The sequence below is a fragment of the Nocardiopsis sp. NPDC055551 genome (assembly GCF_053619415.1).
The window spans coordinates 1-57671 of the sequence record NZ_JBSHJJ010000018.1 but is presented as its reverse complement, the minus strand read 5'-3'; the positions used below and the strand labels follow the sequence as shown (position 1 = coordinate 57671).

The window sequence follows — 57671 nt, the reverse complement described above, 5'->3', positions numbered from 1 at the left end:
CGATCGTCCGACCAATCGATGCTGCGCCGGGTCCAGGCCGAGTCCGGGCTCCTGGCCGGGGCCGGCTACGCGATCCTGCTCCAGATCGCCCACCCGTCCGTCGCCCAGGGCGTGTCCGACCACAGCGACTTCACGTCCCGTCCACTCGACCGTCTGCGCGGCACCCTGTTCTACCTGTACGGAACGGCGCTCGGGACGGACGAGGAGCGCGCACGGGTCCAGGCGATCGTGCGGGCCATGCACCGCAAGGTGCGCGGCCCCGGCTACGACGCGCTCGATCCCGACCTGCTGTTGTGGGTCGGCGCGACCCTCTACCGATCGGGGGAACGGCTGCACGAGCTCGTCATCGGCGAGTTCGCGCCGGGCGAGCGGGAGGCGTTCCTACGGGAGGCCGCGGTGTACGCCACCGCGCTGGGCCTGCCGGAGGAGACGTGGCCCTCGACCCCGGAGGAGTTCGAAGCGTACTGGGAGCGGAGCCTCGCGGACCTCGACGTAGGCCCGGTCGCCCGCGAGTTGGCCAACGGGGTCTTCCGGCCACGAAACCGGTTGCTGTGGCCGCTCACCTCCGCCCAACGGTTCCTCACCGGTGGGCTGCTGCCGGAGGGGCTACGTCGGGACTTCGGTATTCCGTGGTCGGCCGCGAGGCAGCGCCGGTACGACCGGTTGATCCGGGTGACCAGGACGGTGTACCCGAGGATCCCGCGCCCGGTGCGGACCCTGCCATCGAAGCTGTACCTGCGGTCGATGCGCCGTCATGGGGGTTGGAAGGCCCCGGGGACAAAAGGGGTCAAGGGAACGAAGCGGAGGCGGAACGGCCGCCGACTCGTCTAACCGCCCAGTTCTCGGAGCGCTTCGCGCGCCTGCGCCGCCTCGGGCAGGTCGAGTTCCTCGAAGGTCCCCAGGGCGTCGGTGAGCAGTTCCCTGGCCCGGTCCGGAGACACCAGTGGTTCGGGGATCCGGCCCAGAGCGAGCGAGGCCCGAGCGGCGATGTAGCGCTCGTCCCGCTCGACGGCGGTGGCGAGGGCCTTCTCCAAGACCTCCGCGGCCTCGTCGAAACGGCCGGTCACGCTGAGGGTCGTCCCGTAATCGGTGAGGATCTCCGCGTCGCCACTACGGTCGCCGCTTTCCTCCGCCAGTTCGAGTGCCTTCACATGGGCGGCGACGGCCGATTCGAATTTTCCCACGGCACGGTGCGCGACTCCGAACGAGTTGTGCACGAAGATCAGGTTCCCGACCAGCTGAAGCCGTGTGGACAGCTCCAGCGCCTCCTCCAGGTCCGCGAACGCGCGGTCGTACTGTTCGAGTCCCACACACGCCTCGCCCATGACCCGCTTCACGTAGGCCCGGCCCTCCTCGTCGGAGTCACCCATGGGGGTCTTGAGCGCCCGTTCGGCACAACGCAACGCCTCCTCGTACTCGCCCAGGGTTTGGCGCAGGACCGCGAGGTTCCCCCGCTGCAGGGATTCGACCCTTGGATCCTCGGTGGCCGTCGCGTGAGCCAACACCCCCTGGATCGCCTCGGCCGAGTCCCGGAACCTTCCCACTCGTTCGTAGACCATGGCGAGGTTGGAGAGCGCCCGGACCATGCCCCACTCGTCCTGGACCACTTCCAGGATGTCCTTGGCCTCGGTCAACATCTCCAGGGAGCGATCGAAGGAACCCGCGATGTAGTAGGCGATGCCCATCCCGATCAGGGTGACCGCGCGTCCACGTTCGTGTCCGCTTCCGTAGTTGGCGGCGAGGACCCGTTCGTGGAGGGACAGGATCATCCCGGACCTGCCACGGATCGTGTAGAACTTCCAGGTCGAATCGGCGAGTCGCCAAGCGTCCTCCGCGCGTTCCTGCGCGGCGAAGTACTCGACGACCTCCGCGATGTGGTCCTGGTGGAGTTCGAACCATTCCTCGGCCTCGGCCCGGTCGTTCAGTTCCGGGCTGTACCGAGACGGCTTGACGGGGTTCTCACCGCTGTGGCGTGGCCCGCCGAGAAGTTCCGCCGCCCGGTCGGTGGTCGCGGTGAAGTAGTCGGCGTGGGCCTGTCGGGCGCGTTCGAACTCCATGACCCCGAGATCCGTCCTCCCTCTCTGCGAGGCGAAGACGTGGATCAGGTCGTGGAACCGATAGACGTCGGCGTGAGGTTCGTCCAGCAGGCAGACACTCACCAGGTCCTGAAGCACCTCGTCGGTCTCCACCGGTGAGAGGGCGAGGATGGTGGCGGCCCCGTGAAGGTCGATGTTGCGGCCGAAGGCGGCGCTGAGCAGGAGGAAGGCCCGGTGCAGTTCCGGGTTGAGACTGCGGTAGGAGAGGTCGATGGCCGACTCGACGCTCTGCCCGTCCACCTGGAGTTCCCGGAACTGGCGGTTCTGCTCGCTCAGGCGCCGCACCACGTGCGCGAAGGTCCACCGGGGCCGGCTCATCATCCGTCCGGCCACCACCCTCAGGGCCAGCGGTAGACCTCCGCACAGCCGGGCGACCTCTTGGGCCTGTTCGGGTTCCTGGGCGACCTTGTCCTCGCCCAGCACACGGGCGAAGAGCTCCAGGGAGGACTTCTTCTCCAGGACGTTCAGGGAGATGTAGCGGGCTCCGCTGAGACCCGACAGGTCGTTGCGCGAGGTGACCAGGGTCAGTGATCCGGGGGACGCGGCCAGGAGTGGGGCGACCTGGGAGTAGGTGACGGCGTTGTCGAGAACCGTCAGGACCCGGCGCCCCATGAGGGTGGCCCGCCACAGCGCGGAACGCTCGTCCAGGGACTCGGGTACCTCGTCCGGGTCCACCCCCACCGCGCGCAGCAAGGCTCCCAGGGCGGTGTGGGAGTCCAGGGGCTCCTTGTCCAGGGTGTAGCCGTAGAGGTCGATGAACAGCTGACCGTCCGTGTACTCCTCGGCCAGTTCATGGCCCGCCCGAACCGCCACGGTGGTCTTGCCGACACCACCGGTCCCGGTGATGACACAGATCTTGGCCCGCTTCTCGTCGTGAGCTGCCAGGTCCAGGATCTGGGTGAGGGAGCTCTCCCGACCGGCGAAGTCGGGGATGTCCCGCGGCAGGTCGTTACGGACGACGAAGCCGTCCTCCCTGCTCAGCACCAGCGAACCGGACCCCTTCGCCGGTGTCTTCTCAACGCTGTCCGCACGCAGGATCTGCGTGTGCAGGGCCATCAGTTCGGGGTCCGGATCGACCCCCAGCTCCTCCGCGAGCCGGGAACGGATCGCCTCGTATGCGGACAACGCGGCGGCCCGTTCACCACTCCGCCAAAGGGCGGTGATGAGGAGGTGGTGGATCCGTTCCCGCAGTTCCTCCTGCCGGGCGATGGGGGTCAGGTAGGCGACCACCTCCTTCGCCCGACCCAGTTCAAGCGCGCAGTCGGCCCACTCGGCCACGGCCGCCCAGCGCTCTTCGAGCATCGGGGACACGACCGAGTAGAGGAGGTGTTCCGACCCGACCCCCGAGAAGGGGACCCCACGCCAGGATTCGAGGGCCTTGGACAGCCGCGTCATGGTCTCCGGGGAGGCGACGCCCTCCGCCGACTCCCGAAGCCGCCGGAACCTGTGCAGGTCGACACGGTCCGGGTCGATGTCGGCCAGGTAGCCGCCGGAGGTGGTTTTGATCAGCCCGGGAAAGGAACGGCGCAGGTGAGAGACCTGTACCTGGATCACCGAACGCGCGGTGCGAGGTGGGTCGTCGTTCCACAGAAAGCTGATCAATTGGTCGAAAGTGACCTCTCGACCGGCGTATACCAGGAGTACGCCCAGGACACAACGTTGCCGTGGTCCACCTACCGGAAGGGATCTTCCGTCCGACCACGCGGCAATGGGGCCAAGCACGCCGAAATCCACAAGCAGCAACCCTAGCAAGCCGCCACTCGTGGAATAGGAATTCGGGGAGCCCGTTCGCTCCGAGTACCCCCCTCCAGTCGGTACTCGGAACGGACGGCCCCCGGAGGGAAGGACTACTTGTCCTCCTTCTCCTCCTTCTCCTCTTCTGCTTCCTTGGGAGCCGCCTCCTTCGGGGTGGGCTCCTCCATGGGACGCATCTTGGCCTCGGGGGTCGCACCCGCCACGATCGCCTCGAACTGCTCGTCCACCGTCAGCATCTTCGGCACTCGAACTCCTCTTCTCACCGCACTCGTGTAGAGCCGCAATGTGGCCCTACGCCGTCTTCGAAGCATCATGGGACTCACCGCCCTCCGGCGGAAACGCCATCCGTGGCGCCCTCCGCCTGGGGGCTCACCACGGATGGCTCGTGTCCGATTCGTCGCCGGGCCGGCGTGTCTCCCACGAGCCGTCCTCTCGCGGGCGCCGGTCTCGCCGATCGAGCTTCACACTAGGGAGATCCTCTTCCGAGACGCTTACAAACCGCTTTCAGCTCGGAAAGAAAAACCCAAGGTCGTTCCGCGGACACCCATTGTTGACATCTGGCATTAACGGGTTCAACCCCCAACCCGAATCCGCACCATGCGTAGTTATTTATTCACTCCCGGTAATTATAGGTTCGCCCTCAATAACCGGTCCCGTTTCTCGGCCCACGCGATCCCCGAACCGCACGACCGGACCCGCACCCTCGAACGACACCGAAAACCGCCAGGACCTGCGAGAATTCGCGACCTTGTTCGACCGGTTCCGGACGTTTTGAGGTGCCCACGACCCATTACCTCTAGACTTGCGCCTCGTGGTGCACCATCTCGGCGCCGCGGAGGAACCGCGGCGCTCTCCCCTACCCGCGAACCCCTTCGCGAAGTTCGCCCTGTTCTCCCTGGCCGGCGCGGCCTGCGCGGTCGGTCTCCTCGGTGTGGCCGCGTTCGGTGGGCTCGACACCCACGACCCGCTGGCCGACCCGGCCGAGCCGGGCACCGAGTTGAAGAACGACCTCATCGTCGTGACCCCACACGAGGCGCGGATCCACTCCGACGACCTCGGTACCTACCTTCAGGTCAGGGCCGACATCGAGCTGCGCGGCTCCGAGCGCCCCGTCCCGATGGGCAACGTCGGCGGCAGCCTGGTGGTGCACGCCGAACCCGGCGGGCAGACCGTGAAGGGGCCGGAGATCAACTACGAGCGTCAGCCGACGGGTTACGTGTCTCACCTGCAACCGCACTCGGTGGAAGAGTCGGCCATTCTGTCCTGGGAGGTCCCCCGGAACTTCGACGTCGACGACGTGGAGAGCCTGGGTTTGGCGCTGCACGAGATCGAGGAGCTCCAGACCACCGGTGGCACGGGGACCCTGTGGGTCGGAACCAAAGACGTGGTGGGCGCGGTCTCGCTCCCCCTGGACGGGGGCTGAACGAACATGAACCGACCCCTCACCGTCGTCGTCTGCGTGCTCTTGGCCGCCGGAATCACCCTCTGCCAGCACTTCGTGGTGGCCAAGGACAAGATGGTCGAACCCATCGGTACGTCCGGGTCCGCCCGGGAGCCCGTCGTCACCGACGACTTCACCCTGGAGATCGACCGGGTCGACCTGAGCACGTCCCTGAGCGCCACCGACGCCTTCGGCGAGAGCACGGAGCCGGTCGAGGCCAACGGCGTCTGGGTGCTGGTCTGGGCCCGCATGACCGCCGAGCACACCACGATGGTCGGTTTCCCCGCCGAGCTGCGGATGAAGGACGGCACCACCTATTTCGAACCGAGCTGGTTCCCCGACGCGATGGACCGCGCCACCCTGTCGCCCGGTCTGCCCCTGTACGGCGCGTTCGTGTTCGAGGTGCCCGAGAAGGAGATCGACGAGCCCTCCCTGGTCGTCACGAACGCCCCCGGGTTCGAAGGTCGCCTCGGCGCCCAGGCCGCGGTGGACCTGGAGCTGACGGACACATCGCCCTCCGACGAACCCGCGGAACTGCTTCCGCCTCAGATCCAGGCCGGGGAGGACATCGATGCACCCGAATGATCCCCACGGGCAAGGTCCTCTGCCGGGCTCTCAGCCCCCGTATGGGCGCCCGAACCCCTCGTACGGCCCGGGTGGACCCGGGGGGCGCCCATGGCCACCCCAGGGGCCGCCTCAGGGCCCGCCTCCGCCGGGGGGACGGCCGTCCGGATGGCCGCCCATGGGTCCTCCCCCACCGATGCCTCCAGGCCTTGGCGGGCACCCCGGGCAGGGTGGGCCGGCCACCGGCGCCCAGGTCCCTCCCGCACGTCCCGGACCGTACTGGGGACAGCCTCCCCAGAACCACCCGTGGAACCCGGAGGCGCGGGACCCGCGTTCACCCCGACCCGCCTCGGGCCCTCGCTCGGCACGCCACGCCCGTCCCTCACCCGACTCCGGTCGGCCACGCCGCGCCCTCCCCCTGTGGAAGCGCCTGCACCTGCCCTACGTGGCCGCCTTGGTCGTACTGTTCCCGATCATGGTCGGGTGGCCGTATCTGACGGAGGCCAGGGAGGTGAGCGAGAGCGGTCTCGTCCGCCCCGAACCGCGGGTCGTCGAGGATTCGACCGCCACCATGGCCGGCAGCGAGTGGGAGGTCCTCGGTTACCTCGTCGGTTACGTGGAGGGGCAGACCCCACCTCCGGAAGGCGTGGAACTGGTCGACGTCGGCTTCAAGGTCACCCCCGAGGACGATGACGCGGGCGAGCTGCTGAACGCCTACTGCCGCTTCCGTGCCATGGACGAGGACGGACGTACCTGGGAACCCACCACGGAGTACGGCATGCGCGACCTCTCCGAGGACCAGGGCGTGACCATGGGCGGCTGCTCCGACGCCGACGCGGCTCCGATCCCGGCGGGCAAGGAGCAGACGTTGGTGCTGTCCTTCCTGGTGCCCGAGGACGTGGCCGAGGAACTCAGGTACGAGGTCACCGTGACGACCACGGGCGACCTCGACCGTTCCAAGCCCGAGGCCCTGCTCTTCGAGGCCGACCCCTTGGAGTGACCCCGACCTGCGAGGGGGCTTCCTAGGACGCGTGTCGGGCCGTGTGCCACAGGTGCCGGCCCACACTGTTCTCCTCCGCCTTGCGCAACGCGATCTCGAAGGCGGCGGCCAGCAGGCACAGACGGAACAGCATGTGCAGGGCGTCCACGGTGAAGTCGATGGGCCGCAACCATGGCCAGAGCTCACCCTGGAACTCACCCGGGCCGAGCAGGACGAAGAGTCCCCGGTTCAGTTGGCTGAACACCATGTCCAGGAAGACGAAGTACAGGCAGAAGGTCAGGTAGAACACCGGACCCGCGCCGAGCACGAATCGCCCGGCGTTGAGCAAGGGCGTGAACTTGTCCCGGAAGTCCGAGTCCGCCTGCCGTCCGAACACCTTGCCCAGCCTCGCGGCGAGGTTGACGGCCGCTCCGACCCGGCCACCGCCGCGACGCTCCTCGAAGAGGGAGTCGTGGTCGCCGATCTGGGCCCGGTAGACCACCGCGGTGATGGTCAGCCACAGTATGGGGCCGAGGAAGCCCTCCTTGACCGAGGTCCACACGGCGGTGATCGCCGCGACGATCCCGGCGGAGAGTTCGGGCACGTTCAGCTTGATCCCGAAACCGTCGATGGCGCCCTTCAGCGTGGTCTCCACCCCGACCCAGGCGGCACGGTTACCGACCCACTCATGGGAGAAGCCGATGAAGACCCCGACGGAGAACAGGGCCAGGAACATCCAAACGCCCTCGAACAGCGCCGTGAGGACGCCCAGGACCGGGTTGCGCCCCGACTCGTAGAAGTGTCCGCACACGCGCCGCAGCAGCCAGGCCACGACCGCCACCGCCAAGGGCAGGCCGAACCAGCTGAGTTCGGTCGGGGTCGCGAAGGCCTCGATGCCGCCGGTGTTGAGCAGGCCGATGCTGTAGGTGTCGTACTCCTCCTTGATCAACCCCCAGGCCCCGTAGAAGACCAGGAACGGCATGATCGCGAGGGCGACCCCGTCCACGACCCGACGTTCTCGTTCGGCGAAACCGGTGCGTTTCCCCCGCCGGACGACCTCGGAGTGGAGTTCCCGGTCCACCAGGGGGAGCCCCGGGCGTAGGAGCTGGAACATCACCACGAAGGTCACCAGGGTGACCAGCAGGGTGAGCCCGAGGCCGGCGAGGGAGAGGGTGGGGTTCACGTCGGTGAGACCCACCAATCCGCGCATGAGCAGGGTGTGCAGCAGCATCCCGCCGGTGTAGACGCACAACAGGGGAGCCCAGTGGCGGCGCACCAGGTCAAGAGCGTAAACCGGCAGGAGGGCTGCGGAAGACGTCGAGAGGGCCATAGGTTCAAGAGGTTAGCGGGATTCGCCGACGCGGACTCCCGTTGTCCACAGGGTGCGATGGGTCATCCACGCATCGGAGGAGACCGGGCTGATCGGAGGGCCTGATGCAGGAGGGCGACGGAAACGGCTGGGTGGAATTGCCCGACGGCTCCCGAAGGTGGGGGCTGTACGGCGCCGCCGGGTTGTTGTTGTACGCCACCGACGCGGCCGGTTCCGGCCACGTGCTGCTCCAGCACCGTGCGGGGTGGACCCACATGGGGGGAACCTGGGGCATCCCGGGAGGGGCGCGCAATCGGGACGAGACACCGCTGGAGGCGGCCGTACGCGAGTTCCGTGAGGAGGTCGCGGGTGATCTCGCCGACTACACGGTGTTGGGCCGGCACGAACACGATCTGTCGGTGTGGCGCTACGACACCTTCCTGCTGCGGATTCCCGCCCTGGCCCCGTTCCGACCCGGTAATTCGGAGAGCGAGGAGATCCGGTGGGTTCCGGTGACCTCCACGGAGTCGCTCCCCCTGCTTCCGGCGTTCCGCACGGCCTGGCCGCGTCTGCGGGCCGGTATGGAGGGCACCTACGACGGTCATCCGCGAAACCCGGGCGCTTCGGGCACTTCCGTGGACGTTTGATCGTTTCCCGAGGAGAGGCGCCCCGTGCACCGCTTCGGGGGCTTCGAGCCGTCTTTTCCCGGCGCGCCAGGTGCCGGGGCCCCACCTCCGGGGTAAGTCAGGGACGAGCCCTGATGCGTGGGACGCCCCGCCCCACCATCCTGGTAGTGGAGGGTCCCGCGACGCGCGGAGGCCACGCGAACTCGACTGGAGCTGTGAACATGACGCTGGAGCGCGGTAACGCATTCACTCCCGTCGCCTCGGCGACGATGATCTGGCCGTGGGGGGCTTCGGTCGTGGGCGGCTCCGTGGCCGGCGCCCTCTCCTTCCTGATGAACTTCGGCCTGGCCGGGATCCCCGGTGCGGTCACGACCGGCATCTTCTTCTTCGCGCTGATCGGCGGAATCGGCGGTGTGATGAGCAAGAAGAGCGACCGTCGGGGTCGCCGTTGGGCCGCCAACTACCCCTTCCGCTACGCGGCTGCGCCGGCCGTGTTCGCCGGTGGCGCCACCGCCATCATCAGCTACATCGGGTCCGTCATCGGCAGCTTCGCCATCTTCACCGGACTGTTCGGCGGTCTCTTCGCCGGTCTGGGTGTGGGCCTGGTCCTCTGGCTGATCATCGGCGTCGTCGCCGCGGTCGCGGGCAACAAGAACTGAGCGGTCTCCGACGGGTGGTCGATCACCTCGGCCACCCCGCACGGGACGGGCACGATTCGGGCAGGTGTGTGAGCGGTCTTCCAGGCCACCCTGACGGTGGTGGGGAACAAGAGGGCTTAGGCTCGTTGTTTCCGCCCGGGGCGGAACAAGACACTCACCTAGGGGAGACAACCGGCGCCGATGACTGAAGCTGCCCGTCAGAAGATGGTCGAGCGGGTCCGCGGGCTCCTTCGCATGGCGGAGGACCCCGCGGTCACCGATGCCGAGAGCCAGGCGTTCACCGCCAAGGCCGCCGAGCTGATGACCCGCCACGCGATCGCCGAGGCCGAGGCCCGCGTCGAGCGGGGCGAGGAACCGGACGCGATCAGCCGCATGGACTACACCGTTTCCGGAGCGGGTGGTCACGGCAAGTCCCGGGTGCGCGCTCTCGCCGACATCGCCGCCGCCTACGGGTGCCAGTCCGCGGTCCGGGGGAACAACTCGGAGACCACCGAACGCGTCATCATCCTGGTGGGTACGGCCAGCGCGTTGGACGCGCTGCGGATGTTGTTGCCTTCGATCTCCATGCAGATGGAGGCCTCCGCCCGGTTCATGAGTTCGTCGCACATCACCGACATTCGTGAACTGCGCAACTACACACGGTCGGCTTTGGAGACGGAGCGTAAGCGCTACTACCGTTCCTTCGTCCGTGCTTACGGGCAGGCGGTGGCCGAACGCATTCGGGAGTTCCGCGCCCGATTGCAGAGAATGGCCGCGTCCGAAACCGACTCCGACGGCGTTACCGACGGTGACGAAAGCGGTTCCACCCGCGGGGCGGCACTGATCCTACGCGAAGATGTGCATCGGGTGAACGAAGAGTTCCAAAAGCAGTTCCCACAGTTGCGCAAACATCGTCCCGAGCGCACCCACAGCGCCGCCGGATACCGGGCCGGATACCGCCGTGGACGCCAGGCGGAGCTGGGCTTGGACACCCCGGTGACCAGTGGCGGAACGTCCACTCTGGCCGAGGGCGAATAGCCACTCACGCGGAGTTGTCCACAGGTTGTGCACAGTTTCCACAGGAACGCTGTTTTCCCTTGTCACAGCGGAGAACAGGCCGTTTCAAAGGGCTCTACGACCCTTCTGCGCGACCGATCACCCCGGGTTATCCACAGGCTGGGGAGACAGCCTGTGGATAACTTGTGGACAGCCCTGTGGACAGTTTCCCCAAGAACAGGGAATCCGCTGGTCAAGTACTACGCAATGGCTGGACCAAGTAGTGGAACGAGGGCTCCTCGCCCTCCTTCGCCGGCACATCGGTGAACACCGCGGGTTTCGTCGGCTCGGTGAAGTTGAGGTAGGCGGTCGTGGTGTCCACCCCGGAGAGTCCGTCGACCAGGTAGTCGGGCTTGAACGCCACCTTCAGGGGATCACCCTCGTACCCCACCTGGATGGCCTCCACCGCTTGGGCGTCCTCACCCGAACCGGCCTCCAGGACGACCTCACCCTCCGTGAATGCCAACCGCAGAGGCGTGTTTCGGTCCGCCACCAAAGCGACCCGCTTGATCGCTTCCAGCAGCGGCGCCACGGCGACCTCGGCCCGCCCGGAGAAGTCGGTGGGGAACCAGGACGCGTACTTGACGAAGTCGCTGTCGATCAGCCGGGTGGTGGTGTGTCGCTCGCCGTTGGCGAAGCCGATCATGCCCTCGCCCGGTGACAGGTTGACGCCCTCCGCCACGGTGGTCGTGGACAGGGCGACGTCCACGTTGGAGTGGCCGATCAGACCGCGCACGGTGTTGGCGAGGGTGCGGGCGGGGACCAGGGCGGACACGTCCACCCCGGGGTCTTCCGGCTGCCACCACAGTTCCCGGACGGCGATCCGGTAGCGGTCGGTGGCCACGATCTTCAGCGAGTCGCCCGCGAAGTCCAGATAGGCACCGGTCAGCATCGGCAGGGTGTCGTCCTTGCTGGCCGCCGGGGTCACCTGACGCACCGCGGCGGTGAAGGCGTCGGCCGGTACCGAGCCGATCTTGCCCGGCATGCCGGGCAGCCCGGGGTAGTCCTCCAGCGGCATGGTGATGAGGGTGAAGCGGGCGGCGCCTCCGCGCACCTCCACCTTCGGGCCGTCGGTGTCGATGTGCACGGAACCGGACGGCAGGTTGTTAACGATCTCCGCCAGCAGGCGTCCCGGCACCAGTACCGCCCCGGGCTCTTCGGACAGGACCTCCACCGAGGCTCGCGTGGAGACCTCGTAGTCGAAGCCGGAGAGATGAAGGGTGGTGCCGTCCTCGGAGACCTCCATGCGCATCCCAGCGAGGACCGGTACCGCCGGCCTGGTGGGCAGCGCCCGCGCGGTCCAGGAGACCGCCTCCGCGAACGCGTCGCGATCCACTCGTAGTCTCACCGCACGGCCTCCTCTTTCAGCCAGGTTCCCTTTCCAGGTCAACGTACCCAGAGGTACCGACAATCGGCAGGCCCCTAGAGGAGGCGAGGAAGGCCCCGGCCGGGCCGGCGGAGGTCAGCCCCTGTTGGGCTTGAGCGTCCAGGTGACGGTCATCCTGCCGGTGACGGTGCCGTCCTCGGTGCGCAACTCCACCTCGATGGGGAACTCGGGGCGCTCGCCGGCGTCCAGTTCGGCCACGACCTGCTCGCGCGGGTGGGTGAGTGTGGCCTCCGCAATGACGTCGCCCAGGGCGATCTGGAGGAAGTCGACCTCGACCCGACTGGGGAAGGGCACCGCGCGGTTCAGTTGGTTCCCGAAGTCACCGATGATGATGGCGCCGGACGCGGACTCGGCCAGGGTGAACATGGCTCCCGTGTGGGGTCCGCCGATGTGGTTGTGGTGGTTCGCGTTCTCGGGCAGGCGCATGACCACGCGGCCGTGCTCCACCTCGACGAAGCCGATCCCGAGGTGCCGCGCGAAGGGCACGGCCGCGAGGAACCCGGACTTCACGAACTCCGCCGTACCGGCGTCCATTTTCTCCATGGCAGGTAGGTTACTCCTCAGTAACCCTGCCCGATACCCCTGCGCCGAAGCTCCCGCTGTGAGCTACCATGTCTGGCGGAGAGAGCCACGGCTCTCGCCTGGAGGGTTCGCATAGCGGCCGAGTGCAGTGCTCTTGAAAAGCACCAAGTCCTTGACGGGGCTTCGTGGGTTCAAATCCCACACCCTCCGCCGAACCTCCAAGGGCAGAGGCCCACTGGGGAAGCAGAGAAGGCCGGTGATCCGAGTCCATCGCACATGGACCGGCTCATCGGCCTTCATCGTTCCCGAGATCGGTTGCCTGCACCTTCCGCCAGACGTCGTCCATCACGCCCACGAGCTCATCCAACCGGCCCGGGAACAGACGATCGGCAGGCCGCTTCGCACAGGTCAGCGCCGCGTTGTGCGGCGGGTGCGGTATCCGGCTCGTTGCTGCCTGCGGACTCGGGGAGAGCTGGCGGCGCGGGCCTGCGGGTGCACCGTTGGGGATCGGCCGCGTGGAAGGCCTCGATGGCCCGTGCTCGTGGACCATCGACTTTCGTCGGTGACAGGCCGTTCCCCGGTGCCCGAGAGCCCTACTATCGCCACCCCCGGTTTCATCAGTCAGGTGGATCCGCCCGCGGTGCTCCCCTCACTAGATTGCCACTCGAACGCCAGCCGATAAGCGCTTCCGGCCGTCGAGTACGAGACCGGTGGCCGAACGATCGAGGAAAGCGCAGTGGGAAGAGCGAACATATTGACGGGAGCGGGAGCCGCCGTGGTCACGACCGGCCTCGCGCTCTCCCTGACCGGAGCGCTACCGTCGGATTCCTTCGCCGACGACCGACAAGAGCCCACCGAGGACCGGGCGTTGGCCGCCTTCCACGACCAGAACGTGGACTGGCAAGAGTGCGAGGACTTCTTCCTCACCGGTCTCGACTGCGCGACGGTGGAGGTGCCACTCGACTACGACGCCCCCGAGGGCGAACGGATCCACGTGGGGTTGAGCCGCCGGTCCGCCCAGGTCGACGAAGGGGAACGACAGGGCGTCCTGTTCACCAACCCGGGCGGACCCGGTGCGACCGGACGTTTGACCGCGGACGAGATCGGCTCCACCCCACTCGGAGAGGTCTACGACGTCATCGGCATGGACCCGCGAGGCCTGGGCGCCTCGACCTGGCTCGACTGTGAGATCGACCCTCCCCTCCTGGACACGCACCCCACCGACGAGGAGCTCGAACAGCACTTCGACGACCAGCGCGAGTACGCCAAGGCGTGCGACGAGGCCGATGGCGACCTGCGACCCCACTTCACCACCGCCAACACCGCCCGCGACATGGACGTCGTCCGCGCGGTGTTGGGGGAGGAACAGATCGACTACCTCGGCGCCTCCTACGGCACCTACCTGGGCGCGGTCTACGGAACCCTCTTCCCCGAGCGACTCGACCGGGCCGTGCTCGACTCGGCCGTCGACCCCGACGGGGTCTGGCGCGAGAACTTCCTGTCCCAGTCCCAGGCCGCGACCGACAACGTCGAGCGCTACACGGACTGGCTGGCCGAGCGTGACGACGAGTTCGGCTTCGGGACCACACGAGAAGAAGTCTCGCGCTCGTTCGAACAGACCTCCGAGCGACTCCGGGAGGAGCCCCGGGAAGCCGAGAGCGGGATGGTCTACGACGAGGACTACTTCCGCAGCCTGGTGAGCATCTCGGCCGACGACCAAGGGGCCTGGGACGAGTCGGCCTTGTTGTTCAAGGCCCTGGTCGAGGAGACCCCCCTTCCGGAGGCTCCCGAGACCCCGGGGGAACCCGACATGCCGATGCCGCCGGAGGACCCGGAGGAGGCCGAGGAACAGCTGGGACGGCTGGAGGGTCCCCCGCACCTGGTCTGGTCGCTCCTCTGCGAGGCCGAATGGCCCACGGATCCCGATCAGTACCGGGCCGACGTACGCGAGCTCCGGGACTCAAACGACTTCGGTCAGGCGGCGTCGCAGGCCGGACCACCGGTGTGCCTGTTCTCCGAGAACCAGCCGACCGAGCCCACCGTCGACCTGACCCGTGAGTGGGAGACCCCGGCGCTCGTCATCGCCGGCGAGTTCGACTCCAGGACCCCGTACCAGGGCGCGGCCAACATGGCCGATCGGCTCGACAGCCCGCTGGTGAGCGTCGTCGACAACGGTGGCCACGTCTACTACGGCTCCTCCCTCACAGACAACGAAGGGGACCAGATGTACCCGTGTGTCGCCGAGGCGGTGGAGGCCTACCTCATCGACGGTCAGGAGCTGCAGGACATCGACTGTCATGACCGTCCCCGACCGGGCGAGGACGCCCCCTAGTCGTTCGGCCAGGCGTTGAGGCAGGCATCGATCCCGGCCTCAGAACGCAAATCGTGAACCTTGGATGTCGATCGGCTGTGCCGGACACCGGGCCCGTCCCTCTTCCAGACGGGGAAGGAAGAGGGACGGGCCCAGCGTGTGTCCCAGTGGAGCCCCGCGCAGAGGGGCGCGGGGTCTCTAACCGCTGCCGGGTTCGGTTAAGCCCCATTCGCGCTTGAACCGCTCGCCTTGTTGTCGCCAGGCCCGTTCCTCTTCGGCGGTGAGGGGTGCGTTCTCGGGGTCGGGGCCGGAGGGAGCACCGTGATGGCGGCGCAGGCTCGCTTCCAGGAGTTCCGGGGTGGGTTCGATCTCGCTGCGCCAGTGGCTGCGGGGGTTGTGATGGGTGGCCATCCAGAACCGGCCCGTCCAAGCGAAGCGGTGGGTGCGCCCCCAGCGTTCGTACAAGCGCGCCAACACGACGGAGGGCGGTTCCCAGGTGTCGCCGCCGGCCTCCATGTGGTCACCCCCGTGGCCGGTGAGCAGGCAGCAGCGGCGGGTGGAACCGCATGCGTTGAGGTGCGTCTCGGTGCACAGCGGGACCGGAGCGTCGGGGAGTTCCTGCCGCGGCCTTGGTGTGGGGCGCGGGTTCGTCAGGTCGCTCATCTAGGCCGCCACCGGGATGCGGTGGAGACCATCGAGGACCCGGAGGAGCAGGGGGAGGTCGTCCATGGGCGGACGGGGCTGCGGAATGTGGGGCGTGCGAGTGGCCGGCCACAAGTGGGCGTAGGCACGCACCCGGGAGGCACGGCGGGGGCGGCGCTGACGGAGCACCTCTTCCGTGCACCGGGGCACGGAAGCCGGTTCGGACGGGTTCAGGTATCGGGGCGCCATGGGCGCACACCTCCTGGTTCAGGTGCCGGCTGGATGGGCCGGCCGCTTCTGGTGAAACACCATGGTCACTCAATGCGACTAGAAACGCAAGATTCGTTTTTAAAAGAAGTCTACGATTTTGAGCGTTGACATCTGACCAGGAAGCATGGTGCGTGGAATGTCTGAAAATTCACTCCGAAGCGTAAGCTCGCCGAGTCAGCATCGAATCAAGGAAGGTGCACAGGTGGCCGCCAGCCCCACACTTCGCCGACGCAGACTGGCCCGCCGGCTCCTCCAACTTCGGGAGGAAGCAGGCCTCACCGCCAAGCAGGCAGCGGCAGAAGCCAAGAAGACGGCACCCGACAAGAGCTGGTTCGAAGCGAAGATCACCCGCATCGAAACCCGAAAGATCCTTCGGGTACGCGACGCCGACCTTCAGGTACTCCTCGACGTGTACGGGGTGACCGACCCGGAGCAGCGGGAGGCCTACCGCAAGCTCGCCCGTGAGGCCGCCACCTCCGGATGGTGGTACGGCTACCGGGACATCCTCGGCACAGGTACCTACATCGACCTGGAGAACGAGGCCAGTCACGTCCGGACCTACCAGGGACAGCACCTGCCCGGCTTGTTGCAGACCGAGGCTTACGCTCGTGCCATGATTCGGGCCGGTGGCGTGACGTCCGAAGAGGAGATCGACCGTCGGGTCGAGGTACGGATGATGCGTCAGCATCTACTGTCCCGGGGCGATGCCCCTCAGCTGTGGGCGATCATCGACGAGACCGCTTTTCGTAAACTGCCCCCAGTTGTGGCAGCCGACCAGATCCGGCATCTCATCGCCGTACAAGGTACGTCCCTGCGGATCCAAGTTCTTCCGGACGCGGCAGGGCCACACGCCGGGATGGACGGCTCCTTCGTCATCCTGGATTTCAAGGCGGATCCTTCGGTGGTCTACGTCGAGCAGGCCGGCGGAGGCGGCCTGCTCATCGAGGAACCAGAACAGATCACGACCTACGAGACCGTCCTCGACCACGTCCAAGCCTCGGCGCTCAGCGTCGAGTCCTCCCGTACGTGGCTGGAGGAGCGGCTTAGTCAGATCGAATAGAGGACGCACCGATGCCCACCAGCGAACCCCACCTGAACTTTCACAAGTCCAGCCACAGCGCGAACGAGTCCGCTTGCGTCGAGGTCTCCGAGGGAGCGCGAACTCGCATTCGGGACACCCAGAACAGGGAATCCGGGTATCTCACCTTTCCCTCAGCGGAGTGGTCGACACTGCTGGAGCTCACCCGGGCCACCTGGAGGAAGTCCTCCTACAGCAGCGCCCGCGGCCAGGACTGCGTTGAGGTCGCCGATGCCCTCGGCGCGTCGGCCGTTCGGGACACGCAGAACCGCGAGGCCGGCCAGTTGGTCTTCCCTTCCAACGAGTGGGCCGCGCTGTTGCGCACAGCATCCCGCCCCTAGCGGAGAACGCAGAAGGCCCCGACCTTGCCGATCGGGGCCTTCGCGATGCTCACCAGAAGCATTATCCGAGAACACTCTATCCCGCTCCAGCGGTGTGGACAGGTGCCCTTGTCGACTAATCGTCTTCGTCGGCGTGCTTGGGCAGGACCACGACCGGGACCTTGGAGCGGTGCAGGATCCCCTGACTGACCGAACCCAACAGCAGGCCTCGGACGCTTCCCCTGCCCCGCGAACCGACGACGATGGCGTCGGCGTTGGTGTCCGCGGAGGCCTCCAGGAGGGCGTTCACCGGGTTGGACTGGGTCCGGACCACGGAGACCTGGATGTCGACGTCCTCACGCTGGTCGTCCATGACGTCGGCCAGTAGCTCGGCGACGAGCGCCTCGGACTGCTTCTCGAAGACGTCGTCCTGGGGCCGGTATCCCGCTGCGGACATGGCGACCGGGTCATACGGGAACGGCACCTCCCAGCTGTTGACGACGACCAGTTCACCCTCGGTCTCGGCGGTGAGTTCCACCGCCAGGCCCAGGGCACGGCGGGCGTTCTTGGAGTCGTCCACACCGACGACGACGCGGTCCAGCTTGGTCTTGGTGGGCTTGCCGTTCTCGGACGGCACCACCACGACGGGGCAGGGCGCCTGTGCGGAGACACGGACGCTGACCGAACCCACGAAGAGGGCTGCCACGGAACCGAGTCCCCTACTGCCCAGAACGATGAGGTCGTGCGGGTGGCTCTGTCGGATCAGCGCCAGCGGAGCCTCCTCCAGCGCGGTGACGGTCTCGACCGTCAGCGAAGGCTGCAGCTCCTCGGCCTTCTCCTTGGCCGCGGTGACGACGGCGTCCGCCTGGCCGGACATCTCGTTGGTCGGCTGGAAACGCTGCGGCCCCCCGTAGGCCGAGACGATCAGCGGCATCCCCAGGGCGTGGACGATGTGAAGTGAGACGCCGCGACGAACGGCTTCGGCCGAGGCCCATTCGAGCGCGGCCTGAGACTGGTGGGAACCGTCGACACCGACGACCACCTTGTTGTCTGCCATGAATCCCCCTTTTGCGCTGCTGCCCATCATCACCGAGTAGAGCAAATTCATGCGTGAACGGCACAGGCTGAAGGTCCCCGAAGTGTAGCCATTAGTCCGTTTCGTCCGAATGTGGTGGCAGGACCGCCACCGGGACCTTCGCGTGGTGCAGGACCCCCTGGCTCGTGGAGCCCATGATGAGCCCCCGCACCCCTCCTCGCCCACGGGACCCCACGACGATGAGGTCGGCGTCCCGCGAAGCACGGGTCAGCGCCTCGACCGGGTCGTCCTGCATCCGAACGGCGGAGATGTCCAGGTCCTCGGTCTGGTCGTCGACGACCTCGGCGAGCACGCCCGCGACGATCTCCTCGGACTGACGGTCGAACACCTCCTCGTGCATCGCCTCGGCGTCCGCCGCCAGGGACTCGGCGTCCTGTGGCAGCGGCACCTCCCAGCTGTTGACCACCTCGACGGAGGAACCCGTGAGCAGCGCGTGCCGCAGGGCGAAGCGCAGGGCCCGACGCGAGGAGTCCGAGCCGTCGACACCGACGACGACCTTGCCGTGATGTCGTTCGTCCCCGGCCTCGGGCACGACGACCACCGGGCAGGGAGCGTGCGAGGCCGTGCGGGAGCTGACGGAACCGAGCATGATGGCCCGGACCGCCCCCAATCCCCGCGAGCCGACGACGATGACGTCACCACGCGCGGCCTCGTTCAACAGGACCGCCGGCGCCTCCTCGGGTGCGAGGACGGTGGCGACGTCCAGGGAGGGACGGGCCCCACGCGCGTACTCCGCGGCGTCGCCCAGCAGTCGGTGCCCGGCCTCCCGCTCCTGTTCACCGGCCTTGTACCTCTCGGACCCGGTGTCGGCGAAGACGCCCATCACCATGGGCATGCCCAGGCCGTGCACGATCCGTAGTTGTTCACCTCGTCTGGCGGCCACCTCCGTGGCCCACACCAGCGCCGCGTGCGCGGCCGGTGAGCCGTCCACCCCCACGATGATCGCCGGTGGGCGCTCCTGAGCGTTCATGTCCACCCCTTCCCCTCCCTTCCATTGTCGTGCCCACCCGCCCGTAAACCAGGGGAGAGGGGCCCGGGCGTCGTGACACCCCCGGGTCAGCGGTGGTAGGCGAAGGCCTCACCGACGTTCGCGGCCAGTTGCAGGTAGGCGTCCTTGGTGGCGGGGGCCAGACGGTCGAGGTCGACCTCCGCGCCCTCCTCCAGGTGACCGTCCCAGGGGACCCGCACGACGGACCGGCATCGTCCGGCGAAGTGGTCCTCCAGACGGTCGAGGTCGACGCTGCTCTTGCTGTTGGAGCGCACCATGGACAGCACCACGACGGCACCGGCCACGAGAGCGCCGTGACCGTGCGCTTCGAGCCAGTCCAGGGTGGCGCTGGCGCTGCGCGCACCATCCACGGAAGCGGAGCTGACCAGCACCACCTGGTCGGCGAGGCCGAGGACACCGCCCATGGCCGAGTGCAGCAGCCCGGTGCCGCAGTCGGTGATGCAGATCGAGTAGAAGTGCTCGACGATGCGGGCGACCTCGCGGTAGTCCTCGTCGCTGAACGCCTCGGAGACAGCGGGGTCACGGTCGGAGGCGAGGATCTCCAACCGGCTGGGCGACTGGGAGGTGAAGCCGCGGATGTCGGCGTACCGCGACACCAGGTGGCGCTCGTTGAGCAGGTCGCGGATGGTGGCGGCGGTCTCCAACCGCACCTTGTCCGAGAGGGTGCCGCGGTCGGGGTTGGCGTCGACGGCCAGGACCCGGTCACCGCGCAGGGAACCGAGGGTCGCGCCGAGGGCGACGGTGGTGGTGGTCTTGCCGACGCCACCCTTGAGACTGAGCACCGCGACCCGGTGATGTCCGGTGGCGACGGGGGTGCTGGCCCGGGCGACGAGTTCGCGTTCGCGCAGGACCTTGGGAGACTCCCCCGGGTTGATCAGGCCGAGGCTGGCCGTGTGCACGGCGCGGCGCCACCCCCCGGTGGGCCCCTGGCGCCGGTTGCGGACCAGGGTGGCGGCGTTGAGCGCGTCGGAGGTCACCCCGGGTTCGTACTCGGATGGTGGAAAGGGCGAGGAAGTGCCCCGGGAGACCAGGCCACCACCGTGTTCCCGCGCCTCGGTGTTCCCCGTCGTCCCGGTGGGCTCGGTCGTCCCGGTGGGCTCGGTGCTCCCCGTGGTTCCGGCCGGACCGATCCGGCCACTCGAAACCTGACCGGAACGATCCCGAAGGGGTTCGGTTCGTTCCACCGGCTCCGGCGAGGCCACGTCCGACCGTTCGGTCCGCTCCGCTTCCAGGGGCGGGAGCTGCTCGGGTTCGGGGACGTCCGAGTCGCCTCGTATCCGGCGGGGGCCGAGCGGGTCCTGGTCCTCGCGGCCGACCCGGCCGGGTCGTGAGGGCCGTGGCGGAATCCGGGGCTCCTCCTCCCGCCACGGGGTGTCCCCCGGCCCGCTCCGGCGAATGCCGGGCATGAGCCGGACCGTGCCGCCACTCGTCTCCTCCGGCTCGTCGCCGGAGTCCTCGTCGTTCCCATCCTCGGCCCCGGCCACCGACTCCGCCTCTGGATCCGGTGCGGCGTAGGCGGTCCCGGGCAACGGCGGTGGGGTGTCCTCGGGCAACCGGGCGTAGGGCGGGGGCGGGGGAACCTCACCCTCGAACCCGCCGAACCACTGCTCGCGGGGGCTGGGGGTGGAGGGGCCCGGGGTGGACTCGGTGGCCGGTTCGTCGAGTTCCTCCGCAGCGCCCAAGGGACGCCGGATCGGCTCGGATCGGTCCGGCGACTCCGACTCCGCGCCTGTCCCGTTGTGTTCGTGCTGTGCCACCGGGGTTTCTCCTGCGTCAAGGGGCTTGCTGTGGAGGTGGGGCCCTCCCGGGGGGGAGATGTCGGGATCGAGCCCTCCAGGGGTCTCATACCCCTGCGAGCCCACCCAAGCATCCTTCCCGGTCACCTGAACAGTCTCCGACCGTTCCGATGTACTCCACGGGTCGGTCATGGATACTGTCGCCCCATGCACGCGATCCGAATCATCGAACCCGGGGGCCCCGAGGTCCTGTCCTGGTCAGAGGTACCAGACCCCGTCCTCAAGGAGGGTGAGGTCCTGGTGGACGTGGCGGCCACGGCGGTCAACCGCGCCGACGTCGCCCAACGCCAAGGCAACTACGCACCCCCGCCCGGAGCCTCCGAGTACCCCGGACTGGAGTGCTCGGGAACCATCGTCGAGGTCGGCCCCGGTGTCGAGGGCAGGTCCGTGGGCGACCGGGTGTGCGCCCTGTTGTCCGGTGGCGGCTACGCGGAACGGGTGGCGGTACCGGCCGGCCAGCTCCTACCGATCCCGCACGGCGTGGACCTGGTGGAGGCGGCGGCGCTGCCCGAGGTGGCCTGCACCGTGTGGTCGAACCTGGTGATGGCGGGCCGGTTGAAGGCCGGCGAGACCGTCCTGGTGCACGGCGGCGGCAGCGGCATCGGCACGTTCGCGATCCAGTTCGCGCGCGCCTTGGGCGCCCGTGTGGCCGTCACCGCGGGCAGCGACGAGAAGCTCGCACGCTGCCGAGAGCTGGGCGCCGAGATCACCATCGACTACGGGACCGAGGACTTCACCGAACGGCTGCGCGCCGAGGGCGGAGCGGACGTCGTCCTCGACATCATGGGCGGGTCGTACCTGGACGCCAACCTGCGTTCGTTGGCCACCAACGGCCGGCTGGTGATCATCGGCCTGATGGGCGGACGCCGTTCGGAGATCGACCTGGGCCGCATGCTGGCCAAACGGCTCTCGGTACAGGCGACCACGCTCCGTTCCCGCCCGGCCGCGGAGAAGGCGGAGATCGTCTCGGGAGTACTGGAGCAGGTTTGGCCGTTGGTAGAAAATGGAACCATCCGCCCCGTCATCGACCGTACGGTGCCCTTGCGGGACGCGGCGGAGGCACATCGTGTCATGGAATCGAGCGCGCACACCGGCAAGATCCTTCTCGCCCGTTGAACGCGTGCCGAACACAGCCGAACTAGGGGATCGATGAGCAACGCAGACGAACAGAAGGAGCCCCGGGTCCTGGTGGTGGGCGCGGACGCCGATCACGAGGACGAGGGGGGCGAGGGCGCGGAGGAGACGCGCTCGCTCGCGGACATGGTGGAGCAGCCCGCCAAGGTCATGCGGATCGGCAGCATGATCCGTCAGCTCTTGGAAGAGGTGAAGGCGGCTCCGTTGGACGAGGCCAGCCGCTCCCGGTTGAAGGAGATCCACACCTCCTCGATCAAGGAGTTGGAGGACGGTCTCGCACCGGAGCTGATCGAGGAGCTCGAACGGCTCACCCTGCCCTTCGCGGACGGAGCCGCGCCCAGCGACGCCGAGCTCCGGATCGCCCAGGCACAGCTGGTGGGTTGGTTGGAGGGCCTGTTCCACGGCATCCAGACCACCCTGGTCGCCCAGCAGATGGCCGCCCGTGCCCAGCTGGAGAACATGCGCAAGGCACTGCCGCCCGGCGTGGTCGGTCTCCAGACGCAGGGCCCCGGTGGCCCGGGTGAGGAGCAGGACCGTCCGAGCATGGGGTCGGGCCCCTACCTGTAGGTGTCGCGCCCCGAGCTCCGCCTGAACGAACGGGAGCCCGGAGGACCTCGGTCGAGGTCTTCCGGGCTCCCGCGTGTTCGTGTGCGAGCGTGGGCGAGCTACCTCTTCTTGCCCTTGGGCGCCTGGATCGGCTCCAGGACGTCCTTGCCCAGGTACGGGCGCAGCGCCTCGGGGACGACCACGGAACCGTCCTCGCGCTGGTGGTTCTCCAGGATGGCGACGATCCACCGGGTGGTGGCCAACGTGCCGTTGAGGGTCGCGGCGAAGCGCGGTTTGCCGTCCTCGTCCCGGTAGCGGACGTTGAGACGTCGAGCCTGGAAGTCGGTGCAGTTCGAGGTGGAGGTCAGCTCACGGTAGGTCTCCTGGGTGGGGACCCACGCCTCGCAGTCGTACTTGCGGGCGGCGCTGGTGCCCAGGTCGCCACCGGCGATGTCCACCACGCGGTAGGGCAGGTCGAGCTTGTCGAGCATCCGTCGCTCCCAGGCCAGGAGCCGCTCGTGCTCCTCGTGGGCCTGGTCCGGGTGGGTGTAGACGAACATCTCCACCTTGTTGAACTGGTGGACGCGGATGATGCCGCGGGTGTCCTTGCCGTAGGAGCCGGCCTCCCGACGGAAGCACGACGACCAACCGATGTACCGGTTGGGCAGGGCGTCCGCCGGCAGGATCTCCCCACCGTGGTACCCGGCCAGGGCCACCTCCGAGGTTCCGACCAGGTACAGGTCGTCCTCGGGCAGGTGGTAGATCTCGTCGGAGTGCTCACCGAGGAACCCGGTGCCCTCCATGGTCTCGGGCTTGACCAGGACCGGGGGGATCATCGGGGTGAAGCCCGCCTCGATGGCCTGGTTCATCGCCATGTTGAGCAGCGCCAGCTCCAGCTGGGCGCCCACGCCGGTGAGGAAGTAGAACCGGGCGCCGGAGACCTTGGCCCCACGCTCCATGTCGATGGCGCCGAGCATCTCGCCCAGTTCCAGGTGGTCGCGCGGGGTGAAGTCGAACTCGCGGGGCTCGCCCGCGGTCTCCAGGACCACGAAGTCGTCGACGCCACCCTCCGGGGCGCCTTCCTCCACGAGGTTGGGCACGCGGGCCAGGACGGTGTCGAGCTCGTCGCCCAGTCGCCCGGCCTCCGCCTCGGCCTCCTTGACCTCGGCGGCCAGGGACTTGGCCTTGGCCAGGAGCTCCTCGCGCTCCTCCGCGGACGCCTTGGAGACGGACTTGCCCACGCTCTTCTGTTCGGCGCGCAGGGTTTCGAACCGGGTCAGCGCGGAACGGCGACTGGCGTCCAGTTCGAGCAGTCGGTCGGCGACGGAGGGGTCCTCCCCGCGGGCCCGCTGCGATGCACGGAGTCGGTCGGGGTCTTCTCGAAGAGCGCGAAGGTCGATCACGCCTTGCAGGTTACCGCCCGCCCAGGTCCGACCCCACATCTTTTCCCCGCGGTCACGTCATGAACGGCCCGTTCCCCCGTCTTCCTCCTAGGAAGGGCCGCCGGGGAGAGACACCGGCGGCGCGTTCGGAGCTTGGGGGACTGTCGTGAAACCGCTGGGTGAGATGACGACCGGGGAACTCACCGAAGCCCTGGAAGCGCTGGACGACGCGGGTTCGCAGGACACCGCGCTGAGGTTGGCGCTGTACCTGGAGCTGCGTCGGGCCGCGACCGAGGAGTGGGTGTTCGACGAGGAGGACCTCTCCGAGACCGGTTGAGCGCACGGTCGGGGCGACCGCCGGTGGGGTGGTCGCCTCAGTCGATCTCGCCGGAGCGGACACGGGCGAGCCAGCGCTCCGCCTCCGCGAAGTCGGCGTCGGTGGCCGCGCGCGGCCGCATCGGCGGGTCGAGTTCGGTGCCCTTGCTGCGGCGCGGATAGCTGCCGAGGAACCGGACGTCACGGCAGACCCGGCGAATGCCCATGAGCGCTTCGCCCACCCGGGCGTCGGCGACGTGTCCTTCGGCGTCGATGCTGAAGCAGTAGCTGCCGAGGCCGTCGCCGGTGGGGCGCGACTCCAGGCGGGTGAGGTTGACGCCGCGGACGGCGAACTGGTTCAGCACCTCGATGAGCGCGCCGGGGTGGTCGTCGGCGATGAAGGCGACCAGGGAGGTCAGGTCCGCCCCGGTGGGTTCGGGCAGGGCCCCGGCCCGCGACAGGTAGATGAACCGGGTGGCGGCGTCGGAGCGGTCGCCGACCCCGGTGGCCAGTGCGTGCAGCCCGTAGCGTTCACCGGCGATGACGGCGCAGATCGCGGCCTCGTAGGGCGACCCGGGTTCGGAGACGGCGCGGGCGGCGGCCGCGGTGGAGGACACGGTGTGGGTGTCGGCGTCCGGGAGGTGCCGGGAGAGCCAGCCGCGGCACTGCGCGAGGGCGTGGGGATGGGTGGCCACCCGCTTGACGTCCTCGATCACGGTTCCGGGTCGGGCGAAGAGCGCGAACTCGACCGGAACCGCGGTCTCACCGGTGATGAGCAGGGGTTCGCCGTTGATGAGTTCGGCGATGGTGGTGGTGACTCCGCCCTCGACCGAGTTCTCCAAGGGCACGACCCCGCCGTCCACCGTGCCGGCGCGGACCGCGTCGAAGACCGCGGCCACTCCATCGCAGGGAACGCGGGCTTCCGCGGGCGCGTCGGGACGCAGCGCGCGTAGGGCGGCCTCGGTGAAGGTGCCCTCGGGGCCGAGGTAGGCGTAACGGTTGGGCATGCTGTTCAGGCTATACGGGACGTGTGGGCCGGGTGGGATCAGTTCCGGAAGTCGGGGGTCACGGGTTCCGCCGTCTCGGAGTCCGGATCCCTGGGTTCCGGGGCGCGCGCCTCGTCGGCGCCGTCGACGCACGACTCGGTCCCCTCCCCCGCCTCGGTCTCCCTCTCGGGTCCGGACACCACGGTGACCAGGTCCTTCTCCGATTCCACGAGTACGGTGTCGTCTTCTGCCCGTGCCGACCCGGGTGATGTCGCGCCGATCCCGTCGCCGAGTCGCGCGGACCGGATCACCTGGCACTCCTCGGGGCTGAGCCGGTCCTCGGACTCGCCTCGGGTGACGACCTTGGCGTAGGTACGGGTCTCGGTACGCCCGTTTATGGAGGTGACCACCACACCGTCGCCGTGGCTGTTGAGCAGGGCCAATGAGAAGGAGCGCGCGCCCGTCATCTCCTCCAGGGCGTCGTAGTGCAGCACCGCGATGTCGCGGATGGTGCACGGGTCCGAATCGGTGGCGTTGACGGCGAGCGCGCGTTTGGCCAGGGTCCGGTACTCGTCTTGGGCCTCGCGGGCCCGAAACAACGCGTAGCCGCCGACGGTGAGGCCGACCAGTCCGATGAGCAGTCCGATGAGAGCCAAGATGGTAGTGAACACAGCGCGAGCGTATCGCCACGCATAGCACCCATGTGGTTACTCTTAGCGTTTTTTGCGAGCAATCTGCCCGATTTTCCGAGGTATTTCCCGACCAGTGGCCTGCACACCATCGACCGTGCGTCCCCACGTCCGGTGCAGGGCCGGACGCAGCTCCCGGGAGGTCAACGCCCTGGCCACGTCCACGAACTGGTGCGCCCGGTGCATCTGGGCCCGCAGGTCCGTGCCGGTCGCCCGGTGCTCCAGGGGCACCTCGACCTCCACCACACGGAAGCCGGCGCGCAGGACGTCGATGCTCAGCCCGGTCTCCACACCGAATCCCTGGGCCAGTGGTCGCGCCGCCTCGAATGCCGAGCGGGTCAAGCAGCGCTGTCCGTTCAACGGCTGCTCCGGTTCCCAACCGGTGGCCTTGTGGACCCCGCCCCGGGCCAGGCTGACCACGAACCCGTGGCCGCCCAGGCGTAGACGAGTGGCGGGGAAGAGGGCGACGGTCATGTCCGCGACGCCCTCCAGCACCGGTGTCACCAACGGGGCGGCGCCCTGGGCGCTGTGGGCGAGGTCCGCGTCGAGGAACAGCAGGTGGCGCGGTGGGTAAGCGGTTCCCGACGCCGCCTCGTGTTCCTCCACCAGGCGGATCCCCTCCGCCCCGGTCTCCATGGCGGCGCCCTTGCCGCGGTTGCGGCCGTGCCGGAACACGCGGGCCCCGGCGTCCAGGGCCAGGGCCACGGTGTCGTCCGTCGACCCGTCGTCGACCACGACGACCAGGTCCACTCCGGGCAGCCCGCGCGCGGCGCCGACGGTCGCTCCGATGCGCTCGGCCTCGTTCTTCGCGGGAATCACCACCGCGACGGACGCACCGGCCGCCTCTCCGGGCCGGTACGGCTCCTGGGGCATGGCCGCTACTGTGCCGTGCCGGTTCCCGCGGCCACCGGCAACACGTCGAGGTCGGAGTGAATGGTGAAGACCTCGTGCAGCCCGGTGACTTCGAGGACCTTCATGACCGCGGGCCGGGGCGCCACGATCTCCAGGTCGCCGCCCTTCTCACGGGCGCGCTTCATCGCCGCGAGCAGGACGCTGATCCCGGTCGAGTCGCAGAACTCCGTCCGTGACATGTCCACGAGCAGCCGTCGTGTCCCTTCATCAAGGGAACCGACGAGCTCGTCGCGCAACTGGGGTGCCGTGTACAGGTCGATCTCACCGCCAACGGTTACCACCACGACGTCATCTTGAGACCGGCTCGATATCTTCAACTCCACAGTCGTGACTGTAGCGCCCATGACAGAGCCGGGCCACCTCGCCGACGGCGTTTCGCGCCATCAGTCAGGTTCATCCGCTCCTGAGGCCGTGACCAGGGACGGAAGCAGGAGTGAAGCCGGTCAGAGCAGGGCCCCCCAAGCCGGTTCGTCATGGTGGCCGTCCAGATCGAGTTCGACGACGCCTCGGTCTTGGTCACGACGTGCCCGCTCCAGGAGGGAGAGGGGTGAATCGGTCACGGCGTCGTCGTCATCGCTCGGCAGGTCGTCGGCGGTGATGTCCAGGACCGCCCAGACCGTGGTCGTGGTCTCGTCCATCTCGGTGCCCCAACGTCCGGCCAGGGTCTGGACGATGCCCAGGCCACGGCCGCCCAACCCGGAGATCGAGGGACGGGACACTCTCGGCATGGTGGTCGACCCCCCGTCGCGGACCGCGATCTCCAGCCGGGCGCCGGAGGCCTCCTTGTCCACCGCCAACCGCCAGGAGACACCGACCGTGTCGTCGGGCAGGGGGCCGGCGTGACGGAGCGCGTTGCTGACCAGCTCGCTGAGGATCAAGGCGGCGTCGTCGACCAGGGAATCGCGGATCCGTAGGGATCGCAGATCCGCGCAAAGGTCGTGTCTGGCGTCGGTGACACTTTCGGGAACGTAGGGAAGAGTGACGCTTCGCTCGACCTTTCGAGGATTCTGGGGGTCCTCGGCGTCGAGTGAGGTGTGGTCTCCTGTCACGGCTTTCGTCCCTGCGCGTTCGTGCTTATCAGCCGGCCCGGAACCCGACCGTTGTATGACGGCGAATTCCACCAGGGGTGGAAATGCCCCGAACACCCGGGGAGGAAACCAACCCCGAGGTGAAACTACGCACACGTGGCCCCTCGACGATGCGTTCGGCCCCCTCATCATCTGAATTCCAGGGTTTCTCGGGTTTCCTGAGACCACTGGGGCCCATGGGTTCTAGGCGCGGGCAGAGGGCACCCCTCCGCCCTCCCCCGTGACATGGGATTCGGACAGGACCACGTCCGGGCCGGGGTCCTCGCCCCTATGCCTGGGCACGGTGATCCGCATCCGGGTGCCCTTGGTCAACCGGTGCGCGGTGACCTCACCACCCTGTTCCCGGACCAGCTGGCGCACGATGTACAGACCGATACCGAGCCCGCCGTAGCCTCGCCGGTCGCCCCGCTCCCCACTCTGGAAGAACCGCTCGAAGATCTGTTCCTCGTCACCGGGGTCGATGCCGATGCCCTCGTCGTCCACGTGGATCGTGAGCGTGTCCTCGTCGACGTCCACGTGGACCCGCACCAGGCCGCCATCGGGCGAGAACTTCAGCGCGTTCTCCAACAGCTGGTCCATGACCATGCCGGTGACCAGGGGATCTCCCACGGTGCACAGCGGGCCCTCCGAGTCCAACACCAGTTCCTGGCTCTCGGCCAACGGGCGGAACGCCGCCACGGACTGGCCGAGCAGTTCCACCAGGTCGAACGGGACCCGGTCCAGGGTCATCTCGCCGCTGGCCACGTCCGAGCCCAGCCGCAGCCGCTCCACCAGCTTGGCCAGGGCACGTGCCCGGTCGAGGATGATCTCGCTGGCCTCCTGGCGCCCGGCCGGTCCCAGCCGTTCGCCCTTGCGGGACAGCATCGCCGCGTACCCCTGGATGACCGTGACCGGGGTCCGCAGTTCGTGCCCGGTGCTGGCCAGGAAGAACTCGCGTTCCTCCTCCAGGGCCTTCTGCGCGGTGATGTCGCGAAAGTCCACCACCCATTCGTCGGTGCTGGGGATCCTCGCCATGAGGATCTCCAGCCAACGCCCGCCCTCGTTCTTGTGCTTGACCGGGTCACCGTGGGCCACCGGGATGGGGAAGGGCGGGTGTTTGCCCTCCATCTCCTCGAAGGTGTAGCCGGTGAGCTCGGTCGCGGAGCGGTTCCACTTACGGACCTTGCCGTTGATGTCCAGCACCGCGATCCCGTCCGCGCTGGAGTCCGCGACCGCCTGTTCCCGCGCCCGCTGCAACTTGAGTTCCTCGTAGGCCATCGCGTTGCCGATCGCCACCCCGGCGTGCGACGCCAGGAGTTCCAACAACTCCAGCTCCACGTGCCCGACCTTGCGCCGGCTGTACAAGGCGTACAGCGCGCCATAGGGCCGCCCCTGGGCGTTGGACACGCACAGGGCGATGGTGTGGAGTCCGGGCAGGTCGGCCCAGATGAGGTCCTCCAGGCTGCGGGTGTCGCTGTTGGCCAACAGCACGGACTTGCCGCTGCGCAACAGTTCACCGAACAGGCTGGTCTCCAGCGAGGCGCTGAATCCGTACAACTCGCCGGACAGGTGGGTGAGGCTGACCAGCCGCACCTTGTCCTCGTCCAACAGCACGAACCCGCCGGCGTCGGCGCCGGTGAGCTCGGTGAGGCTGCTGGTGATCCGGTCCAGGACCGACTTGAGGCTGAGGTCGGCGTTGATGTCGGCGACGACGTCGGTGAGCCGACGGACCAGGCGGGCGCGTTCCATCGCCGAGGTCTGCGCCTGGGACTCCTTCTCCCGGGGGTAGAGGACCAGCACCCACCCGGCGTGCCGACCCTGGTCGTCGTACACGCACCCGGTGCTGACCCGCACGTCCAGGGCGGTCCCGTCCCGGCGCGTCCTGCGGCTGAAGATGGTCAACGGGGTTCCGGCGCGCACCTGTTCGAGCACCGCGCCGTGCTCGGGCCTCAACTCCGGCGGGACGATCGGCAGCTCGCCACCGATCACCTCGCCCGCGGACCAGCCGAGCATCCGTTCGGCCGCCGGATTCCAGAAGGTGACTCGGCGCTCGCCGTCGATACCGATGACCGCGTCCGCCGAAGAGGCGAGCATGGCTTCGGCGCTGAGGGGCGCGCGCTCGGAACTCACGTCGTCATAGTGCCACTCGCGAGCCTCCGAGTGGCAGGCCTTTGCGTAATCCGTCCGGATTCGACGCTCAGATCACACGGGGCTCGCTGTCCGAATCGGTCTCCATGTCCCGTCCGGCCTGCTCCCAGGCCTGCATGCCACCGGCCACGTTCACCGCGTCCCAGCCGGCCTGGTTGAGCGCCATGGTGGCCTGGGCCGAACGCCCGCCCGCGCGGCAGACGACGTAGACCTTCTTGTCCTTGGGCACCTCGGCGACGCGCTCGCCCAGCGCGCCGAGCGGAATGTGCACCGCGTCCGGCGCGTGCCCCGCGTTCCACTCGTCGTCCTCGCGGACGTCGAGGAGGTAGACGCCCTCGGGCACCTCGCCGACCAGCACCTCTGCGACCTGTTGACCGAACATGTGACCCCCTGTGTCAGGTGTGTACAAAGAATGTGAGAACCGGAGGAACCGAGTGATCCGGGTCTCCGTCAAAGCGGTATGCGTATGCACACCTTCGCAACGGCCCTGCCGACCCGCCTCGCCGCTCTCGCAGCCCTTGGCCTGCTTATCACGGCCTGCGGCAACGAGCCCGCCGAGGTGGAAGCACCCGCCCCCGGCGCGGAAGCCCCCGAAGAGACCGAGACCGAGACCGACGAAGACGATGAGGACGCGGAGGACTCCGAGAACTCCGAGGACGCCGAGGATACCGACGGTGGCGATGCCGCCGTGGAGCTCGTGATCGAGACCTCGGTGTCCGGTGAGGACGGCATGCCCGTCCAGGAGGGTTTCGAGGAGGGCACGTGGACACTGACCTGCGCGCCCGTCGGGGGTGACCACCCCGACCCCGAGGCCGCCTGCGCCGCGATCGACGAGATCGGTACCGAACCGTTCACCATGGACACCTCCGACATGGCGTGCACGATGCAGATCGGTGGCCCCGAAGAGGCCCGGGTGACCGGTCACGTCGAGGACACCGAGATCGACACCGAGTTCAACAAGCGCAACGGTTGTGAGATCGAACGCTTCGGCGACGTCGAGGCCGTCATCACTCACTGACCCCCACCGATCCGAGGGCCCCGAGGCCCCGAGGGGCGGACCGACCACCGGTCCGCCCCTTTTCCATGCGTCGTTTCTCCTGGCCGAAAGTTTCGGAAACCCGTCGGGCCCGGCTTTCCCCGGGCCTCGCCTCACCCACCTTCGATGGCGCTTGACGGGTGGGGCCTCTCAGAAAAGGGTGACCCGCACCTCCGAAGGGGGTTGACCCTGCGGGGACGTGAACGTACATTCACCGGCAACAAGTTTCGCGAAAATTTACGAAACTTTCGGAGCATGCCGGCCACCCCGGCGTACCCCGTGTCCCCACCATGGAAAGGCACTCCTTGACCAGGTCATCCGCTCGCCCCACCGACACACCCCCGGTGACGGCCGGCCAGCACTGGCAGGACCCCACCGCGACGACCGACGAGCGCGTGGAGTCGCTCTTGTCCGCGATGACCATCGAGGAGAAGGTCTCCCAGCTGTACGGAGTGTGGGTCCAGGCGAGCTCCGGCGGCGGACCCGTCGCCCCGCACCAACACGACATGTCCCAGGAACCCCCCGCCTGGGACGAGGTCGTCAAGGACGGGCTCGGCCAGCTCACCCGGCCGTTCGGCACCGTCCCGGTCGACCCCACCGAGGGCCGCGCCTCCCTGGCCCGCAGCCAACGCGAGATCATGGCCGCCAACCGCTTCGGCATCCCGGCCGTGGCCCACGAGGAGTGCCTGGCCGGATTCGCCGCCTGGACCGCGACGATCTACCCCGTGCCCCTGGCCTGGGGCGCCTCCTTCGACCCACCGTTGGTCGAACGGATGGCCGCGCAGATCGGCCGGAGCATGCGCGCGGTCGGCGCCCACCAGGGACTGGCCCCCGTGTTGGACGTGGTCCGCGACACCCGTTGGGGCCGTACCGAGGAGACCATCGGCGAGGACCCCCACCTGGTCGGCACGGTCGCCACCGCCTACGTCCGCGGGCTCCAGTCCAGCGGGATCGTGGCCACCCTCAAGCACTTCGCCGGCTACTCGGCGTCCCGTTCGGGCCGCAACCTGGCACCGGTCTCCATCGGCCCCCGCGAGTTCGCCGACGTCATCCTGCCGCCGTTCGAGATGGCGGTCCGCGACGGCGGGGCCCGATCGGTGATGCACGCCTACAACGACAACGACGGGATGCCGGCCGCCGCGGACGAGGGCCTGCTCACCGGGCTCCTTCGGGACACCTGGGGTTTCGAGGGAACCGTGGTCGCCGACTACTTCGGGGTCGACTTCCTGCACAAGCTGCACGGGATCGCCGAGTCCCCGGCGCACGCGGGCGCCTTGGCCCTGTCGGCGGGCGTGGACGTCGAACTGCCCACCGTCCACTGCTACGGGGACCTGTTGGTCGAGGAGGTCCGCGCCGGCCGCGTCCCCGAGGCGACCGTGGACCGGGCCGTCCGAAGGGTCCTGCGCCAAAAGTGCGAGCTGGGCATGCTCGATCCGGGTTGGTCCCCGGAGGGTGACGAGGACGCGGGCATCGATCTGGACCCGACCGAACACCGCGCGCTGGCCCGCCGGCTCGCGGAGCGGTCCGTGGTGCTGCTCGACAACTCCGGCGCCGCCCTGCCGTTGCCGGACGCCGGAGACAACGGCGTCGCGGACGTGGCGCTGATCGGCCCGCTCGCGGACACCGAGGACGCCATGCTGGGCTGCTACTCCTTCCCCGCCCACGTGGGACGCCGCCACCCCGGTACTGAGACCGGGGTCGCCATCCCCACTCTGGTGTCGGCGCTTCGCGACGAGCTGCCCGGGCACCGGATCACCCACGCCGAGGGCTGCTCGGTGGACGGCGACTCGGTGGGCGGGTTCGACGCGGCGACGGAGGCGGCCCGCTCCGCGCGCGTGTGCGTGGTCGCCCTCGGAGACCGCTCCGACCTGTTCGGCCGCGGCACCTCCGGAGAGGGCTGCGACGCCACCGACCTGCGTCTGCCCGGGGTCCAGCAGGATCTCCTGGAAGCACTCGTCGACACCGGAACCCCGGTGGTGGCGGTGGTGTCGAGCGGTCGCCCGTACGTGCTGGGGCCGGTGGCCGACCGTCTGGCCGCCGTCGTCCAGACGTTCCTTCCCGGGGAAGAGGGCGGTCCCGCGCTCGCCGGCGTGCTCTCCGGTCGGGTCGAGCCCGGTGGGCGCCTACCCGTGTCGATCCCCCGGCACCCGGGCGGCCAGCCCGCCACCTACCTGGGGGCACCGCTGGCCGGGAAGAGCCAGGTGAGTTCGGTCGATCCCACCCCGCGCCACCCCTTCGGGCACGGCCTGTCTTACACGGACTTCGAGTGGACCGCCCCCGAGGTCGAGGGCGCTCCGGCCACGGAAACCGCGGTCGAAGTCGCCACCGACGGCGAGGTGACCGTCGGCTGCACCGTCCACAACACCGGTTCCCGAACCGGTTCCGAGGTCGTGCAGCTGTACCTGTCCGACCCGGTCGCCCAGGTGACGCAGCCGGTGCGCCGCCTGATCGGCTACGCCCGAGTCGACCTCGAACCCGGCCAGGGGTCGATGGTGCGCTTCAGCGTCCCCGCCGACCTGGCCGCCTACACCGGTCTTGACCTGCGACGCATCGTCGACCCAGGAGAACTCGTCCTCGATCTGGCCGCCTCCAGCGCCGACGTTCGGCACACCGTACGTGTACGGCTCACCGGCCCCACCCGGGTGGTCGACCACCGGCGTCGACTCGTCTGCGACACCCACGTGGAACCGCTCCTGGGCCGGACGCCACGCACCTGAGGAGGGAACCCCCGTCTCGCGCCTTTAGGCCTACGACCGGTTCGTCGAGGACGGGGGATCCGGGGGTTCCCCCACCGCGCACCGCCTCGTCCGAGGGTCACGTCGTCGGCCACGATCGAGCCGGTCCGCGACAAGGCCGTGGGGGGCATCACCACGTGCGGCGGGCGTCGTTCAACAGACGTCGTTCAACGGGCCGAGGGCGCTCAGAGGCATCCGAACGCACTTTCCCAGAGTGATGGAGGCCACTTATCGGACTCCCCCGCGCTCACCACCACAAAGGGATCCAGAACCGGCATGTGCGATGATCTCCGAACCCGGGACCTCGACGACACCACCTCGGCCCCACCCCGTGACCGGTTCCGGCCCCGGAGGGCGGGTTGCCCCGAACCTAACGATCCAAGATCGTTGATACCGCTTGTCCCCCATTACGGCCCACCCGAAAAGAGCCCCCATGAGCACCATCGACGCCATCAGGTGTCGCGCGACGAGAGGTGCCGGCCAAGGGCCGCGACCGAGCGGCGCACCGGGAGGTTCAGGGGCTCGCACCCCCAGAGGACACAACGAAGCCGACCCCGGAAGCAAGCGCAGCTTACGACCAGGGTCATCTAGAGTCCAGGGTCGTCCCGGGGGTCTGGGGGTCGCCCCCCAGAGGAGACAACGAAAACGACCCTGGGAGCAAGCGCAGCTTACGACCAGGGTCATCTAGAGTCCAGGGCCGTTCCGGGGGTCTGGGGGTCGCCCCCCAGAGGAGACAACGAAAACGACCCTGGGAGCAAGCGCAGCTTACGACCAGGGTCATCTAGAGTTGAGTGGGCGAGGAGGGATTTGAACCCTCACATCCTTTCGGACACACGGACCTGAACCGTGCGCGTCTACCGTTCCGCCACCCGCCCGAGTGACTTATCCAATTATAGTGCCAGGTGATCCGGTGTTCTTCCGGTTCGTCCTGGCGACAAGAAAAAGACTAGCACGGGCTGGAGGCGGCTCGCACATCGTTTGTGGACGGCCCCGATCGTGGCCGTTCGACACCGCTGCCGGGGGTGCACCTGAGACCAGGGGCGCCCCGGCCCGGTTACGATCGTCTACACATACGGAGTGGAGTACAAAGGGAGGTACCTCGTGGGAGTGCTCCAACGCTTCGAGCGCAGGCTTGAGGGCATGATCGAAGGCACCTTCGCGATGGCCTTCAAGTCGGAGCTCCAGCCGGTCGAGGTCGCGAGCGCCGTTCAGCGAGAGATGGACGAACGGGCCGCCATCGTCGCCCAGGGTCGGACACTGGTCCCGAACGACTTCATCGTCGAGTTGTCGGCCAGTGACAAGGAACGCCTGGAGGTGTACGCCGACAGCCTGGGTCAGGAACTGTCGAAGCTGGCCCGTGACTACGCCACCGAACAGGGTTATTCGTTCGTCGGTCCGGTGCGGGTGCAGTTCCGCTCGGACGAGGGCCTGAAGACCGGACGATTCCGGATCCGTTCCGGTGTCGTTCGCGGGAGTCTGGTGGAGGGCGGTGAGCTCCGCCAGCCGGTGGGCGATCCGGCTCCGGGCTCGGCGCAGCCCCAGACGGGTCGTCCTCGCCTGCTGATCTCCCCTGGTGGGGCGACGGCCGAGGGCAACATCGCCAGCCAGGGCATGCAGCAGTCGTTCGAACTGACCACGCCGGTGACCCTGCTGGGTCGCGGTACGGACTGTGACCTGCGCCTGGTGGACAACGGTGTCTCCCGTCACCACGTGGAGATCCGCGTGGACGGTGACGAGGTCATCCTGGAGGACAGGGGTTCCACGAACGGCACCTTCGTCAACGGGCAGCAGGTCAGGCAAGCACGGTTGGTGGACGGTACCCGGATCAGTCTGGGCCGCACCACCATGACCTTCCGCCGCGACTGACCGCTTCCCCGACAGGCCACCGATTCCGACCCCTCCCGGACCGCAACCAACCACCTCGCTTCGGCATCTGAGGGTTCGGGACCGGTGGTGGGCCGACAAGGGACCACTGTCGGAGAATCCGGCCGGGAGGGTAGTCTCCGCGAAGACCTGACCGATCGGGCACAATGGCCGCGGCCGGCTCTGGGTCGCGGACAGCGACCTGGACTCACCGACCCGAAGGTGGGGCAGACACGGTGGCGGCGCCGATGACCGCCACCCCGGCCGAAGCACGACAGGGGCTGAAGAGCAGTTCGATGTCCAACTTGACCCTCATATTGATCAAGATCGCGTATCTCGCGGTGCTTTGGCTGTTCGTCCTCATGGCGGTCGGCGTTATCAGTACGGACCTCTTCGGACAGTCGAAGAGGAAGTCCCGCAAGAAGAAGCCGCGATCGGCTCCGCGTCCCGCGCCGCGTCGTTCCCCTTCCTCCTCTCAGGGACGTTCACGGGCATCGCGTAACGAGCCCACGGTGCTGGCCGTGACCCAGGGCCCGTTGACGGGGACGACGATCAACCTCTCCTCCCAACCCATCCTCATCGGCCGCGCGCCCGATTCGACGTTGGTCATCACCGATGACTACGCGTCGGGGCGGCACGCGCGCGTTTACACCGAAAGCGGCCGCTGGTTCGTCGAGGACCTCAACTCCACCAACGGCACCTACCTCGGCCAGCAGAAGCTGAACCGCCCCCAGCCCATCACGGTGGGTCAGCCCATCCGTATCGGCAAAACCGTCCTGGAACTGCGCAAATGACAATCGCTCTCCGATACGCGGCGTACTCCGACGTAGGATGCCTCCGCGAAGGCAACGAAGACTCCGGTTACGCCGGCCAGCACCTCCTCGCGGTGGCCGACGGCATGGGCGGGTACGCGGGCGGAGAGGTGGCCAGCTCGATCGCGATCTCGTCGATCCGCAGCCTGGACACCTCCGACGATCCACGGGCCGAAGAGATGGCCGAGGTCCTGCAACAGGCCGTCGAGAAGGCCAATGAGTCCCTGGCCCTCCGGATCCGGCAGGAACCCCAGCTCGAGAACATGGGCACCACCCTGACCGCCATGCTGTGGTCGGGTTCACAGGTCGCCCTGATCCACATCGGTGACTCGCGCGCCTACCTCATGCGGGGTTCGCGGTTCGAGCAGATCACCCACGACCACACCTTGGTGCAGACCCTCGTGGACGAGGGCAAGATCACCGAGGAGGAGGTCGCCACCCACCCGCAGCGGTCCCTGATCCTGCGTGCCCTGGACGGCAAGACCCCGGTCGACCCGGACATCTCCATCAGCCGTGCCAAGCCCGGTGACCGTTACATGCTGTGCTCCGACGGGCTGTCGGGCGTGGTCAGCAAGAAGACCATCCACGAGACCCTGGCGACCGAGAGCGACCCGCGCGCGGCCGCCAAGAAGCTCATCGAGCTGGCGATCCGCGGCGGCGGTCCGGACAACATCACCACCGTGGTCGCGGACGTCATCGAGACGGACGACGACCAGGAGGGAGCGACCGTCGGCTCCCAGGTCGTGGGCGCCGCGGACCAGCGTGACGTGGCGACGGGCCCGAACGAGACCAGCCCCGCCAGACGGGCGCAGGAGCTGCGCGGCAACGGCGGCGACACCGCAGAGATGGACCCCATCGACGAGCAGGCGCCGCCCCCGACCGGTACGTACGGTGCTTCTCCCTACGAGGAGCACGCCTACGAGGCCTCGCCCCCTCGTGACCGGGACCCGGAGCCGGAGTACCGGACCCGTAGCTGGTGGCCGATCATCCTCGTCTTCGTCATCGTGGTCGGCGCGATCGCCGGTGGCGGCTACTACTTCGGTAGCCGGTACATCAATGACCAGTACTACGTGGGCGTCTCCGCCGACGGGGAGAACGTCAGCATCTACCGCGGCATCGACACCAACATCGCCGGGATCGACCTCTCCGAGGAGGTGGAGAGGACCGAGCTTCGACTGGACTCGCTCGCCCCCACCGACCAGGAAGCCCTCCAGAACAACATCGAGGCGACCGACCTCGCGGACGCCGAGGCGAAGGTCGAGGACCTGCAGGGCGAGGTCGAGAACTCCGAGCGGACCCGGACCGACTCGGGCGGCCAGGAGACCGAGACCGAGGAATCGGGGTGACCCATTGAGCACCACGAAACCTGAGGCACCGACGGCACTTCCGCCGGTCAAACGGCGCAACGCCGAGCTGGTCCTGGTCCTCATCGCCATCGTCATCATGATGAGCGCGATGGCCACGGCCGGGCTGAACCTCAACAACCAGGTCCCGGGCGCGATGTGGGGCTACGGCCTCATCTTCGGTGCGCTCGCCCTCGCCACGCACATGGCACTGCGGTTCATCGCACCGTACGCCGACCCCCTGATCCTGCCCTGCGCACTGTTCCTCAACGGGATCGGTGTGGCGATGATCTGGCGCCTGGACGCGGCCGACTCCGGGAACATCGAGCACGCCGGTATCGGCATGCAGCTGGTGTGGACCGCGGTCGGCATGGTCCTGTGCATCGCGCTGCTGTTCTTCCTGAAGGAACCGCGGATCCTACAGCGGTACACCTACCTCACCGCCCTCGCCGCGATCATCCTCATCGCGCTTCCGATGGTCCCGGGCCTGGGCATCAGCGAGTACGGTGCCCGCCGGTGGATCGGCATCGGGCCGTTCACCATGCAACCGTCCGAGTTCGCGAAGATCGCGTTGGTGATCTTCCTGTCCTCGTATCTGGTCACCAAACGGCAGGTGCTGTCGTTGGCGGCCAGGTCGATCAAGATCGGCCGGTTCAAGATCCTGGACCTGCCTCGCGCCCGTGACTTCATGCCGATGGTCGTCGGCTGGGTCGTGGCCATCGGTCTGCTGGTCATCAGCAAGGACCTCGGTTCCTCGCTGCTGCTCTTCGGCATCTTCCTGGCGATGCTGTACGTCGCCACCCAGCGTTCCTCCTGGGTGCTCATCGGTCTCACGGTCTTCATCGGCGCGGCGACCGCCGCGATGTACATCTTCTGGCACTTCCGCCAGCGTGTCGACATCTGGTTCCACGCCTTCGACCAGGAGGTCTACGACCGGGTGGGCGGTAGCATGCAGATCGTCCAGGGCATCGTGGGCATGGCCTACGGTGGCGTGTTCGGTACCGGTTTCGGTGGCGGCCAGGCGCACAACATCTTCGCCGCGGACAGCGACTTCATCTTCGCCTCGCTGGCGGAGGACCTGGGCCTGACCGGACTCATGACCATCCTGATCGTGATCTTCCTTCTGGTCCAGCGCGGTATGCGCGTCGCGCTGGCCTCCCGTGAACTCTTCGTCAAGATGCTGGCGAGCGGTATCGCGTTCGTTATGTGCTTCCAGGTGTTCGTGGTGCTGGGCGGCCTGACCAGGATCATTCCGTTGACCGGTATGACCACGCCGTTCCTGGCCGCGGGTGGTTCCGCGTTGATGGCCAGTTGGCTGATGATCGGTCTATTGCTCCGGATGAGCGACAACGCGCGCAGACCCGCGCCACAAGCCATCCAGGACGAGGGGGCCACACAGGTGATCCGACGATGAACACACCCATCCGACGCCTCAGCGTCTTCTCGATGATCCTGTTCGGTGCCCTGATGCTCCAGCTCACCTGGATCCAGGGCTTCCAGGCCGAGGCCATCCGAGACCACTCTCTCAACACCCGCCAGTACAGCGAACGGCTCACCGAGATGCGGGGACCCATCGTCGTCGGTGGGGAGAACGTCGCCTACTCCGAGAACATCGCCGCCGAGGACGACCCTGCCCGCTACCAGCGCGTGTACGAGGGCGGTCCCCTGTACACGCCGGTGGTCGGTTCCTTCCGCAGCTACGGCGCGGACGGCATCGAGAAGAGCGAGAACGCGCTGTTGGACGGCACCGACGACCGGCTCGCGGTGCGCAACTTCCGCGACGTCATCACCGGCCGTGAGCCCGAGGGCGCGCGCGTCGAACTCACCATCGACCCCGCCGTGCAGCAGGCCGGTTACGAAGGCTTCGAGCAACTGGGCATGAACGGTGCCGCCGTCGCGATCGACCCGAGCAGCGGGGCGATCCTCGGCTCGGTCTCCTACCCCTCCTTCGACGCCAACGAGGTCGTGAGCATCGAGGAGATCACGGACGCGGTCACGAACTTCGACGCCTTGGCGGCCGACGAGAACCAGCCGCTGCTCAACCGGGCGCTGAGGGAGCGCTACCCTCCGGGTTCCACGTTCAAGGTCGTGACCGCCGCCGCGGCCATGGAGCACCTGGACGCCGGCCCGGACTCCACCATGGACGCTCCGGACACCCTGGAACTCGGTCACCCGCTGCCCAACGCCACCCCTGGTGGTACGTGCAACGGCGGGGATCCCGACACCCTGGCGCACTCCATCCAGATCTCCTGCAACACGTCGATGGCCAACTGGGCCATCGAGATGGGTGGTCAGGCCCTGGCGGACCAGGCGGAGGCCTTTGGGTTCCACCCGCAGGTCACCGAGGACGAAATGCAGGTTCCGCTGCCGGTCATCCCGAGCTACGCGCCCGTGGAGGAGGACCGCAACATCCTGGGCCGCGCGGGCATCGGTCAGTCCAACGTGGAGGCGACGCCGCTGCAGATGGCGATGGTGGCCGGGGGCGTGGCCAACTCCGGTGAGGTCATGCACCCGTACATGGTGGACTCGGTGCGCGACTCCGACCGCACCGTCGTCACCCAGACCACACCCGAGGTCTACAGCCAGGCCATGAGTGCCAGCACCGCGTCCGACCTGACGGACATGATGGTCCGGGTGACCGGACCGGACGGATCCGGAACCAACGGAGCCATCCAGGGCATGGACGTGGCCGGCAAGACCGGTACCGCCGAGACCGGCGGAGAACAGGGCACGCACAACTGGTTCATCGGGTTCGCCCCGGCCGACGACCCCCAGGTCGCGGTCGCGGTCGTCATCGAACACGGTGGCGGCAGCGGTGGCGAACTGGCCGCGCCGATCGCGCGAAACATGATGGAGGCAGTGGTTCTGTAGTGAACGCCTACGAACCGTCTTCCCGGAACGGTCCCGGTGACCTCACCGGGACCGTTCTGAGCGACCGATATCGGCTTGAGGAGCAGATCGGCTCCGGCGGCATGGGCACCGTGTGGCGGGCGACCGACACCCTGCTCAACCGTTCGGTGGCGGTCAAACTGCTTCACCCGGCCCAGATGGCCGAACCGACCGCGCGTGAACGGTTCCGCACGGAGGGCCGGATCACAGCCGGTCTGTCCCACCCGGGGATCGCTCAGGTCTACGACTACGGCGAGGAGCACGGGCGTGCCTTCCTCATCATGGAGCTCGTGGTCAGCGAACCCCTGTCGCAGGTACTGCGGGAACAGGGGGGACTGAGCTCGGACCAGACCCTCGACTTCGTGTGCCAGGCGGCCAAGGCGCTGGCCGCGGCGCACGCCCGTGGCGTGGTGCACCGGGACATCAAGCCGGGCAACCTGTTGGTGACCGAGGACGGACAGCTGAAGCTGACCGACTTCGGCATCGCACGCGGGGACATGTCGGTGACCCTCACCCAGACCGGCATGGTGATGGGCACGGCCCAGTACATCTCACCGGAGCAGGCGTCGGGACGACCCGCGACCGCGGCCTCCGACCTGTACGCGCTGGGTGTGGTGGCCTACGAGTGCCTGGCCGGGCAGCCGCCGTTCACCGGGGACAGTCCGGTGGCGTTGGCACTGGCGCACACGCGCGACGATCCGCCCTCCCTGCCCGAACACGTCCCCGCGGACATCGACGACCTCGTCTTCTCCATGCTGGAGAAGGACCCGGAGGATCGACCCTCATCCGCCGGGGAGGTCGCGCACCTCGCCGCGGTGATCCGCTCCAACGCCGGTACCGGACCACCCACCCCCTCCACCGGCTTCAACGGCATGGCCCAGACCAGGGTGGTCGGCGCGGTGCCCGATTTCGGTCCCCGCAGCGGCGCCACCGATCAGGTACGGCGAACCACCGGTCAATCTCCCGTAGCCCCTGATCAGGGCATGGATTCCACTAGGCTGGCGGAGAACCCGGACTCTGGTCGGCGGGTCAGGATGCCGGTCGTGCTCGCGGCCGTGGCCGCGACCGTCCTCATCGTGGGTGCGGCGGTGGCCGGGTTCATGATGGGTGACACCGGGACCGAACCGGTCAACAACAGCAACCGGCCGGCCGTCACCGACGAGTCCCCCGATTCCAGTCCCAGTGAGGAACCGGAGGAGACCGAGACACCCGAGGCCCTCGATCCGGTCCCGGACACCCCGGAGTGGACTCCGCCCCCTCAGGACTGGGACCAGACCGAGTCCCCGCCTCCTGGTGAGGGTGAGGAGGAATCTCCCCCGCCAGAGGACGACGTCACCGATCCACCAGAGGACGACGTCACCGATCCGCCCGAGGAAGAGGAACCCGGCGGAGAGAACCCGGGCGGAGAGAACCCCGGCGGAGGTGGCGGCGGGGGCGGAGGCGGCGACGGTAACAACGGGGAGGGACCCTGATTCCACTGCGAAGACCAGAGCCTGTGACCATGCAATGAGCGAGAGATGCTCAGGGTAGGCGGCGGCCCGCGGGCGGCCACCGGAAGACACGAGGATTAGTGCACGACATGTCCCAGCCCCGGCTCCTCGGCGGACGCTACGAGCTCGACACGGTTGTCGGGCGCGGTGGCATGGCCGAGGTATACCGCGCTCGCGACCTGAGGCTCGACCGGCTCGTCGCGATCAAGACCCTCCGACACGACATGGCCCGGGACCACGTGTTCCAGGCGCGGTTCCGCCGCGAGGCCCAGTCCGCGGCGTCCCTGAACCACCCCGCGATCATCGCCGTCTATGACACCGGCGAGGACATGATCGATGGCGTGTCCATCCCGTACATCGTCATGGAGTACGTGGATGGTCGGACGCTCAAGGAACTGCTCGACGACGAGCGCAAACTGCTGCCGGAGCGTTCGGCGGAGCTGGTCGACGGCATCCTCAAGGCCCTTGAGTACAGCCATGACAACGGCATCGTGCACCGTGACATCAAGCCGGCGAACGTCATGTTGACCCGCAACGCCGACGTCAAGGTGATGGACTTCGGCATCGCTCGGTCCATGGGCGACGACCAGGCGACGATGACGCAGACGTCGCAGGTCATCGGCACCGCTCAGTACCTGTCGCCGGAACAGGCTCGTGGCGAGCGCGTCGACCCGCGCAGTGACATCTACTCCACCGGTTGTGTGCTGTACGAGCTGCTCACCAGCCGACCGCCGTTCACCGGCGACTCCCCTGTCTCCATCGCCTACCAGCACGTCCGTGAAGACCCGATCCCGCCGTCCGAGGTGGACTCGCAGATCCCGGAGTGGCTGGAGGACGTCACCCTCCGCGCCATGACCAAGGACCGCGAGGAGCGGTACCAGAACGCCGCGGAGATGCGCGCCGACATCCAGCGCGGTATGGCCGGGATGCCCACGCAGGCCGGCACCATGGCCATGGCCGCCGCCGGCGCGACCACGGCGCTTCCCCCAGCGAACGACAACCGGTACGACGACTACGACGACGACTACGACGACTACCGGGACGAGAAGAAGGGCGGGAACAAGACAGCCCTTTGGGTCCTGCTCGTCCTGGGTGTCATCGCCTCGATCGCCTTGGTCGTCTTCCTGATGACCCGGGACGGGACCGAGGAGGTCCAGCAGGGCACCGTCCCCGACGTGGCCGGTCAATCCCAGGAAGAGGCCGAGTCGGCGCTGATGGCGGAAGGCTTCGAGACCTTCACCGTGGATACGCAGGCCGACGACGAGGTCGAGGAGGGCTCGGTCATCGAGACCGACCCGACGGCCGGTACCGAGGCCCCACTCGATGAGTCCGTCATCATCATGGTCTCCTCCGGCCCCGGTGCCATGGAGATCCCGAGCGTCGAAGGGCAGACGGAGGCCGACGCGCAGTCGGCCCTGAGCGAGGCGGGCTTCGAGAACGTCACCACCGAGTCGCAGGCCCACGAGACGGTGGCTCAGGGCAACGCGATCGGCACGGATCCGTCCGCCGGCAACGAAGTCGCCCCCGACACCGAGATCACCCTGCGCATCTCCTCCGGGCCCGACCAGGTCGGGGTGCCGGACCTACAGAACATGTCCCGTGACCAGGCCCAGAACGCCTTGGACCAGGCGAATCTGGTGGCACAGTTCGAGGAGCAGGAGAACCCGGACCACCCGGCGGACACCGTCATGAGCCAGTCCCCCGCGGCGGGTCAGAACGTGAACGCCGGTACCACGGTGACCGTGACGCTCGCGATCGCTCCGGCGGACGACGAGCCGTCCGAGCCCGAGGAGCCGAGCGAGCCCGAGCAGCCCACGGATCCGGAGGAGCCCACGGACGGCCCGTGGTTCCCGGGCCCGCCGGATGACGATTTCGCGATCCCGCGCCGCTGATAGAGGACGCGGGAACAGACACGAGAAGGGCCGTACCCGAAGGGGTGCGGCCCTTCTCGTGGTCATGAGACCGTTGGGGTTTCGGGACCTCCCCGACGGTGACGCCCACACCGGCCGGGGCGTAGACTGTGGGCCTATTCCGAACCGCCCCACAGTCCTGGAGCAGCGACCGTGCCCAAGTCCCGCAACGATCGCAAGAAGAAGGCCGTTTACACGCCGCCTCCTTCCAAGGAGCAGCCCAAGGTCAGTCCCCGTTGGCTCGTGCCGACGATGCTGGGCTTCTTCATCGTGGGCATCCTCTGGATCGGCGTGTACTACATCGCGGGTTCCCAGATCCCGTACATGCAGGACTGGCACAACTGGAACCTGCTGATCGGGTTCAGCGGCATCATCGTCGCGGTCATCCTGTCGACCCGCTGGCACTGACCCCCGCCGCGCACTGACAACGGCCGGGGCGTTCGCCCCGCCTTGAACCGGTTTTCCACAGGGTTATCCACAGATTGTGGGTAGCTCTGTTCGACGTACCCGGAACCGGTTCGACCTGGGCATACGCGACGGCCCCCGGAGAGCGCGCTCTCCGGGGGCCGTCACATGAGTGCTCAGACCAGGAACGTCGTCCACAGGCTCGGAGCCACCAGGGTCAGCACCACCAGCAGGACCACGAAGGCCGCCAGAAGCAGGGCGTGCACCAGGGTGCGCCGCCCCGCCGTGGCGTCACGGCCCGGCAGGTAGGCGAAGACCGCCCCGATCAGCAGACCCCCGACCAGACCACCGATGTGGGCCGTCCAGGAGATGTTGGGGACCAGGAAGGTGATTCCGAGGTTGAGGGCGAGCAGCACCATGATCATCCGCGTGTCCAGCCGCAGCCGTCGACCGATCACGAACACCGCGCCGAAGAGCGCGAAGATCGCCCCGGAAGCACCGACGGAACCCGCGTTGGGTGTGGCGAGCAGGCTGAGCACCGAGCCCGCCAGGGCGCCCAGGATCCACAGGGCGAGGAACCGCCCGTGGCCCAGCCACCGCTCCAACTGCGGGCCCAGGATGAACATCGCGTACCCGTTGAACAGCAGGTGGAAGACACCCGCGTGCAAGAACGCGGCGGTGATGAGTCGATACCACTCGCCGTACTCGACGACGCCGTATCCCCACATGCTGAACAACCCGGTCAACGGCGACATCGTCGCCTGACCGATGGGGTTCGAGGTCCCCAGTTGGAGTGCGAAGCCCACCACCATCATGACCAGGATCGTCCAGGTCACGTACGGCTTGGCGACGACCTTGCCCCCGAAGGTGGTCCGGGTGGACCGCACCTTGCGGTTTCCCTCCGCCACGCACGAGGGGCACTGGAACCCGACGGACGCCTCGACCATGCAGTCGGGGCAGATCGGTTTCCCGCACCGGGTGCAGCTCACCCCGGTCTCCCGGTCGGTGTGCCGGTAACAGGTGCGCGGCGCTCCGGCGTCCGGTGTGGAGCCGGAGGGAGGGGGAGAAGCGGTCATGGGCGTCTGGTCACTCCTTGGTTCTCACCGTGTCTTTAACGGGTGATCTCGACACTGTTGATCACGATGTCCTCGCGGGGACGGTCCTGCGCGTCGGTGTCGACCTTGCTGATGCCGCTGACGATGTCGGCACCCTCGACGACCTCACCGAAGATGGTGTGGCGGCCGTCGAGCCAGTTCGGCTCGGTGACGGTGATGAAGAACTGCGAGCCGTTGGTGCCCGGACCGGCGTTGGCCATGGCCAGCAGGAACGGACGGTCGAAACGGAGGCTCGGGTGGATCTCGTCCTTGAAGGTGTAGCCGGGGCCACCGCGACCGGTGCCCAGCGGGTCGCCACCCTGGATCATGAAGCCGTCGATGACACGGTGGAAGACCGTGCCCTCGTAGAGACTGTTGTTGGACGGCTTGCCCGTGGCGGGGTCCATCCACTGCTTGGAGCCGTCGGCCAGCCCGATGAAGTTGGCGACCGTCTCCGGCGCCTGCTCCTCGAACAGCTTGACGACGATGGTTCCCTTGGAGGTGTTCAGCCGCGCGGTGGGCTGACCCGTGGAGTCCGACACCACAGTGCCTTTCGGTCGAGTGAGATTACGTGCTCACGTTACCGTTCCCTCCACGCCGGTCAGGCAGATCCCGAACGGCCGCGCACAGTGTCGAAACGTAGATCACAGACGCAGAGGACGTATGTTGAGATAACACCCGGATAACGGGGAAGGACGACGAGCAGCACCATCCATGGTCTGACGCGTCGACCATCGGGTGGAAAACCCGTACGAACTGGCGAAACGATCAAAGGAGCTGACGACGTGCCTATCACTGCCAAGCGTCGCAAGGCACGCAAGGAGGCGGAGGTTGCCCTCGCCCGCCTGCAGGACCTGGCCAGGGACCAGGCCGACCGATTCGGCCCCTATGCTGACCAGGCCAGGGACCAGGCGGCCCTGAAGCTCATCCAGGCCCGTGGCTGGACCGCGCCTCGGTTGGAGACCGCCGCGCTGCGTGTCGAGGACACCGTGGCCCCGCGGGTGGCCGGCCTACTGACCACGGCCGCCCATCGGATCGACCCCAAGCCCGCACGTCGTGGGCTGAGGTTGTTCCGCGCAGGCGGCCGTCGGATCCCCCGCGGTGTCGTGATCGGCGGTGCCGCCCTGGTCGGCGGTGTGGTCGTGTACTCACTGATCCGCCTGCGCCAGGCCTCCCAGGACGCCGAGTGGCAGGAGCACCTGGACCAGGCCCGCGAACAGGTCCGTGAGACCCGCGAGAACCTGGGGGAGAAGACCGCCGAGGCTGCGGACGAGGTAGCCGAGAACGCCAAGGCGGCCTCCGCCAAGACGAAGGAGAAGGTGCGCGCCACCACCGGTGAGGGTCGCGCCAAGGACAACGGCCGGCCCGGCAAGTGATCCTGTACCTCGGGCCCGGGGATCTTCTCCCCGGGCCCGAGGTGTGTCATCACTCCTGGTCGTCCTTGATGAAGCGATAGGTCAGCGGGTAACGCCACCCGTTGCCCATGATGTTGGTGGCCGCCGCCATGACCGGCAGGACCAACCCGCCCAGGGCCACCACGAGCAGCAGCACGATCGGGAGAACCAGGACCGACAGCACCGCGCTGGTGAGGATGGCGACGAGCCACCAGAGCTGGAAGTTCAGCGCCTCCAGCGCGTGCCTGCGCATGAAACTCGTACTGTTCGGACTGATCAACAGGACCAGCAACGGCCCCAGAAGAGGGAAGAAGAACGCCGAGCCGTGACTCAGGCCGGCTACGACCTTCTCCGCCGGGTTGTCGGTCCGCAGGTTCCGTAGGTCGTTCGGGCCACGCTTACCACCCCGGAACCGACCCTCCCGGGCCTGCCCTGGAGGCGTGTTCCCCTCGAACCCCTGAACACCCAGGTCCGTGGTGAGCGGAACGAGCTCCGAGGCGACCTTGGCCCGCATGGCCTGGTCGATCCGTTCGTCGAACTCGTCCTCCTCCAGCTGTCCCTTGGCGTAGGCCTCGCGAAGGACCTCCGCCACGGCGTCCCGGTCCTGGTGGGTGAGACGAACCTGTGGCCTTGGCTCGTTCGGGACCCATGGCCGCGGGTCCCGCCGGCTCTGCTCTGACATCCCCACTCCCAAAGACTGTGTGGGGGCTCGACCGTACGAGGATGATCGCGCCCTCCTCCATAATGCTGCATGGAGACGGGTGCGGATATGGGGGTCGTCCCTGATCCTCCCCTGATCCGCCGGTCCTCCGAAAGGAGGTGGCGGCCTTCCGACCATCGGCCCGTCCAGCCGGGTCGGCATGTCGATGAATCGGGTTGTTCCCCTCGCTCCGCGCCCGGCCTCCCTCACAGCCTCGCGCGAGCATCCTCGTCACGGTCGGCGTCGGGGCTCCCCTCCCCAACGCCCTCGGGTCAGTGCCCGGCGGCGACGGCCGGTTCGCCGCGCACCGGCTCCGGCTGGGTCCTCTCCTCCTCATAATGCTTCTCGGCGCTGGTGAGGAGGTCATACCAGCTGGTGACGTCCTTACGGCGACGCAATAGAGCGCGACGCTCACGCTCGGTCATTCCGCCCCAGACGCCGAACTCGATCCGGCTGTCCAGCGCCTCGGCGAGGCACTGGGTTCGAACCGGGCAGCCACGGCAGATCAGCTTGGCGCGGTTCTGCGCGGCACCCTGGACGAACAGTGCGTCGGGGTCGATTTCGCGGCACTTGGCACGAGCCGCCGTCTTCTCATTCCACATGTTGCCCCACTCCCAAGATCAGCATGTGTGGTGATCGAAATCCGCCGACCGGCTGTCGGCGGACGAGGGATTCAGCGGACCGATCCGAGGACTTTGCAAGAGGCCGTACGGGGGGCCGTTCGGCTCGCCTTCGGGGGTCGTTCGTTTCGGCGCGCTGTGTTCCTCGTTGTCGTTGGTGTCGAAACTACGGATCGTCCCAGTTCACCAACAGACCCCAAGAGGCCTATTTCTCATATGGCCCACTAGGACCATTGCCTCCACAGGAAGTGTCATCATACACACACGGAGGGTCACTACATGTGATAGGAGCCCCCGCCGGCGAAAGGAAGGAAAGGTCTCCTTCGGACCATTCTTCCACAACCTTAATGACCTGCGACTTCACGCCATCCCATGAGCGGCTCACCCCACACGGACAGGCCTGACCGAACCGGGCGGGCAGGACACGAACCCACCCGAACGGACTAGAGAACACCTTCCGACGACCACACTGCGCAATCCCACCACCCACCCTTTCCCCACCCGCAAGGAACGCCCCGAACTACTATTCAGTAACCCAGACAAATGGGCCGGCACGACACTCGGGACCCTCTTTCCAACCGGAAGAAGGTCCCGAAAAATGGTTTTCCCGACGAATTCTTCCCGGGGCTCAGGCAGCCGGAAGCCCGGCTCGGAACTCCCGGACCAGGTCCTCCAGGACCTGCTTGGCGTCGCCGAACAGCATCGTGCAGTGATCCCGCTCGAACAGCTCGTTCTTGATGCCCGCGTACCCGGGGGACAGGCTCCGCTTCACCACCATCACCCGCCGGGCGTTCTCCACGTCCAGGATGGGCATCCCGGCGATCGGGGACCCGCTCGCCCGATTGGCCGCCGGGTTGACCACGTCGTTGGCTCCCACGACGATCACCAGGTCGACGTTGGGGAAGTCGCTGTTGATCCGCTCCATCTCCACCAACCGGTCATAGGGGACATTGGCCTCCGCCAGCACCACGTTCATGTGCCCGGGCATACGCCCGGCCACCGGATGGATGGCGAACCGGACCTGGACCCCTTGTTCGGCCAGCGCGTCGGCCAGATCGGCGGCGGGCTGCTGCGCACGGGCCGCGGCCAGGCCGTACCCCGGCACGATGACCACGTTCCGGGCCGCGTCCAGCACCATCGCCGCCTCCTCCGGATCAGAGCCCACGACGTTCTCGTAGGAGTCCCCCTCACCCGAGGCGACTTCTCCCAGGCCTCCGGCGAAGACGCTCAACAGCGTCCGGTTCATCGCCACGCACATGATCTGGGTGAGCATCAGCCCGGCCGCGCCAACGATGATGCCGCCCATGATGAGCATCGTGTTGCCGATCGCGAACCCGCTCGCGGCCACGGCGAGACCGGACACCGAGTTCAGCAGCGAGATCATCACCGGCATGTCCGCCCCGCCCACCGGAGCCACCGCGAAGAACCCGACCGCGAGGCTGAACAGGAGCAGCAGCAGAAACGCCAGGACCGCGTACCGAACGTCGACCAAGGACAGCGACAGCGCCATCGTGACCAAGGTCAGCAGCGACGCCCCGACGATCAGGGGCCCGCGTCCGGGAATTCGGGTCAGCCGGCCCAACCGACCCCACAGCTTGGCCTCGGCGAGGATCGATCCGGACAGCGTGGCCGCGCCGACCACCACGGAGATGGCCAGGGCGAGCGCGGAAACGGCCCCCATGAGGCCGATGGCGCCCTCCCCGGCGTCGGGGGCGAGTACCTCCTCCCAGAACAGCGCCAGCCCCACCAAGGCCGCCGCGGCCCCACTGAATCCGTTGAACCGGGCCACCACCTGCGGCATGGAGGTCGCCGACGCCCGCAGGACCGTGATGACGCCGACCGTGCCACCGGCGACCGACCCGAGAACCATCCAGGTGTAGTCCACCAGGCCCATCTCGACCAGGGTGATGATCACGGCCAGCAGGACACCGACGGCCAGGAAGAGGTTGCCCGTACGCGCGGTGCGCACCCGCGCCAGGCGCTTGATCCCCAGGACGAAGAGCGCCACCGGGACGAGGTAGGCCAGTCGGGTGATCTCCTCGGCGCTCATGAACGCTCCTTCCCACCCGGGGTGAAACTGCCCAGCATGCGGTCGGTGACCATGAAACCGCCCACGACGTTGGCGGTGGCGAAGGCGACGCCCAAGGTGGCGAAGACCGTCGCGACCGGACCGGAAGTGGTCCCGGCCAGGACCAGGGCGCCGATGACGACCACACCGGACATCGCGTTGGCACCCGACATCAACGGTGTGTGCAGCATCGGCGGGACCTTGGTCAACAGCTCGTAGCCGAGGAAGGCCGCGAGGACGAAGACATAGATCGAGAGGATCAACGTGCCGGTCATGATGTGGCCTCCGTTGTGTCCCGAGCGAACGCCAATGCCGCCGCGGTGGGTTCGTGGAGCACTTCGCCGTCCCGGGCGAGTAGGAACCCCGCGAGTTCGGGATCGGCGTCGACGTCCAACTCCCCCTCTTCGGTGACGATCCGGGCCAGCAGGTTGACGACGTTGCGGGCGTAGAGGGCACTGGCCTCACGAGGCATGGCCGCGGCCAACCGGGGTGCGGGGAGGATCTTCGTACCGCCCCGGTCCAGTGGTTCGTCCGAGTCGGTCAGCTCACAGTTCCCGCCGTCCTCGGCCGCCAGGTCGACGACCACGGAACCGACGGGCATCCGGTCGACCATCTCGGTGGTGAGCAGTACGGGGGCGTCACGTCCGGGGATCTGCGCGGTACAGATGACCGCGTCGGCCTGGGCGACGTGCGGAGCGAGCGCCTCGTGTTGGGCTCGCGCCAGGTCCGCGCCGAGCTTCTTCGCGTACACGCCGTCGCTCTGGTCGGTGACCCCCGGGATGTGCACGAAGTCGGCCCCCAACGAGGCGACTTCGTCAGCCGCGGCGGCACGCACGTCGTTGGCCTTGACCGTGGCACCGAGACGTTTGGCCGTGGCGATGGCCTGCAGACCCGCCACACCCACGCCCAGGACGACCACGCGGGCGGGCTTCACCGTGCCCGCGGCCGTCATGGACAGCGGGAAGAGCTTGTCGATGGCGTTGGCGGCGAGGAGGACCGCCTTGTAACCGGCGATCCCCGCCTGGGACGAGAGCGCGTCCATGGCCTGCGCCTTGCTGATTCTCGGCACGAGTTCCATGGCCAGTGCCGTGATCCTGCGTTCGACCAGTGCTCGGGCGAGTTCGGTGTCGTGGACGGGCCGTAGGAATCCGATCAGGGCCGAGCCCTCGGGGAGCGCGGCGATCCGGGCGGGGGAGGGCGGGCCCACCGTCACCAGGGCCTCCGACGTGGCGAGGAGCTTCTCCGTGTCCACGACCGTCGCCCCTGCCTGACGGTAGTCCTCGTCGTCGTGTCCGGCGGCGGTGCCCGCCCCGGCCTCGACCTCGATCTCCAGGCCTCGATCGACCAGTGTCGCGACGGTCTCGGGTGTCGCCCCGACCCGTCCGTCGCCGGGATCCTCCGATCGCGCGAAGGAAAGTCGCATGCCTCATCACCTTCCGTAGGGTGTGGGCCGGCGACAGTGGCCTGGACGCATGGCCGGGCCGTGAGGGGACGCCTGAAGTCGGGGGAAAGGGGGGTGGCTGCCGTCGGCTCGGACTGACTACCTACCCGCGCCGATGGCCCGGATCACGCCCGGAAAGACGAAAGACCCTGCCGGCGCGTCGTACGCACGAGCAGGGTCGTATCGAGGAGGAGTGGAGCCAAGGGGAGTCGAACCCCTGACCTCCGGTATGCAAAACCGGCGCTCTGCCAGCTGAGCTATGGCCCCGTTTCGGTTCCGGGCCTGGCCCGTTCACCATTGCAGAGCATACCCGTATCGGCGGGTGCTCCGAGCGCACATGACAGGGGGCCGGACACAGCACAAAGCCGTGGGTCGCACCACGGGGTTGTCGGCCCACCCACGTCTTCGTGTCACTAGCGGACGCCGGGCGACACACGTGGTGTGCACCGTCGAACCCGTGACGGGAAACCCACCGGCCCCCTGTCGGTGGCCAGGAGGGTCCGCGATCAGCTCTCGCTGGCCGCGGTGGCTTCCGTCCACAGGTCGAGCTCGGCGCGGTCCGCCTGGATCTTGCGGTAGACGGCGAAAGCCCCGAGGGCCACCAGCGCCAGAACGATGATCTTCTTCACTGTCCGGACCCTTTCTCAGTTGGAAAACCGGTCGTACACACGGGCTCTCGCCATTGGGCGAGGGCACCGAGGGCAACTTTATGAGGTTGTCACCTAGCAGACTAGCAAGCTATTGCGGGCGGTCCCTGCCATCGTGGACCGATTCACACCGGGTTTCTCGGTTGATCCACTTCCGAGCCCTCAGGTGAGCAGCGCCATCCGGCGCAGAATCCCCACGGTGGCCCGAGGATCCGCGGCGATGCCGGTGAGCCGGTCCCAGACTCCATGGCAGGAGCGGACGGCCTCCTCCGACTCGACGATCGCCCCGCCCTGGGTCGCTTCGACGTAGGCGAGGTCGGCCTCGTCCTCCTCGAACCCCATGATCGAGAACGGGCCGGCCAACCCGGGGTGGGGCCCGGCCGAGGTGGGGAGGAGCTGCACCGTGACGTGGTCGGAGCCCGTGGCGAGTTCGACCAGGCGGCCCGCCTGTGCCCGCAGCAGGGAGAGGTCCGCGGAGACACGCTGGAGCGCGTCCTCTTCCACCACGGCGTGGTAGCGGCCCAGGGCACCGGATTCGAGGATCTCCTGGCGTTTGAGGTGCGCGGCGACCATGCGTTCGGCACCGTGGTCACCATGGCCGAGGGACCGCGCCACGGTGGCCGTGTAGTCGGGGACCTGGAGCAGGTCGGGGACGAGGATCCCGGCGTAGGTCCGGATGGTGACCGCGCCGGCCTCGTTGCCCACGTAGGCGGAGGAGAGAACGTCCTCATACTCCGTCCACCAGGGGCGAAGTCGGGATTCCCGGACGAGGGTCAAGATGGCCTCTCGCCGGCCGCCGGTGACCCCGTAGAGCTTCAGCAGGGCGGAGATCTCCATGACGGAGGGCCACTTGCGGATCCCGGTCTCTATGTGGCCGAGTTTGGCCGGCGACCACTCCAACTCGTCGGCCACGTCGTTGAGGGTCATCCCGGACCGCACACGGTGACGGCGGAGTTCGGCGGACAGTCGCCGTCGACGAACCGTGGGACTGGTCATAACACTGATCCAATGACGCGGAGTGTCGGAAGTGTCCCTCCAGCGAAACACGGTGTCTAGCATCTAGCAATGAGTTTCTAGAAAACCGGTGCCGATTCGATGCAATAAGGACAACGCGACTCGCTTCTCCTTCGTCGATTCCAGGCGTTTGTTACGATGAGTAAGCGAAGTTCGGTGTTGGGTGGTCACATGGCCCACAGGAGGTCGTTCACTCGTCGTGGCCCTCCTACGACGCTGCGGACCCAACCGGGGCGCGTCAGGAGGCGCGTACGATGCAGGAGGTGCCCGCCGCGGCGGGCGTACCCGCACATGTAGAGGAAACCCATGAGCTACCCGCTTGACGACGCAGAGCAGCTGATCGCGAACGCGGAGGCCGAGATGCCACCGAGTACCCGGTCCCGTCTCATCGCGAAACTCCGTATGGGTAAGCACATCGACGACGCGGCAGCGGAACTCGGGATCGGCCCCAAACAGGTGTTCTCGACCGCCCGCATCCTCACCGCTTTCGGCGACCAGCTGGACGCCACCCTCACCGAACAGCGTGACCCCTCGCTGCCGCACGGCACCGTCACCGGCTACAACAAACGCTGCCGTTGCCCCGAATGTCGAGCCGCCCTCCAGCAGCGCATTTGACCTCTAAAAGGCCGATGTCCGCTTTCGGCCACCCGCCTCCACCTGCGGCAACGGGTTGTTAACCCAGACTTCTCGAAGCAATACGGTTCTCCGAGGCTTATCAGCCGTGGGTTCGGGGGAGATCGCTGACATGAACGAGCACGTGGACTGGTCGGCGATGAGCGAAGACGATTTCGTTGCGCTGCTGCGGCAGCTCATCGAGGCCCCGGAGGTCGACGAAGACTAGGGCCTGTTTCCCCGCCACGGGCCTGACCTGGCCCGGCGAGTACGACCCGTGCCCATCACGGGTCGGTCCCCCACCCCTGCGCCTCCCCTGGCGATATCGGTGGTAGTCGGTAGCGGTCGCCGGCGTTGTCATGTCTCGGCCGTTGTCGTCGGTGTGTCGGTGTGTCGGTGTGGTCATTGGCCTGCCGTGCCGTGTCCGGCTATGGCCAGGGGCTCAAGGACATGTTCATGGACCTCAGCAGCCAAGACAGCAGCCACGACGTCAGTGGCCACAAAGGTGGAGAAGGGTCCCCCACACACGGAACCCGTGCGCGGTTCCGGGGCGGGGCGGCCAGGACGGGACGAACCCGGGTAGGCCCCGCCGAGTACGGTCATGCCCCGGTGTGTGCTCTAGCCCCCTTCAGGAACCCGGCATGCGACACCTGATCACGCCTCTGACCGAGGCCATGCCCGTGATCTGAGGCGCCCACCTATCCCGCCCTCCCGGTCACTGCTGGGTTGTCCACAGGCGGGGAGTTCGGGGTGGTGAACCGTTCCGCCTACGTGATCCCATTGATCTTGGGGGAGCCGCTGGTTTCGCCGGTTTCGTGCTGCCCGGGGGTGGGGTGAGTGTGGTGGGGGTGAGTGTGGTGGGGTGGGGTGCCTCAGGTTTTTGGCTCTTGGGGTTGGTGGGGGTAGCTCGGGTGTGTTGGTGGGGCGCCTGAGGTCTCTGCTCTTGGGGTTGTTGGGCGGGGTGGGGGTGGGTTCTCCCTCCTTCCCCGCCGCGTGATTGTTGCCGCCCGCACCGCACGCGTCAAGGCAATGTCGGGTGCTGTGGCGCTGTGGTGGGTGGCCTTGACCCGTGCGGCGCGGGCGGCGGTTTGGCGGCTATCGGGGGAGGGGGGAGAGTGGTTGGGGTCCCAACGGCCCCGGGCTTCGCCCGGTCCGGCCGTGGCCGGCCGGATCCCTTCCCCTCCGCCTGGTGTCCTCGTGGGCCGCGTCGCCACTACGTGACGGGTGAGGTCACGAAGCACCCGCTACAGGTGGGGTGGGTGGTGGGGCGCGTCCCCGCGGTAGCCGGCTCTGGTCTTTTCAGCGATGATCTTGCTCGTAGCGCCCATTTGGGCGCCCAACATGGCGCTAGGAGCAAGATCGTTTCCATTCAGAGCCCCTTCCCTCGAATTCGCCAGGATTGTCTCCGCGATGGACGGATCCGGCCATAAGGAAAAGGGGGGTTCGGGCAACCCAAAACAGGGACTCTCGCATAGCAGGAATGCCAGCTCCAGAATTCGACTAATAAACTCACAGGGGGGCTGCCATTCTTGAGGGTGTTCGCATATAATCAGAGTATGAGCTTTCCTCCCCACGCACCGCGCCCGACCGGGAACACCCCGGTCGATAAGGCGATGGCGGGTGCGCGGGAGATGGCGGTGGAATTCTCCGGCCGGGATATCCCGTTCGGGTGCGAGGGCGATGTGCTCGCCCAGTTCGGCCGGCTCAACCAGGAAACAGACCGGATCCGCTATGGGATGCTGCCCGCCCTGGCCCGTATGGAGGCCACCGGTGTCCTGTTGGAAGAGGGCGGCCAGCGCAGCATCCAGGCGTGGATCACCCGCCAGTGGGGCACCTCCCCGGCCGAGGCCAAGAGCCTTGCCGCCCTCGCCCGGGCGTTGTACAAGCAGCAGCTGCCCCTGGTGGAAGAAGCCTTCCAGGGCGAAGTCTTGTCGTTGGGTGAGGCATGCGCGATCGCGACCTCCACCGAAAAAGCTGTGGCCGATTGGGCGCAGGTGTGGGAAAAGAGCGATGAGGATTTCCGGTCCGCCCACCCGGACGTGGAGGGGTTTCGGGCCCGGTTAGAATACGGGCTCATCGCCTATAAGCAGGAGTACCCGCAGGCGTCGGTGCGCCAGTTGCGGGACGCGGCGAAATGGTTCGTGGCCCGCCTGGACCCCGATAAGGCCGACCGGGACTATGACGAAACGTTCGAGAACCGGGGCGCCCAATTCTCGCCCACGTTCGAGTCCGGGTTTCTGTTGCGGATGTGGGGTCCTGGGGCCGATAACGAGCTGATCCAGGCCGCCCTGGAGGCTTACACCGAACCGTATGGGCCGGAGAACGCCGCCGTGCCGAAGCATCAGCGCACCTATGACGCGATGATGCGCATCTTCGAGACCGCTCTGACCCACCGGGGTTGCTCCAGCCTGAGCCGCCAACCGTTGGCCACGTTGAACATCACCGTGCCGCTGAAGCGGTTCCTAGGTGATGGGTCGGCTGAGCCGGCCACCACTGAGGATGGGGTGGTCATCCCCGACCAGATGGTGGCCCGCCTGACCCCCCACAGTTGGCTGCGCCGGTTCGTGACCGACGAACAGGGCCGGACCCTGTTGGATGTGGGGCGAAAGCAGCGGTGCGCTCCGGATCCGGTCCGTCAAGCGGCCGGGTTCAAGAAGCCCTACTGCGAGTGGCACGAGGGCTGCGACATGCCGCGTAGTTGGTCGCAGTACGACCACATCGTCCCTTTCTCCCACGGCGGGGCCACCAGCGCCGACAACATGCAGATCTTGTGCTCGACCCATAACCGGCTTAAGCACCGGCTACAGGCCAAGGTGAACCGGCAGATCTGGGAGCACCACCACGCCCAGAACCGCCAAGAAGCGGGAAAGGAAGCCGGGTCGGGGGATGGGGAGGGGGAGCCAGCCCCAGCCACTGTCCTCTAACCACCACCCGTTTCCACCAGGTGGAACCCCACCACCCCGCGACCACCCCCGGTTGGGTGTCAGACCCCAAGGGCCCCATGCCCTGTGGGGATATCGGCATGCCCAGGGGCAGAAACACCGCGAACCCCCCGCCCAGAGCCATATCCCGGGGCCAGAATGACTCCCATCGGGGGTCTCGGCTGGACAGTGCCGACCTCGGCCCTACGGCGGCCACCCGCCCTACCGGTGCCACCCCCAGCGCAGGCACCGGCGCCACTGCCACCCCCGGTACCGGCCCACCGGCACCACCGACCCCGTGTTGTCTCTCCATCATGATGATCTTGTCCGTAGCGCCATGTTGGGCGCCCAACATGGCGTTACGGACAAGATCATCACTGAGAAGACCAGAGCCGGCCACCGCGGGGACGCGCCCCGCCACCCGTCCCACCTGTAGCGGGTCCTTCGTGACCTCACCCGTCACGTAGTGGCGACGCGCTCAACGAGGACACCAGAGGGAGGGGAAGGGATCCGGCCGGCCACGGCCGGACCGGGCGAAGCCCGGGGCCGTTGGGACCTCAACCACTCTCCCCCCTTCCCCGATAGCCGCCAAACCGCCGCCCG

52 protein-coding genes and 3 tRNA genes (1 of these 55 running past the window's edge) are annotated in these 57671 nt (G+C 67.8%); 27 read left to right on the top strand and 28 right to left on the bottom strand.

What is annotated here, in order from left to right; all coding sequences use genetic code 11:
* Positions 1-831, top strand: the 3' portion of a protein-coding gene (locus ACWGSK_RS26690) for an oxygenase MpaB family protein (RefSeq protein ID WP_452457099.1). The gene continues 6 nt to the left of window position 1, outside the view; only the last 831 of its 837 coding nucleotides appear in the window; its start codon lies beyond the left edge, outside the window; it ends in the stop codon at positions 829-831.
* Here the strand turns inward: ACWGSK_RS26690 and ACWGSK_RS26685 are convergent.
* Both ACWGSK_RS26685 and ACWGSK_RS26680 read right to left on the bottom strand, forming a co-directional pair.
* The gene (locus ACWGSK_RS26685; RefSeq protein WP_358511104.1) at positions 828-3698 is read right to left on the bottom strand and encodes an AfsR/SARP family transcriptional regulator; all 2871 of its coding nucleotides are present in this window, start codon (positions 3696-3698) and stop codon (positions 828-830) included. The genes ACWGSK_RS26690 and ACWGSK_RS26685 overlap by 4 nt on opposite strands.
* Positions 3699-3943: 245 nt before the next feature.
* Positions 3944-4096 (bottom strand): hypothetical protein, encoded by a 153-nt coding sequence (locus ACWGSK_RS26680; protein WP_358511107.1) that lies wholly within the window; start codon positions 4094-4096, stop codon positions 3944-3946.
* 566 nt (positions 4097-4662) lie between these two features.
* Between ACWGSK_RS26680 and ACWGSK_RS26675 the strand changes: the two genes are divergently transcribed.
* The 3 genes from ACWGSK_RS26675 to ACWGSK_RS26665 all read left to right on the top strand — a co-directional run bounded on the left by ACWGSK_RS26675 (position 4663) and on the right by ACWGSK_RS26665 (position 6856).
* Complete coding sequence (locus tag ACWGSK_RS26675) at positions 4663-5274, top strand: hypothetical protein (RefSeq protein ID WP_358511110.1); 612 nt, start codon at positions 4663-4665, stop codon at positions 5272-5274.
* A gap of 6 nt (positions 5275-5280) precedes the next feature.
* Positions 5281-5877 (top strand): hypothetical protein, encoded by a 597-nt coding sequence (locus ACWGSK_RS26670; RefSeq protein ID WP_358511113.1) that lies wholly within the window; start codon positions 5281-5283, stop codon positions 5875-5877.
* 175 nt (positions 5878-6052) lie between these two features.
* A complete protein-coding gene (locus ACWGSK_RS26665) occupies positions 6053-6856 on the top strand; it encodes a hypothetical protein (RefSeq protein WP_452457098.1) in 804 nt (267 codons plus the stop codon).
* Positions 6857-6878: 22 nt separating this feature from the next.
* Here the strand turns inward: ACWGSK_RS26665 and ACWGSK_RS26660 are convergent, their stop codons facing one another.
* Positions 6879-8111, bottom strand: a complete 1233-nt coding sequence (locus ACWGSK_RS26660; RefSeq protein WP_452457097.1) for a hypothetical protein — start codon at positions 8109-8111, stop codon at positions 6879-6881.
* A gap of 158 nt (positions 8112-8269) precedes the next feature.
* On the opposite strand from ACWGSK_RS26660, the gene ACWGSK_RS26655 reads away from it, so the two are divergent.
* The 3 genes from ACWGSK_RS26655 (at position 8270) to ACWGSK_RS26645 (ending at position 10446) form a co-directional block, all read left to right on the top strand.
* Positions 8270-8791 (top strand): NUDIX hydrolase, encoded by a 522-nt coding sequence (locus ACWGSK_RS26655; protein WP_452457096.1) that lies wholly within the window; start codon positions 8270-8272, stop codon positions 8789-8791.
* A 200-nt stretch (positions 8792-8991) separates the two neighbouring features.
* Positions 8992-9429, top strand: coding sequence for a hypothetical protein (locus tag ACWGSK_RS26650; protein ID WP_358511125.1), 438 nt, complete (start codon positions 8992-8994; stop codon positions 9427-9429).
* A 204-nt stretch (positions 9430-9633) separates the two neighbouring features.
* Positions 9634-10446: a DUF2786 domain-containing protein gene (locus ACWGSK_RS26645; RefSeq protein WP_452457109.1), complete on the top strand. Its 813-nt coding sequence runs from the start codon at positions 9634-9636 to the stop codon at positions 10444-10446.
* Positions 10447-10657: 211 nt separating this feature from the next.
* Here ACWGSK_RS26645 and dnaN read toward each other — a convergent pair whose 3' ends face one another.
* Together dnaN and ACWGSK_RS26635 are read right to left on the bottom strand one after the other, a co-directional pair.
* Complete coding sequence (dnaN, locus tag ACWGSK_RS26640) at positions 10658-11800, bottom strand: DNA polymerase III subunit beta (RefSeq protein WP_452457108.1); 1143 nt, start codon at positions 11798-11800, stop codon at positions 10658-10660.
* Between the two features lie 126 nt (positions 11801-11926).
* On the bottom strand, positions 11927-12385 hold the full coding sequence (locus ACWGSK_RS26635; protein WP_452457107.1) for a DUF4442 domain-containing protein: 459 nt from the start codon (positions 12383-12385) through the stop codon (positions 11927-11929).
* Positions 12386-12494: 109 nt separating this feature from the next.
* Here ACWGSK_RS26635 and ACWGSK_RS26630 point away from each other — a divergent pair.
* Both ACWGSK_RS26630 and ACWGSK_RS26625 read left to right on the top strand, forming a co-directional pair.
* Positions 12495-12583: transfer RNA gene (locus ACWGSK_RS26630), tRNA-Ser, on the top strand.
* Positions 12584-13148: 565 nt separating this feature from the next.
* Positions 13149-14705, top strand: a complete 1557-nt coding sequence (locus ACWGSK_RS26625; RefSeq protein WP_452457095.1) for an alpha/beta fold hydrolase — start codon at positions 13149-13151, stop codon at positions 14703-14705.
* A 177-nt stretch (positions 14706-14882) separates the two neighbouring features.
* Here the strand turns inward: ACWGSK_RS26625 and ACWGSK_RS26620 are convergent, their stop codons facing one another.
* Positions 14883-15347, bottom strand: coding sequence for a hypothetical protein (locus tag ACWGSK_RS26620; RefSeq protein ID WP_358511131.1), 465 nt, complete (start codon positions 15345-15347; stop codon positions 14883-14885).
* Between the two features lie 451 nt (positions 15348-15798).
* On the opposite strand from ACWGSK_RS26620, the gene ACWGSK_RS26615 reads away from it, so the two are divergent.
* Both ACWGSK_RS26615 and ACWGSK_RS26610 read left to right on the top strand, forming a co-directional pair.
* A complete protein-coding gene (locus ACWGSK_RS26615; protein WP_358511134.1) occupies positions 15799-16656 on the top strand; it encodes a DUF5753 domain-containing protein in 858 nt (285 codons plus the stop codon).
* Between the two features lie 11 nt (positions 16657-16667).
* The gene (locus tag ACWGSK_RS26610; protein ID WP_358511137.1) at positions 16668-17015 is read left to right on the top strand and encodes a DUF397 domain-containing protein; all 348 of its coding nucleotides are present in this window, start codon (positions 16668-16670) and stop codon (positions 17013-17015) included.
* Positions 17016-17130: 115 nt separating this feature from the next.
* Here ACWGSK_RS26610 and ACWGSK_RS26605 read toward each other — a convergent pair whose 3' ends face one another.
* The 3 genes from ACWGSK_RS26605 to ACWGSK_RS26595 form a co-directional block, all read right to left on the bottom strand.
* Positions 17131-18051 carry a universal stress protein gene (locus ACWGSK_RS26605; protein WP_452457094.1) on the bottom strand — a complete coding sequence of 307 codons (921 nt, stop codon included), beginning with the start codon at positions 18049-18051 and terminating at the stop codon, positions 17131-17133.
* 91 nt (positions 18052-18142) lie between these two features.
* The gene (locus tag ACWGSK_RS26600; RefSeq protein ID WP_358511143.1) at positions 18143-19060 is read right to left on the bottom strand and encodes a universal stress protein; all 918 of its coding nucleotides are present in this window, start codon (positions 19058-19060) and stop codon (positions 18143-18145) included.
* A gap of 86 nt (positions 19061-19146) precedes the next feature.
* A complete protein-coding gene (locus ACWGSK_RS26595) occupies positions 19147-20856 on the bottom strand; it encodes a MinD/ParA family ATP-binding protein (protein WP_452457093.1) in 1710 nt (569 codons plus the stop codon).
* Between the two features lie 186 nt (positions 20857-21042).
* On the opposite strand from ACWGSK_RS26595, the gene ACWGSK_RS26590 reads away from it, so the two are divergent.
* Together ACWGSK_RS26590 and ACWGSK_RS26585 are read left to right on the top strand one after the other, a co-directional pair.
* Positions 21043-22011: an NAD(P)H-quinone oxidoreductase gene (locus ACWGSK_RS26590; RefSeq protein WP_358511149.1), complete on the top strand. Its 969-nt coding sequence runs from the start codon at positions 21043-21045 to the stop codon at positions 22009-22011.
* Positions 22012-22044: 33 nt separating this feature from the next.
* Positions 22045-22596, top strand: coding sequence for a bacterial proteasome activator family protein (locus tag ACWGSK_RS26585; RefSeq protein ID WP_358511152.1), 552 nt, complete (start codon positions 22045-22047; stop codon positions 22594-22596).
* A 98-nt stretch (positions 22597-22694) separates the two neighbouring features.
* Here ACWGSK_RS26585 and serS read toward each other — a convergent pair whose 3' ends face one another.
* The gene (serS, locus tag ACWGSK_RS26580) at positions 22695-23978 is read right to left on the bottom strand and encodes a serine--tRNA ligase (protein WP_358511155.1); all 1284 of its coding nucleotides are present in this window, start codon (positions 23976-23978) and stop codon (positions 22695-22697) included.
* A gap of 145 nt (positions 23979-24123) precedes the next feature.
* Here serS and ACWGSK_RS26575 point away from each other — a divergent pair, with 145 nt between their 5' ends.
* The gene (locus tag ACWGSK_RS26575) at positions 24124-24294 is read left to right on the top strand and encodes a hypothetical protein (protein WP_190318449.1); all 171 of its coding nucleotides are present in this window, start codon (positions 24124-24126) and stop codon (positions 24292-24294) included.
* Between the two features lie 37 nt (positions 24295-24331).
* On the opposite strand, the gene pheA is transcribed toward ACWGSK_RS26575, so the two are convergent.
* The 7 genes from pheA to ACWGSK_RS26540 all read right to left on the bottom strand — a co-directional run bounded on the left by pheA (position 24332) and on the right by ACWGSK_RS26540 (position 30456).
* Positions 24332-25279, bottom strand: coding sequence for a prephenate dehydratase (gene pheA, locus ACWGSK_RS26570; RefSeq protein ID WP_358511158.1), 948 nt, complete (start codon positions 25277-25279; stop codon positions 24332-24334).
* Positions 25280-25317: 38 nt separating this feature from the next.
* Positions 25318-25929 (bottom strand): DUF4446 family protein, encoded by a 612-nt coding sequence (locus ACWGSK_RS26565; protein WP_358511161.1) that lies wholly within the window; start codon positions 25927-25929, stop codon positions 25318-25320.
* Between the two features lie 42 nt (positions 25930-25971).
* The gene (locus ACWGSK_RS26560; RefSeq protein ID WP_358511164.1) at positions 25972-26820 is read right to left on the bottom strand and encodes a glycosyltransferase family 2 protein; all 849 of its coding nucleotides are present in this window, start codon (positions 26818-26820) and stop codon (positions 25972-25974) included.
* A 5-nt stretch (positions 26821-26825) separates the two neighbouring features.
* Entirely contained in the window at positions 26826-27182 is a 357-nt protein-coding gene (locus ACWGSK_RS26555) for an STAS domain-containing protein (protein WP_358511167.1), read from the bottom strand.
* Positions 27183-27302: 120 nt separating this feature from the next.
* Positions 27303-27908, bottom strand: a complete 606-nt coding sequence (locus ACWGSK_RS26550) for an ATP-binding protein (RefSeq protein WP_452457092.1) — start codon at positions 27906-27908, stop codon at positions 27303-27305.
* A 222-nt stretch (positions 27909-28130) separates the two neighbouring features.
* Positions 28131-30056 (bottom strand): PAS domain S-box protein, encoded by a 1926-nt coding sequence (locus ACWGSK_RS26545; protein ID WP_358511172.1) that lies wholly within the window; start codon positions 30054-30056, stop codon positions 28131-28133.
* A gap of 67 nt (positions 30057-30123) precedes the next feature.
* Positions 30124-30456: a rhodanese-like domain-containing protein gene (locus ACWGSK_RS26540; RefSeq protein WP_358511175.1), complete on the bottom strand. Its 333-nt coding sequence runs from the start codon at positions 30454-30456 to the stop codon at positions 30124-30126.
* A 78-nt stretch (positions 30457-30534) separates the two neighbouring features.
* Here ACWGSK_RS26540 and ACWGSK_RS26535 point away from each other — a divergent pair, with 78 nt between their 5' ends.
* Positions 30535-31092, top strand: coding sequence for an SSI family serine proteinase inhibitor (locus ACWGSK_RS26535; protein ID WP_452457091.1), 558 nt, complete (start codon positions 30535-30537; stop codon positions 31090-31092).
* Between the two features lie 308 nt (positions 31093-31400).
* A complete protein-coding gene (locus tag ACWGSK_RS26530) occupies positions 31401-33827 on the top strand; it encodes a beta-xylosidase/alpha-l-arabinosidase (protein WP_452457090.1) in 2427 nt (808 codons plus the stop codon).
* A gap of 810 nt (positions 33828-34637) precedes the next feature.
* On the opposite strand, the gene ACWGSK_RS26525 is transcribed toward ACWGSK_RS26530, so the two are convergent.
* A tRNA-Leu gene (locus ACWGSK_RS26525) sits at positions 34638-34720 on the bottom strand.
* A 226-nt stretch (positions 34721-34946) separates the two neighbouring features.
* Between ACWGSK_RS26525 and ACWGSK_RS26520 the strand changes: the two genes are divergently transcribed.
* The 8 genes from ACWGSK_RS26520 to ACWGSK_RS26485 all read left to right on the top strand — a co-directional run bounded on the left by ACWGSK_RS26520 (position 34947) and on the right by ACWGSK_RS26485 (position 44560).
* A complete protein-coding gene (locus ACWGSK_RS26520; protein WP_449289443.1) occupies positions 34947-35711 on the top strand; it encodes an FhaA domain-containing protein in 765 nt (254 codons plus the stop codon).
* A 293-nt stretch (positions 35712-36004) separates the two neighbouring features.
* Positions 36005-36502: an FHA domain-containing protein FhaB/FipA gene (locus ACWGSK_RS26515; protein WP_452457106.1), complete on the top strand. Its 498-nt coding sequence runs from the start codon at positions 36005-36007 to the stop codon at positions 36500-36502.
* On the top strand, positions 36499-37866 hold the full coding sequence (locus tag ACWGSK_RS26510; protein WP_452457089.1) for a Stp1/IreP family PP2C-type Ser/Thr phosphatase: 1368 nt from the start codon (positions 36499-36501) through the stop codon (positions 37864-37866). The genes ACWGSK_RS26515 and ACWGSK_RS26510 overlap by 4 nt, the downstream gene beginning before the upstream one ends.
* Before the next feature lie 4 nt (positions 37867-37870).
* Positions 37871-39277 (top strand): FtsW/RodA/SpoVE family cell cycle protein, encoded by a 1407-nt coding sequence (locus ACWGSK_RS26505; RefSeq protein ID WP_452457088.1) that lies wholly within the window; start codon positions 37871-37873, stop codon positions 39275-39277.
* Positions 39274-40734 carry a peptidoglycan D,D-transpeptidase FtsI family protein gene (locus ACWGSK_RS26500; protein ID WP_358516151.1) on the top strand — a complete coding sequence of 487 codons (1461 nt, stop codon included), beginning with the start codon at positions 39274-39276 and terminating at the stop codon, positions 40732-40734. The genes ACWGSK_RS26505 and ACWGSK_RS26500 overlap by 4 nt, the downstream gene beginning before the upstream one ends.
* Positions 40734-42224: a serine/threonine-protein kinase gene (locus ACWGSK_RS26495; protein ID WP_452457087.1), complete on the top strand. Its 1491-nt coding sequence runs from the start codon at positions 40734-40736 to the stop codon at positions 42222-42224. Before ACWGSK_RS26500 ends, ACWGSK_RS26495 begins: the two co-directional genes overlap by 1 nt.
* Positions 42225-42331: 107 nt before the next feature.
* Entirely contained in the window at positions 42332-44134 is a 1803-nt protein-coding gene (gene pknB, locus ACWGSK_RS26490; RefSeq protein WP_452457086.1) for a Stk1 family PASTA domain-containing Ser/Thr kinase, read from the top strand.
* A 171-nt stretch (positions 44135-44305) separates the two neighbouring features.
* On the top strand, positions 44306-44560 hold the full coding sequence (locus ACWGSK_RS26485; protein WP_067603863.1) for a cell division protein CrgA: 255 nt from the start codon (positions 44306-44308) through the stop codon (positions 44558-44560).
* Between the two features lie 173 nt (positions 44561-44733).
* Here ACWGSK_RS26485 and ACWGSK_RS26480 read toward each other — a convergent pair whose 3' ends face one another.
* The gene (locus ACWGSK_RS26480; protein ID WP_358515592.1) at positions 44734-45633 is read right to left on the bottom strand and encodes a rhomboid family intramembrane serine protease; all 900 of its coding nucleotides are present in this window, start codon (positions 45631-45633) and stop codon (positions 44734-44736) included.
* 35 nt (positions 45634-45668) lie between these two features.
* Positions 45669-46193 carry a peptidylprolyl isomerase gene (locus ACWGSK_RS26475; RefSeq protein ID WP_358515595.1) on the bottom strand — a complete coding sequence of 175 codons (525 nt, stop codon included), beginning with the start codon at positions 46191-46193 and terminating at the stop codon, positions 45669-45671.
* Between the two features lie 243 nt (positions 46194-46436).
* Here ACWGSK_RS26475 and ACWGSK_RS26470 point away from each other — a divergent pair, with 243 nt between their 5' ends.
* A complete protein-coding gene (locus tag ACWGSK_RS26470; protein ID WP_452457085.1) occupies positions 46437-47027 on the top strand; it encodes a hypothetical protein in 591 nt (196 codons plus the stop codon).
* A 49-nt stretch (positions 47028-47076) separates the two neighbouring features.
* On the opposite strand, the gene ACWGSK_RS26465 is transcribed toward ACWGSK_RS26470, so the two are convergent.
* From ACWGSK_RS26465 to ACWGSK_RS26430, 8 genes are all read right to left on the bottom strand, one after another.
* Complete coding sequence (locus ACWGSK_RS26465) at positions 47077-47727, bottom strand: DUF4870 domain-containing protein (protein WP_358515600.1); 651 nt, start codon at positions 47725-47727, stop codon at positions 47077-47079.
* Between the two features lie 290 nt (positions 47728-48017).
* Positions 48018-48347: a WhiB family transcriptional regulator gene (locus ACWGSK_RS26460; RefSeq protein ID WP_358515603.1), complete on the bottom strand. Its 330-nt coding sequence runs from the start codon at positions 48345-48347 to the stop codon at positions 48018-48020.
* Between the two features lie 646 nt (positions 48348-48993).
* Entirely contained in the window at positions 48994-50415 is a 1422-nt protein-coding gene (locus tag ACWGSK_RS26455; RefSeq protein WP_452457084.1) for an NAD(P)(+) transhydrogenase (Re/Si-specific) subunit beta, read from the bottom strand.
* Complete coding sequence (locus ACWGSK_RS26450; protein ID WP_358515608.1) at positions 50412-50708, bottom strand: NAD(P) transhydrogenase subunit alpha; 297 nt, start codon at positions 50706-50708, stop codon at positions 50412-50414. The genes ACWGSK_RS26455 and ACWGSK_RS26450 overlap by 4 nt, the downstream gene beginning before the upstream one ends.
* Positions 50705-51856, bottom strand: coding sequence for an NAD(P) transhydrogenase subunit alpha (locus ACWGSK_RS26445; RefSeq protein ID WP_452457083.1), 1152 nt, complete (start codon positions 51854-51856; stop codon positions 50705-50707). The genes ACWGSK_RS26450 and ACWGSK_RS26445 overlap by 4 nt, the downstream gene beginning before the upstream one ends.
* 212 nt (positions 51857-52068) lie before the next feature.
* Positions 52069-52141: transfer RNA gene (locus tag ACWGSK_RS26440), tRNA-Ala, on the bottom strand.
* Positions 52142-52380: 239 nt separating this feature from the next.
* A complete protein-coding gene (locus ACWGSK_RS26435) occupies positions 52381-52503 on the bottom strand; it encodes a DLW-39 family protein (RefSeq protein ID WP_014912962.1) in 123 nt (40 codons plus the stop codon).
* Between the two features lie 180 nt (positions 52504-52683).
* Entirely contained in the window at positions 52684-53517 is an 834-nt protein-coding gene (locus ACWGSK_RS26430; protein ID WP_358515614.1) for a helix-turn-helix domain-containing protein, read from the bottom strand.
* 324 nt (positions 53518-53841) lie between these two features.
* Between ACWGSK_RS26430 and ACWGSK_RS26425 the strand changes: the two genes are divergently transcribed.
* Positions 53842-54150, top strand: a complete 309-nt coding sequence (locus ACWGSK_RS26425) for a hypothetical protein (protein WP_358515617.1) — start codon at positions 53842-53844, stop codon at positions 54148-54150.
* Positions 54151-55703: 1553 nt separating this feature from the next.
* Positions 55704-57071, top strand: coding sequence for a DUF222 domain-containing protein (locus tag ACWGSK_RS26420; RefSeq protein WP_452457082.1), 1368 nt, complete (start codon positions 55704-55706; stop codon positions 57069-57071).
* Positions 57072-57671: the final 600 nt, after the last annotated feature.

Coding starts and splice junctions, on each gene's coding strand:
- ACWGSK_RS26600 (WP_358511143.1), bottom strand. CDS start 19,060: ATGAACGCTCAGGAGCGCCCACCGGCGATCATCGTGGGGGTGGACGGC.
- ACWGSK_RS26465 (WP_358515600.1), bottom strand. CDS start 47,727: ATGTCAGAGCAGAGCCGGCGGGACCCGCGGCCATGGGTCCCGAACGAG.
- ACWGSK_RS26610 (WP_358511137.1), top strand. CDS start 16,668: ATGCCCACCAGCGAACCCCACCTGAACTTTCACAAGTCCAGCCACAGC.
- ACWGSK_RS26650 (WP_358511125.1), top strand. CDS start 8,992: ATGACGCTGGAGCGCGGTAACGCATTCACTCCCGTCGCCTCGGCGACG.
- ACWGSK_RS26655 (WP_452457096.1), top strand. CDS start 8,270: ATGCAGGAGGGCGACGGAAACGGCTGGGTGGAATTGCCCGACGGCTCC.
- pknB (WP_452457086.1), top strand. CDS start 42,332: ATGTCCCAGCCCCGGCTCCTCGGCGGACGCTACGAGCTCGACACGGTT.
- ACWGSK_RS26480 (WP_358515592.1), bottom strand. CDS start 45,633: ATGACCGCTTCTCCCCCTCCCTCCGGCTCCACACCGGACGCCGGAGCG.
- ACWGSK_RS26530 (WP_452457090.1), top strand. CDS start 31,401: ATGGAAAGGCACTCCTTGACCAGGTCATCCGCTCGCCCCACCGACACA.
- ACWGSK_RS26670 (WP_358511113.1), top strand. CDS start 5,281: ATGAACCGACCCCTCACCGTCGTCGTCTGCGTGCTCTTGGCCGCCGGA.
- ACWGSK_RS26510 (WP_452457089.1), top strand. CDS start 36,499: ATGACAATCGCTCTCCGATACGCGGCGTACTCCGACGTAGGATGCCTC.
- ACWGSK_RS26425 (WP_358515617.1), top strand. CDS start 53,842: ATGAGCTACCCGCTTGACGACGCAGAGCAGCTGATCGCGAACGCGGAG.
- ACWGSK_RS26585 (WP_358511152.1), top strand. CDS start 22,045: ATGAGCAACGCAGACGAACAGAAGGAGCCCCGGGTCCTGGTGGTGGGC.
- ACWGSK_RS26665 (WP_452457098.1), top strand. CDS start 6,053: ATGCCTCCAGGCCTTGGCGGGCACCCCGGGCAGGGTGGGCCGGCCACC.
- ACWGSK_RS26515 (WP_452457106.1), top strand. CDS start 36,005: ATGTCCAACTTGACCCTCATATTGATCAAGATCGCGTATCTCGCGGTG.
- ACWGSK_RS26590 (WP_358511149.1), top strand. CDS start 21,043: ATGCACGCGATCCGAATCATCGAACCCGGGGGCCCCGAGGTCCTGTCC.
- ACWGSK_RS26560 (WP_358511164.1), bottom strand. CDS start 26,820: ATGCCCCAGGAGCCGTACCGGCCCGGAGAGGCGGCCGGTGCGTCCGTC.
- ACWGSK_RS26420 (WP_452457082.1), top strand. CDS start 55,704: ATGAGCTTTCCTCCCCACGCACCGCGCCCGACCGGGAACACCCCGGTC.
- ACWGSK_RS26445 (WP_452457083.1), bottom strand. CDS start 51,856: ATGCGACTTTCCTTCGCGCGATCGGAGGATCCCGGCGACGGACGGGTC.
- ACWGSK_RS26645 (WP_452457109.1), top strand. CDS start 9,634: ATGGTCGAGCGGGTCCGCGGGCTCCTTCGCATGGCGGAGGACCCCGCG.
- pheA (WP_358511158.1), bottom strand. CDS start 25,279: ATGCCCAACCGTTACGCCTACCTCGGCCCCGAGGGCACCTTCACCGAG.
- ACWGSK_RS26500 (WP_358516151.1), top strand. CDS start 39,274: ATGAACACACCCATCCGACGCCTCAGCGTCTTCTCGATGATCCTGTTC.
- ACWGSK_RS26620 (WP_358511131.1), bottom strand. CDS start 15,347: ATGAGCGACCTGACGAACCCGCGCCCCACACCAAGGCCGCGGCAGGAA.
- ACWGSK_RS26460 (WP_358515603.1), bottom strand. CDS start 48,347: ATGTGGAATGAGAAGACGGCGGCTCGTGCCAAGTGCCGCGAAATCGAC.
- ACWGSK_RS26540 (WP_358511175.1), bottom strand. CDS start 30,456: ATGTTCGGTCAACAGGTCGCAGAGGTGCTGGTCGGCGAGGTGCCCGAG.
- ACWGSK_RS26635 (WP_452457107.1), bottom strand. CDS start 12,385: ATGGACGCCGGTACGGCGGAGTTCGTGAAGTCCGGGTTCCTCGCGGCC.
- ACWGSK_RS26535 (WP_452457091.1), top strand. CDS start 30,535: ATGCGTATGCACACCTTCGCAACGGCCCTGCCGACCCGCCTCGCCGCT.
- ACWGSK_RS26430 (WP_358515614.1), bottom strand. CDS start 53,517: ATGACCAGTCCCACGGTTCGTCGACGGCGACTGTCCGCCGAACTCCGC.
- ACWGSK_RS26455 (WP_452457084.1), bottom strand. CDS start 50,415: ATGAGCGCCGAGGAGATCACCCGACTGGCCTACCTCGTCCCGGTGGCG.
- ACWGSK_RS26450 (WP_358515608.1), bottom strand. CDS start 50,708: ATGACCGGCACGTTGATCCTCTCGATCTATGTCTTCGTCCTCGCGGCC.
- ACWGSK_RS26605 (WP_452457094.1), bottom strand. CDS start 18,051: ATGGCAGACAACAAGGTGGTCGTCGGTGTCGACGGTTCCCACCAGTCT.